Origin of the sequence: Sphingopyxis sp. J-6 (assembly GCF_046603995.1) — a bacterium.
In the GTDB taxonomy this organism is placed as follows: Bacteria; Pseudomonadota; Alphaproteobacteria; order Sphingomonadales; family Sphingomonadaceae; genus Sphingopyxis.
The window spans coordinates 3,504,620-3,561,759 of record NZ_CP145810.1; the positions used below are offsets into that span (position 1 = coordinate 3,504,620).

A 57,140-nucleotide genomic window follows, 5' to 3' on the forward strand; every position below is an offset into this window, starting at 1 on the left:
CCCGACGGTAAGCAGATCATCATCCTGTCGAAGGGCCGCCTCGTGAACCTCGGCAACGCGACGGGTCACCCGTCGTTCGTGATGTCGGCGAGCTTCACCAACCAGACGCTCGCGCAGATCGAGCTGTGGACGCGGAGCGATCAGTACAAGAACGACGTCTATGTCCTGCCCAAGCATCTCGACGAAAAGGTCGCCGCGCTGCACCTCGAAAAGCTGGGCGTGCATCTGTCGAAGCTGACCCAGAAGCAGGCCGATTATATCGGCGTGCCGGTCGAAGGCCCGTTCAAGCCCGATCATTATCGGTATTGATTGCCTCGCCTGACGGCGAAGGCGGCACCGGCCCGCTCCCCCACCCGGCCTCCCTGACGATAGTAGCCTATGGGAGGCCGGGTGGGGGAGCGGGCCGGTGCCGCGACGTTTCCGCATCGCGGAAACGTGAACGAAACTGTGGACGGCGCGCTCATCGGACGATGTTGCGCGCCGTTTCGCTGTGACATGCGATTGAAACATGACTCCATCGCCTTTAGGGCAGACGGCCATGATCGCGGCGCGGGCACCAGAAAAGCGAAGGCATAGGGCGGGATGAGCGGATCGCTTTCCCCGACCCTGTTGTTCGCGCTCGGGCTGTTCGCGGCGCTGTGGCTGCTCGCCGGACTGTGGGCGGTCGGGCGCGGCATCGCGATGCAGCGCCGCTCCGCCTTCGTCGCCGGACAGACCGAACGGCTGGCGAGCCTCGTCGAGGCATCGCCCTACCTGCCCGTCATCGTCCGCAGCGACTGGCGCATCGAGGCAAGCGAGCGGCTGGGCCGCTGGCTCGGCATCAGCCAGGGCCCGCGCAATTTCGACGAATTGCGCGGCCTCGATTCCGGGCTCGATCCCGAGGGGCATGACGCGCTGCGGCAGGCGATCCTCGGCGCACAGCGCGGCGCCAAGCCGTTCATGTTGAGCCTGAAGCCGCAGGGCGGCAGCCGGACGATCGTCATTCACGGCGCCGCCGCGCCGCAGGCGGTCGGCGGTCCGGGCAGCGTCCTCTTGTGGTTGAGCGATGCGACCGACGGCCAGCAGGCGCTGGCGCAGGCACGCAGCGAACGCGAAGAGGCGATGGGCGCCTTCGAAGCCTTGTCGGGGCTGATCGAAGCGGCACCCTTTCCGATGTGGTTCCGCGACACCAGCCTCGGCCTCGCGCTGGTCAACCGCGCCTATGTGCGCGCGGTCGAGGCGAAGAGCGCGGCGGCGGTGATCGAGGCCGGGATCGAATTGTGCGAGCCCGTTGCCGGGGTCAGCGCCGGCGAAGCCGCCGAGCAGGCCCGCCTCGCCGGAGCGGCGCAGATGCGGACGATCCCGGTGACGATCGAAGGCGAACGGCGCATCATGCGCGTCGTCGACGTGCCGCTGGCGCCCGAAGGCGGCCGCGTCATCGGCATCGCCGGCTATGCGATCGACGTCCAGGAACTGGAAAGCGAACGCGGCGCGCACCGCCGCTTCGCCGATACCCAGCGCGAACTGCTCGACCGGCTGTCGGCCGCGGTCGCGCAATTCGGCCCCGATCAGGGGCTTGTCTTTGCCAACCAGCCCTTCCGCCGCCTGTTCGCGCTCGACGCCGAAGATGTGAGCGAAGCCCGGCCGTTCGCGCGCCTGCTCGACGCATGGCGCGAAAGCGGGCGGACCCCCGAAGTGCGCGACTTTCCCGAATGGCGGCAGGCGCATGTCGACTGGTTCGCCAGCACCGGCGCCGTCGAAGAGGACTGGCTGCTGCGCGACGGGACGCACCTGCATGTCGTCGCCCAGCCGACCCCCGACGGCGGGCTGCTGCTGATCGCCGAGGATCGCACCGAACAGGTACAACTTGCCTCGACGCGCGACACGCTGCTGCGCGTGCGCACCGCAACCTTCGACAATCTGTTCGAGGCGATCGCGGTGTTCGCGCCCGACGGCCGCCTCCATCTGTGGAACCAGCGCTTCCGCCGCCTGTGGGGCGTCGATGAAGCGACCCTCGCCGCGCATCCGCGCGTCGATGTGCTGATGGGCGGGCTCGCCGACCGGCTGGCCAAGCCGAACCAGATCAGCATCGTGCAGGAGGTGATCCGCGCCGCGACCCTGGAACGCACCCAGCGCGCCGGCGAGATCCGCTTCGCCGACGCGCGCCATTTCGATTTTGCGTCGATTCCGCTGCCCGATGGCAATGCGCTGCTGATCATGCTCGACGTCAGCGACAGCCGGCGGATGGAAAGCGCGCTGCGCGAACGCAACGAGGCGCTGGAAGCGGCGGATAAGGTCAAGACCGCCTTCCTGTCGCGGATGAGCTATGAACTGCGCACGCCGCTGACCTCGATCGGCGGCTTCGGCGAGATGTTGCAGGCGGGTTATGCCGGCAAGCTCGGCGACCAGCAGCAGGTCTATATCGACGCGATCATGGATTCGGTCGCGGTGCTCGGGCGCCAGATCGACAATGTGCTCGACCTCGCGCAGGGCGAAGCCGGCACGCTGGCGATCGAGCGCGCACCGGTCGATGTGCGCGTGCTGCTCGATCAGGCGCTGGCCGACGTCAAACCGCTCGCCGACGGCGAGAAAATCGAGCTGGTCGGCAATATGTCGGCGAACCTCGGCAGCATCGACGGCGACGCGCCGCGGCTGTCGCGGCTGGTCGCGGGCCTGCTCGACAATGCGGTGCGCTTTACCGCCCCGGCGCGCAAGACGGGCGGGCGCGTCCTGCTTCATGCCGACGGCGACGCGCGCGGCGTCGATATCATCGTCTCCGACAACGGCCCCGGCATGCCCGAAGCCGCCGCGGCGGTCGCCAAGGGCGAGCAGGCGGGGACCGCAACCGGCGGCATCGGCCTTGCGCTCGCGCGCCAGCTCGTCGCGGCGCACGGCGGGACGATGGAGGTGCTGAGCGAAAAGGGTCAGGGCACGATGGTGCGGATCAGCCTGCCGCGCGGCGCATGACCGTCCATCGTTACGACTACACCCTCGCCGACGCCGAACGCATCGGCGCCGCGATCGGCGCGGCGCTGCGGCCCGGCGATGTCGTGGCGCTGGAGGGCAACCTTGGCGCCGGCAAGACGACGCTCGCGCGCGCGATGCTGAAGGCGCGCGGGCTCGCGGGCGAAGCGCCGAGCCCGACCTTTGCGATCGTCCAGCCCTATGCCCCGCCCGAAGTCGATCTCGCCATCGCGCATGTCGACCTCTATCGCATCGAGGACGAGAGCGAGCTGATCGAACTGGGGCTCGACGATTATCTGTACGACGGCGCGCTGCTCATCGAATGGCCCGACCGGCTGGGCACGGGCGGCTGGCCCGATACGCTGACACTGACGATTTCGGGCAACGGCGACGCGCGCGTCTTGACAGCATCGGTGCCGCCCGCTTGGGAAGCGCGATGGCCGCTTCGATGATTCCGCCCGCCCATGCCCCGGCTTTCCTCGCCGCGCATGGCTGGGGCGACGCCCGGATTTTGCCGCTCGCCGGCGATGCTTCCTTCCGCCGCTATTTCCGCGTCGTGGGCGAAGGCCGGCAGGCGGTGCTGATGGATGCGCCGCCGCCGCACGAGGACCCGCGCCCCTTTATCGCGATCGCCGAATATCTGTGCGAACTGGGATTGAACGCGCCGACGATCATCGCCCGCGATCTTGCGCAAGGCCTGCTGCTGATCGAAGATTTTGGCGATGTCCGGCTGCGCGAAACGGTCGATGCCGAGCTTCACAAGGAGGCCGGCTATTATGCCGGGGTCACCGACCTGCTCGTCCATCTCCACGCGCAGCCGCCGATGGACGGGCTGCCGGTGCACGGGCTCGATCAATGGCTGGACGAGGTGATGCTGTTCACCGACTGGTACTGCCCTGCCCTCGATATCGACGTCGACCGCGATGCGTTTCGCGCCGCGTGGGAAGAAGCCTTGACCCCGGTCGAACGCGACGGCCTGCCGCGCGTCACGGTGCTGCGCGATTTCCATGCCGAAAATATCATGCTGGTCGCGGGGCAGGACGGCATCGCCCATTACGGGCTGCTCGATTTCCAGGACGCGCTGGTCGGCCATCCCGCCTATGACCTTGCCTCGGTACTCGAGGATGCGCGGCGCGACGTGACCCCGGCGATCGAGGCCGAGATGCTCGCGCGGTATCAGGCGGCGACCGGGCAGAATATCGAGAGCGCCTATTGGGCGCTCGCGGCGCAGCGCAACACGCGCATCCTCGGCGTCTTCGTGCGGTTGTGGAAACGCGACAACAAGCCGCATTACCGGAGTTTCCAGCCGCGCATGTGGGGACTGCTCGAACGCGATCTGGCGCATCCGGCGCTTGTCGCCGTCCGGCAATGGTTCGACGCCAATGTCCCCGCTTCGAAGCGGGCGGAGGCGTGGAAGTGACGGCGAAAATCGAAAGCGCGATGGTGATGGCGGCGGGGATCGGCAAACGGATGCGGCCGCTGACCGCCACCCGGCCGAAGCCGCTGGTGCGCGTCGCGGGCAAGGCGCTGATCGACCATAGCCTCGACCGGATCGCGGCGGCCGGCATTCCGCATGTCGTGGTCAACGTCCATTATCTCGCAGACGCGCTGGAGGCGCATCTCGCGGCGCAGAAGCGGCCGTTCAGCATCGCGATTTCGGACGAGCGCGCGCAATTGCTCGAAACCGGCGGCGGGATGGTCAAGGCGTTGCCGCAGCTCCGCGGCGATCCGATCCTGATCGTCAACAGCGACAATATCTGGACCGACGGGCCCGAGGACAGCATCCGCCACCTCGCGCGTCACTGGGACGGCGACCGGATGGATGCGCTGTTGCTGGTGATCCGGCAGGCAAGCGCCAGCGGGCACGGCGGCCGCGGCGATTTCCACATGGACCCGGCGGGCCGGCTGTCGCGGCGCAAGCCGGGGCATGTCGCGCCCTTCGTCTATACGGGCATCCAGCTCGTCTCGCCGCGCCTCCTCGAAGGCGCGCCCGAGGGGCCGTTTTCGACCAACATCCTGTGGGACCGCGCGATCGCGGCGGGGCGGCTGTTCGGCCTGTCGCATATGGGCCAGTGGTTCGACGTCGGCACCCCGGCGAGCATCGCGCCGACCGAAGCCGCGCTGGGCGAGGTTTGACTTTGCCGTCATTGCGAGGAGCCGAAGGCGACGCGGCAATCCAGAGCTTGCGTAAACCGCTCTGGATTGCTTCGCTACGCTCGCAATGACGCAGCTTATGTCGAAGCCCGACGTCTTCTCGATCCCGGTCCATCGGGCCTTCGCCGACGCGCTTGTCGCCGGGCTGATCGCGCGCTTTGCCGATGGTACGCTGGGGCTCGCCGAAGGATTGATCCTGCTGCCGAGCAACCGCGCCAAGAGCGCGGTGCAGGCGGCGTTCGTCCGCGCTGGCGGCGCCGGGCTGCTGATGCCGCGGCTGGCAGTGATCGGCGACGCCGACCTCGACGAATCGATCGGGATCGCGCTCGATGCGATCGACGTCGCCGAGCCGATTGCGCCGGCGATCGATACGCTGCGCCGCCGCCTGCTCCTCGCCGATTTGATCGAGCGGCATACGCCCACGGGCGAAGCGCCGATCCGCGGCGCTGCGGCGTTCCAGCTCGCCGACGGGCTCGCACGCGCGATCGACCAGCTCCATTATGAGGAGGTGCCGGTATCGGCGCTCGTCGACCTCGACCTCGGCGCCTTTGCCGGCCACTGGCAGGCGTCGCTCGCCCGGCTGCGCATCCTTGTCGACCATTGGCCCGCGGTGTTGGCGGCGACGGGCCATATCGACCGGGCGGCGCGGCGCAACCGGCTGCTCGAGCGGGTGACGGCGGCGTGGCGCAGCGCCCCGCCCGCGCCCTTTGTGGTCGCGGCGGGGATCACCACCGCCGCGCCCGCGATCGCACGGCTGCTGCGCACCGTCGCCGGTCTGGAGCGCGGGATGGTAGTGCTGCCCGGCGTCGATTGCGGCATGGCCACCGAGGAATGGGACGCGCTGGGCCCGACGCGGCCGGACCCCGATAATCCGGCGCGCCCGATCGAGACGCACCCGCAATATCATCTGAAGCTGCTGCTCGACCGCATGGGGGTGGCGCGCGAGGAGGTCCGGGCGTGGGACGCGGGGTCGGAGTTCGACGGGCCCGAAGCGCGCGCGGCCTTCGTCTCGCTTCTCTTCGCCCCCGCCGATTTCACCGGCCAGTGGCAGACGACGGGCGACCTGTCGGCGGCGACCGCCGGGATCGCGGGCGCCGTCTTCGCCGACGACGGGCAGGAGGCGCAGGGGATCGCGCTGCTGATGCGCGAGGCGGTCGAGACGCCGGGGCGCACCGCGGCGCTGGTGACCCCCGACCGCGGGCTGGCCGAACGCGTCGCGGCGGCGCTCGCGCGCTGGGAGATAAGCGTCGACGACAGCGCCGGGCAGCCGTTGTCGCGCACACCGCCGGGGGCGCTGTTGCTGCTGCTCGCCGAACTCGCCGCGAGCTTCGATCCGGTGGCGCTGATCGCGCTGCTCGGCCACCCGCTGGTCCGCAAGGGCGAAGGGCGGACGACGTGGCTCGATCAGGTACGGCGGCTCGATCTGATCCTGCGCGAGCCCGGGCTGGCGCCGGGTTGGGACGGGGTGTCGGCGCGGATCGCAGCGCGCGCCGCCGACCCGAAAGCGCGCGGGCACCCGCTGGCGGCAGAACTGGCGCCGTGGTGGGACGAATTGTCCGCGCTCGGCGCGGCGCTGGCGCCGTTTGCGGCAGGGCAGACGCCGCCCGCGAGCTTGCTCGCGGCGCTGCAGGGCGCGCTCGAATGGCTGAGCGGCGACGCGGTCTGGACGGGGCCGGCAGGACGGGCCCTCGCCGAGATGTTCGACCAGTGGACGCTGGCGCGGGGCGATGGCCCGGCGCTGGTCGATCCCGCCGAGTTTCCCGCGATGCTGGGGCAGCTTCTGACGCAGGCGAGCGTGCGGCCGCCTTACGGGGGGCATCCGCGCCTGTTCATCTGGGGGCTGCTCGAGGCACGGTTGCAGCGCGCCGACCTGATGATCCTCGGCGGGCTCGACGAGGGGCGCTGGCCCGCCGCGACGCAGCCCGACCCGTGGCTCGCCCCCGGCATCCGCCGCCTGCTCGGCCTGCCCGCGCCCGAACGGCAGCAGGGGATGGCGGCGCACGACTTCGCCGGGGCGCTCGGCGCGCGCGAGATCGTCGTGACGCGCGCGGCGCGGAGCGGCGGCGATCCGGTCGTTGCGTCGCGCTTCTGGCTGCGGCTGTCGGCGCTCGCCGGCGACCTGCCCGAGCCGGCGCCGGGCGGGGTGCCGCTGACGCGGCTTGCGGCGATGCTCGACGTGCCGCCCGGCGATGCGCGCCCGGCCACCAGACCGGCGCCGCGTCCCCCCGCGGACGCGCGGCCGCGGCGGATCAGCGTCACCGGGGTCGACAGGCTGGCCCGCGATCCCTTCGCTTTCTATGCCGACCGCATGCTCGGCCTGTCGGCGCTCGACCCGCTGAGCGCCGCGCCCGACCCGCGCTGGCGCGGGACGCGGGTGCACAGATTGTTCGAGGATTGGGTGCGCGGCGGTGCGACGCGCGACGGCTTCGAGGCCGAACTCACCGCGCTCGGCGCCGACCCGGCGCTCGACGAGATTGCGCGCGCCTTCTGGCTGCCGCGTATCGAGCCCGCGCTCCGCTGGGCCGCCGCACAGGTCTGGAACGCCGGAGGACGCGCGCCGCTGGCGGTCGAGGCGTCGGGCGAGATCGTCGTCGACGGCCTCACCCTGCACGGCAAGGCCGACCGCATCGACCGGACGGAAGGCGGCAGCCTGGCGATCGTCGATTATAAATCAGGCGGAGCGCCGAGTGCCAAGGCGGCATTCGACAAGCTCGACAGCCAGCTTGGCCTGCTCGGCCTGATCGCGCAGCGCGGCGGGATGAAGGACATTGCCGCGGCGCCGGTCGAGGCGCTCGAATATTGGAGCCTGCGCCCCGACCGCCGCGCCGGCGGGGCCGGAAAAATCTCGAATACCTATGGTTCGCGTAGCGACCTCAAGAGCGCCGAACAGGCGATCGACCATGCGAGCGACGCGCTCGCCGAACTTGCGGCGCTCTATCTGTTCGGCGACGCGCCCTTCGTGCCGGGCGAGCTTGGCGGCTATGGCGATTACGACCAGTTGATGCGCCGCGACGAATGGTTCGGCCGGGGCGAGGCGGACTGATGGCGAAACCCTCCGGCCTCGCCGAACTCGACCCGCGGCAGGGCGCCGCCGCCGACCCCGAAAGCCATGTCTGGCTGGGCGCGTCGGCGGGCACGGGCAAAACGCAGGTGCTGTCGGCGCGGGTGCTGCGGCTGATGCTCGACGGAGTCTCACCCGAGGCGATCCTCTGCATCACCTTCACCAAGGCGGGCGCGGCCGAGATGGCGCACCGCATCCACGAGCGGCTCGCGGCGTGGGTGCGGATGGACGATGGCGACCTGCGGCTCGACCTTCGCGCGCTGGGGCTAGACTGGGACCGGCCGGGATTGATGAAGCGGGCACGATCGCTGTTCGCCACCGTGATCGACAGCCCCGGTGGCGCCATCCGCGTCCAGACGATCCACGCCTTCTGCCAGACGTTGCTCGCGAGCTTCCCGCTCGAAGCCAAGCTGCTGCCGGGCTTCCGCGCAATCGAAGAGGATGAGGCGACAGCGCTGCAGCGGCAGGTGCTCGGCGAACTTCTGAGAGGCGACGAAGAGGAACTGCGCGACGTGGCGGCCATGCTGTCGCGGCGGCTGGGGCAGGATGCGGCGCTGTCCTTCCTGTCGAGCTGTGCCGCGGCGTTCGGCGGGCCACGCGCGATGCTGCCGCCCGCTGCGTATGATTTGCGGGCGGCGTTCGACCTGCCGGGCGGCGATCCCGATGCGTGGGTCGCGGGCGAGATCGCCGCGGGCACGATCGGCGATCAGGATATCAAGGCGGTCGCGACAAGCGGCGCGGCGTGGGGGACAAAGACGGGCGAGGCCTGTTCGGACTTCATGGTCGGCTGGCTGATCGCCGACACCGCCGGCCGCGCCGCGATGCTGCCCGACCTGCTCGGCCGCTTCCTCACCGGCAAGGGCGAGTTGCGCGCCGACTTCGCGGGCGACAAGGGCAAGATGACCGATTGCGTCGACAGCGCGGTGCGCATCGTCAATGCCGCGCAGGCGTTGCTCGCGACCGCGACGGCGATGCGCGTCGCCGACGAACTGGCGGCGGCGTGGAAGCTCGGCAGCCGCTTCGCCGAAGCCTATGCGCTCGCCAAGCGCGAGGCGGGGCTCGCGGATTTCGACGATCTGATCACGCTGGCGGGAAGTTTGCTGCGGATCAGCAGCTTCGGCGAATGGGTGCGCTTCAAGCTCGACCAGCGCACCGACCATATCCTCGTCGACGAGGCGCAGGATACCAATATGCGCCAGTGGGGCATCGTGCTGTCGATGGCCGAGGAATTTTTCGCCGGTATCGGCGCGAAGGATGAGCGCATCCGCACGCTGTTCACCGTCGGCGACCGCAAGCAGGCGATCTTCGGTTTTCAGGGCACCGAACCCAAGGCGTTCGCGACCGCGCGCGACATGTTCCACGCGATGGGCGAAATCGGCGGCCAGCCGTTCCGGCAGGTCGATCTCGTCTCCAACTATCGCTCGACCCCGGCGGTGCTCGCGGTCGCCGACGCGTGGCTCGCGGCGGGCGGCGCGGCGGCGATGGGACTCGACGGCGACGAGCCGCCGCACCATCCGTTCCGGTCGAGCCACGCCGGGCAGGTCGAGCTGTGGGCGCCGCTTCCCGTCGGCAAGGCGCTCGATGCCGAGGCCGAAGAAGCAGAGGGCGACGAGGGCGGCGCCGACAGCGGCACCCCCGCCTCCGACCCCGCCTCGATGCGGCTCGCGCGCGCTATCGCCGGGGAGGTGCAGGACTGGATCGCCAATGGCAAGGACGGCCGCCCCGTTTCGCCCGGCGACATCATGATCCTCGTCCGCCGCCGCCGCGACCTCGCGGCGCGGATCGTCGCGCGGTTGCAGGCGCTGCATGTGCCGGTGGCGGGCGTCGACCGCTTCACGCTGACCCAGCCGCTGGCGGTGCAGGATTTGCTCGCGGCGATGCGCTTTGCCGTGCAGCCGCTCGACAACCTCAATCTCGCGGCGCTGCTCGTCTCGCCGCTGATCGGCTGGACGCAGGACGAACTTTATAGCCGCACCCATCGGCGCGGGCGCGCAGCGCTGTGGGAACATCTGCGCGCCACCGAAGGCGATATTCCGGCAGCGACGATGGCGGCGCTGCGCCACCTGCTCGGCATGGCCGATTTCACCACGCCGTTCCGGTTCCTCGAGACGATCCTGTCGGGGCCGATCGACGGGCGGCGGAAGCTGTATGCGCGGCTGGGGCGCGAAGCACGCGACCCGGTCGACGAACTGCTGGGTCAGGCGCTCGCCTTCGAGCAGCGCGAGACGATATCGCTGCTCGGTTTCCTGACCGCAGTCGAGAACAGCGGCGCCGACATCAAGCGCCAGACCGAGGCGCGCAGCGACGTCGTGCGCGTGATGACGGTGCACGGATCGAAAGGCTTGCAGGCGCCGATCGTCATCCTTGCCGATGCGACCGACGATCCGGGGATCGGGCACCGCCCCTTTACCGTCGATGTCGCCGCGTGGGAGAAACTGCCGGTCTTTGCGGTACCCGGCGACGAACGCCACGGCGCGCTGGCCGACGCCTATCAGCGCGCGGCGGCCGCGGCGTCGGAGGAGCATTGGCGGTTGTTCTACGTCGCGATGACGCGCGCCGAGGAGATATTGGTCGTCGCGGGGACGACGAAAAAGCCAGACCGGAGCATCCCGGAGGCGAGCTGGCACGGCGCGGTCGAAGCGGTGCTGGCGGACATGGGCAGCGCGTGGGAGGAAGCCGGGCCGGTCTGGGGCCAGCGCCGCGTCCACCGCGCCAATGCGGGGAAATGGGCGAAAAAGGAAAAGACTGCGAAGGCCGCGCCGCCGCCGCTCGTCCTGCCCGAATGGGCGCATCGCCCCGCCCCCGAAGAGGCCCGCCCGCCGCGCCCGCTCGCCCCGTCGGCGCTCGGCGAGGACGATGTCGCGGTGGCGCCGCAGGGTGTCGCGCGCGCCGCAGCGGCCGAGCGCGGGGTGTGGCTCCACGCGCTGTTCGAGCGGCTGCCGCCGGTGGCGCCCGACCGGCGCCGTGAGGCCGCGCTGCGCTGGCTGGCCGCGCAGGCACCGGGCCTCGACGCCGCGCAGCGGGCGGCGATGGCCGACGAGGTGCTCGCGGTAATCGAGGACCCGGCGCAGGCCGCGCTCTTCGGACCCGGCAGCCTCGCCGAAGTGCCTTTATCGGCCGTCGTCGACGGCATGGTGGTGGCGGGGATTGTCGACCGGTTGCTGGTGACGGCGGATGCGGTGACGGTGATCGATTACAAGACGGGGCGGCAGGTGCCGGACAACGCGGCCGCCGTCGCGCCGGCCTATCTGCGCCAGATGGCGGCGTATCGCGATGCGTTGCGCGCGATCTTTCCCGGCCGGCGGGTCGGTGCGGCCTTGCTTTACACTGCGGCGCCGCGCCTGATCGCGCTCGACGACAAGCTGCTCGATGCACACAAGCCGGGCTTGGCGGCAACCAAGGCGAATTTGCCGGGTTCGACCCTTGAGCCCGGGGCGCCGACGCCTTAGCTTGGGTGCAACAGATTTTCAGGAGTTGAGACTATGGGTACCAAGGCAATCAGCGACGACAGCTTTCAGGCCGATGTCCTCGACAGCGACACCCCCGTGCTCGTCGATTTCTGGGCCGAGTGGTGCGGCCCGTGCAAGATGATCGGCCCTGCGCTCGAAGAAATTTCGGACGAACTGGGCGGCAAGGTCGTGATCGCCAAGCTCAACATCGACGATCACCCGAACGCCCCCGCCAAATATGGTGTGCGCGGCATCCCGACGATGATCCTGTTCAAGAATGGCGAGATCGCCGACACCAAGGTCGGCGCGGCGCCGAAGAGCGCGCTCAAGGGCTGGCTCGAAGGCGCGCTGTAATCCTTCTTCGTCATCCCGGACTCGATCCGGGATGACGATTCTACTCGAGATCAGCTCCGGTAATCGGCGTTGATGCTGATGTAGCCGTGGGTCAGGTCGCAGGTCCAGACGGTCGCGCGGCCTTCGCCGAGACCGAGGTCGGCGCCGACGCGGATGTCATGCCCCTTGAGATGCGCCGCGACGGGCGCTTCGTCGTAACCGTCGACCGGCAGTCCGTCCTTCGCCACCCAATGGTCGCCGAAGCGGATCGCGAGCCGGTCGCGGTCGGCGGGTTCGCCCGCCTTGCCCACCGCCATCACGACGCGGCCCCAGTTGGCGTCCTCGCCCGCGATCGCGGTCTTGACCAGCGGCGAGTTGGCGATGGCGAGCGCGATCCGTTTCGCGCTGTCGTCGCTCTCGGCACCGCTCACCTGCACCTCGATGAATTTCGACGCACCCTCGCCGTCGCGCACCACCTGATGCGCGAGGTCGAGCGCGACTTGGCGGATTGCCGCGTAGAGCGCATCGGCGCCGGCATCGTCCCATGACGCAAGCAGCGGGTTGCCCGCCCGTCCCGTCGCGAAGAGCAGCACCGTGTCGCTGGTCGAGGTGTCGCTGTCGACGGTGATGCTGTTGAAACTGCCGCCGGTCGCTTCGCCGAGCATGTCCTGCAGCAGCGCCGGGGCGACCGCGGCGTCGGTGAAAATATAGCCGAGCATCGTCGCCATGTCGGGCGCGATCATCCCCGATCCCTTGACGATCCCCGCGACATGGACGGTGCGGTCGCCGACGACCGCGCTCGCCGCCGATCCCTTGGCGAAGGTGTCGGTGGTGCAGATGGTTTCGGCGGCAGCTTCCCACGAGCAGGGCGCGGCGGTCAGCGCCGCGTCGACCCCGGCGCGCGCCTTGTCCTTGGGCAAGGGCACGCCGATGACGCCAGTCGAGCTGACGAACACCTCGTTCGCATCGCAGCCGAGATGCCCGGCGACCTGTTCCATGATCTGCTCGACCGCCTCGCGCCCGCGATAGCCGGTGAAGGCATTGCTGTTGCCGGCGTTGACGATCAGCGCGCGGCCGGCGCCGCCCTTCACCTGTTCGCGTCCGAGTTCGACCTCGGACGAGCAGCAGACGTTGCGCGTGAACACGCCCGCGACCGTCGTGCCGGGCGTGAGCTCGACATAGGTCAGGTCGCAGCGGTCCCAATTCTTGTACTGCGCCCGCGCGACGCGGCGCGTCACCCCGGCGATGTCGGGGAGGAGCGGAAACGAGTCGGGGGCGAGCGGCGAGCGGGTGGTCATCGGGGGCGCTTAGCTGGGCGACGCACAAAGAAAAACCCCTCCCGTTTACGGGAGGGGCAGCGAGACTTGCGAGCTTGCTCGCTAGTCGCAGTGGGGAGGGTTCGTGGCGCCACAGGCCCTCCCCCGCCCCCTCCCGCAAGCGGGAGGGGAGTTATCAGGCCGGAATGCCGCTGATCGCCTTCACTTCCATGAAGTCCTTGAGGCCGAACAGGCCGCCTTCGCGGCCGTTGCCCGACGCCTTGTAGCCGCCGAAGGGTGCGCCCGGGCCGGGGCCCCAGGCGTTCACCGCGACCATGCCGGCGCGCAGTTTCGGGGCGACATCGGCCGCCTTCGCCGGGTCGCCCGAGATCACCGCCGACAGGCCATATTCGGTGTCGTTGGCAATATCGACCGCCTGGTCGAGGTCGTCATAAGCCATCACCGTCGCGACCGGGCCGAAGATTTCCTCATTGGCGATGCGCATGTCGCGGGTGACGCCCGAAAAGACGGTCGGCTTGATATAATAGCCGCGATTGACGTTCGACGGCAGGCCGGTGCCGCCGGTTTCGAGTGTCGCGCCTTCGTCGATCGCCGACTGGATCAGGCCCTGGATCTTGTCGAACTGCGCCTTGTTGACGACGGGGCCGATATGCGCGCCCTCCGCCTGCGGATCGCCGACGCTCGTCCCGTCGAACATCGCCTTGATCACGCCGACCGCCGCCTCTGCTTCGTCCTTCTGGACGAGGATGCGGGTCGGGGCGATGCAGCTCTGGCCGGTGTTGACGAGCACGCCCGAAACCGTCGGCGGCAGCACCGCGGCCAGATCGGCACCCGGCAGGACGATGTTCGGCGACTTGCCGCCGAGTTCCTGATGGACGCGCTTCACGGTGTCGGCGGCGGCCTTGGCGACGAGGATGCCGGCGCGGGTCGAGCCGGTGAAGCTCACCATCTCGATCCCCGGGTGCGACGAGATCGCATTGCCGACGGTCGGACCGTCGCCCTGGACGAGGTTAAAGACGCCGGGCGGCACGCCCGCGGCATCGAGGATCTCGGCGAAGATCACGGCATTGCCCGGGCATTCTTCCGAGGGCTTCAGCACCATGCAGTTGCCGCCGGCGAGCGCCGGGGCGACCTTCAATGCGATCTGGTTGAGCGGCCAGTTCCACGGCGTGATCATGCCGACGACGCCGATCGGCTCGTAAACGACCTTGTTCGCGCCATGCTGTTCGGTGAACTGGAAATCCTTGAGCGCGGCAATGGTGCCGAGGAAACCGCCGATGCCGGCGCCGACCTGCGCCGTGCCCGCGAAGCTGACCGGGGCGCCCATTTCGCTCGCCATCGATTTGGCGAGATCGGCGCCGCGCTTCTTATATTCCTCAACGATGCGGTTCAGCAGGTCGAGCCGTTCCTCGCGCGTCGTCTGCGAGAAGGTCTTGAAGGCCTCTTTCGCGGCGGCGACGGCATCGTCGACATCGGCCGCGGTGCCGAGCACGACGGTCGAAGCCGCTTCCTCGGTCGCGGGATTGATGACGTCGTGGAGCTTGCCGCCCTTGCTGTCGACCCAGCGGCCGCCGATGTAATTTTGTTTCAGGTGTGTTTCGGTATCGCTCATCATCTGTCTCCCATCGGCGTGAAATTACGTCTTGGATTGCTACCTAGTCGCTTCGGCGAATGAATCAAGCCGAGCGAAATTGAAAATTATATGATCATCGAATTTCAGCGGCGAGCCGCGACATCAGGATCGCGGCGCGCGTCGCCTGCCGCGCGATGCTCGGGATGTCGACGGCTTCGCCGGGCGCATGGTCGCCGGTCGAATAGGGCCCGAGCCCCGCAAGCCCGTCGACGTCGGCGGCGACGAAGCTGATGTCGCCGGCGCCGCGCTTCAGCGGGTCGAGCGGCGCCATTTCGGCGAGGCCGAGGTCGCGGTTTACGGTGTTGAGTTTCGCCAGCAGCGCGCGATTGCCGTCGGTCGGCGCCATCGAGGGATAGCCGCCGGGGTCGAAAGCGATCTTCGCGTCGGCACCCGGGGCGTGGTCGGCGACGATCGCCGCCATCTTCGCTTTCACCCGCTCGATCTGTTCGGGCGACAGCGCGCGCAGGTCGCCGCGCGCGATCGCAATCGGCGCGATGATGTTGGTCTTGCCGTTCACGGTGGCACGAATGCCGCCCGCATCGAGCGTCGCTTCCTGTCCGCCCGCGATCAGCCCGACGTTGAAGGTCAGGTTGGGCTCGGGCAACTCGGTGCGGAAGCGGTGGATGATGCGCGTGAGTTCATAGATCGCGCCGTCGCCCGCCGCGGCGCTGAAAATGCCCGAGCTGTGCGCACTCTTACCGGTCGCGGTGACGGTCCAACTGTCCGACGAGCGGCGCGCGATCGAGCCCATGTCGGCGTCATTATCACGAACCAGCCCCTCGAAATCGAGCGCGACGTCGCTGCGCCGGCCCGCCGCGACCAGATCGGCGCGCGCCTTTTCGATCGGCAAGCCCGCATCCTCTTCATCGCCGGTCATGTGAAATTCGATATTGGCGCCCTGCAGCGTCCCCGCCGCGTGCATCGCGCGCAGCGCCGCAACGACGACGACCATCCCGCCCTTGTCGTCGCCGGCACCCGGCCCCTCGCCCATATCGCCCTTGCGGACGAATTTCTGGAACGGCGAGTCGGGTTCGAAAACCGTGTCGAGATGCGCGATGAGCAGCAGGCGCTTGCCGTCCGGCTTGCCGGTGTGCGTGGCGATCAGGTGGCCGGCGCGGCCCGTGTCGGTCATCGGTTTCCATGTCACCCTGAAACCGAGCGGTTCGAGTTCGGCGCGCATCATCTGCCCGACCTTTTCGACGCCCGCCAGATTCTGCGAGCCGCTGTTCTGGTTCACCAGTTTTTCGAGCAGCGCGAGGCTGCGGTCCTGTTCGGCGGCGACCGTCTTTGCCATCTTCGCCTCGGCGGGGCTCAGCTTCGCCTGAACGGGCGCAACGAGGGCGAGCGAGGCGGCAAGGGCGGCGAGCGGCATGAACTTCATCGGGGAGACTCCTGTAGGCGCTCCCTTTGTGGCCCGGCGCTGCGGCCGGAGCAAGCCGTCAACCGGGATAGGGCCTGTCTTTGAGTAGTCGCGCGATATGCGCGGCGTTGGCGGCGACCATCTTCGCGGTCTGGGTGACCTTGCGCGGGCGGTGATCGAGATCCTTGAAGTCGACCGATCCCATCGCCTCGCCGACCCAGTAGCAGGCGGCGACGGCCGGGATCGTCCAGCCGACATCGTTCAGCGCCTGAAATATCTGTGACGACACATTATGCGCACCGTCCTCGTTGCCGACAATCGCGGCGACCGCGACCTTCGAATAGCTCGGCATCCGTCCCTGATCGTCGGTTTCATCGAGGAAGGCATCCATCCGTTCCATGACGAGCTTTGCGATGCTCGACGCCTGCCCCATCCAGATCGGCGTCCCGAAGATCAAGATGTCCGACGCGAGAATCGCCTTGCGGATCGCGGGCCATTCGTCTCCCGCTACCTCATCCGACGTCACGCCCCATTTGACGTTGTGCGCGGCGATGCGGATCGGGTCGCCGACCTCCACGCCCTGCCCGGCGAAATATTCGGCGAGCACGCCGAGCATCGCGTCGGTCGAACTGGCGCGGCCCTTGGCAACGAGCGAGCAATTGATGGCGGTGGCGGTCAGGGGAGCGGTCATCGATGCGTCCTTGCGGCTGTCCCCTCGAGTCAAGAATGAGCGATCGCACCGCAAGTTCCCGCAGCGCATGGCGCATCTGTAAAGAATGTTTGACAGGGAAAATGCGGACCCTGTAAAGAGCTCTTTACAGGCAAAGGAACGACGGGTGGAAAATCGGGTGCGCGAGTTTCGGGAAGGCGCCGGGTGGAGCCAAGGCGAACTGGCGCGCCGCCTCGGCGTCTCGCGGCAGACGATCAATGCGGTCGAGACCGACAAATACGACCCCAGCCTGCCGCTGGCGCTGCGCATGGCCGGGCTGTTCGGGCTCGAGGTGCGCGAGCTGTTTATCGACCATTGGGTAGCGGAGAAATGACATGACGACACGGGTCCCTACCGCATCGTGGCGCAAGCTGGCGCTGCAATCGCTGTTCGGCGCGCTCGCCGGAGCGGGCGCCATGATCGCCGCGATGACCCTGCTCGAAGGGGAGCTGCCGGTATGGCAGAAATCGCAGATCATACTGGTCGGCGTCGGGATGATCTATGTCCTGATGGGCCTGTTCGTCGGGCTGGGCGTGCTCGCGCCGCGGCTGCTCGGCCAGCGGATGCTCAACGTCGCCGACGCCGAAGAGATCGTTGAGGAGCGGGGAAATCTGGGCGCAAGTGCGGTCAGTTGCACCGCGATCGGCGCGGCGCTGGTATTGCTCGCCTATGCGACGGTCGATGGCGCGAATGCCCCGGTGACGGCTTCGACGGCCTATTGGATCCTGCTGGCGCTGCTGGTCGCCGGCACCATTATCATGCTGCCGATGTGGCGCAATTTCGACGAGTTGTGGCGGCAACTGGCAGTCGACGCGTCGGCGCTCGCAGGCAATATCCTGATGACGATGTGCTTCGCCTGGGGCGGCGCGGCCGCGGCGGGGCTCGTTACCGGCCCCGATCCGCTCGACCTGGTATCGGCGGCGTTCGGTATCTTCCTGCTCGCGACCTTCATCACGGTCGGACGGCGCGGCATGATGATGCCGACATAGAAATGAAAAGGGGCGCCCGGTTCCCCCCGAACCGGACGCCCCCCTACAAAGCCCCCAAAGGTCAGGCGCTGTAGTACATGTCGAATTCGACCGGGCTCGGGGTCTGCTCGAAGCGATAGACTTCGTCCCACTTCAGCTCGACATAGGCTTCGATCTGATCCTTGCTGAACACGTCGCCCTTGAGCAGGAAGTCGTGGTCGGCGAGCAGGCTGTCGAGCGCTTCGCGCAGCGAACCGCAGACGGTCGGCACTTCCTTCAGCTCTTCGGGCGGCAGATCGTAGAGATTCTTGTCCATCGCGTCGCCGGGGTGGATCTTGTTCTGGATGCCGTCGAGGCCCGCCATCAGCAGCGCCGAATAGCAGAGATAGGGGTTGGCCATCGCGTCGGGGAAGCGGAACTCGACGCGCTTCGCCTTGGCACCGGTGCCATAGGGGATGCGGCACGAGGCCGAACGGTTGCGCGACGAATAAGCGAGCAGCACCGGCGCTTCGAAGCCCGGGACGAGGCGCTTGTAGCTGTTCGTCGTCGGGTTGGTGAAGGCGTTCAGGGCCTTGGCATGCTTGATGACGCCGCCGATGAAATAGAGGCACATGTCCGAAAGGCCGGCATAGCCGTTGCCGGCGAAGAGCGGCTTGCCCTTTTCCCAGATCGAGATGTGCGTGTGCATGCCGCTGCCGTTGTCGTCCTTGATCGGCTTCGGCATGAAGGTTGCGGTCTTGCCATAGGCATGCGCGACCTGATGCACGACGTACTTGTAAATCTGCATGCGGTCGGCTGTTTCGGTGAGCGTGCCGAAGGTCAGGCCAAGTTCGTGCTGCGCGGCGGCAACTTCATGGTGATGCTTGTCGCACGGCAGGCCGAGTTCGAGCATCGTCGAAACCATTTCGGCGCGGATGTCGACGGCGCTGTCGACCGGCGCGACGGGGAAATAGCCGCCCTTGGCGCGCGGACGGTGCGCGAGGTTACCGCCCTCATAGCTGCGGCCGGTGTTCGTCGGCAGCTCGATATCGTCGATTTCGAAGCCCGACTTGTTGTAGCCGGTTTCGAAGCGGACGTCGTCGAACATGAAGAATTCGGCTTCGGGGCCGACATAGACGGTATCGCCGATACCGGTCGAGGCGACATAGGCCTCGGCGCGCTTCGCCGTGGTGCGCGGGTCGCGCGAATAGCCTTCACCCGTCGACGGCTCGACGATGTCGCAGAAGATGACGAGCATCGGGGTCGCCGAGAAGGGATCGTCATAGACCGCGTCGAGGTCGGGCATCAGGATCATGTCCGACTCGTTGATCGCCTTCCAGCCTTCGATCGACGAACCGTCGAACATCAGGCCGTCTTCGAGTTCGTCCTCGCCGAGGACCGACGCGACCATGGTCAGGTGCTGCCACTTGCCCTTGGGGTCGGTGAAACGCAGGTCGACCCACTCGATGTCGTTTTCCTTGATCCGCGCGATGATATCCTTGGGCTTCGTAGCCATGGTCTATGCTTCCTTCTTGCGAAATGGTCCGGCGTACCGGGGATGGTTGAGGTCTGGAAAAGTGCGAAAGATTAAAGCGCGTCCTCGTTGCGCTCGCCGGTGCGGATGCGCAGGGCGGTCTCGACCGGGATGACGAAAATCTTGCCGTCGCCGATGCGACCGGTCTGCGCCGCGGCGGCGATCGCCTCGACGACGCGTTCCGCCATCGAGTCCTCGACGATGACCTCGAGCTTCACCTTGGGCAGGAAGTCGACGACATATTCGGCACCGCGGTACAATTCGGTGTGACCCTTTTGCCGGCCGAACCCTTTGGCCTCGGTGACGGTGATCCCGCTGACACCCACTTCGTGCAGCGCTTCCTTCACCTCGTCGAGCTTGAACGGCTTGATGATCGCCTCAATCTTCTTCACGCTTCATCCCCCTTTGGGCCTTCCTCCGCCGCTCGCAGTCAAAGCCGGACCAGGCGGGCCTGATCCGGTCTTCACCCGTGAGTCGCTGCGGTGTCCCGCCATCTTGCACCAATCAAGAGCCGTGCCAATTGCCGAATCGCGGGGTTTCGCCATGAATTTTGAAGGCGAATTGCGCCGCTGCCCAAGGGGTAGGCAGCGACGCCAATCCGGTGCACATTTTTTGTGCAATCAGCGTCCGACGGGCGCCGAAGCGTCGGGCAGATTGGCCTTGGTCCAGTTCGACCGTTCGATGACATAGGCGCGGATCGCTTCGGCATCGGCGGGAGTGAGCACGCGCGCGAAGCTGACCATGCCGCGGTCCTTGAGCGCGCCGTCGAGGATCACGCCCTTCCACGCATCGGCGTTGGCGAGGGTGCCCGAGACGCGGAGGTCGGGGGTGAAGCCGTTGCCGATCGCGCTGTCGCCGTGACAGACCTGGCAATAGCGGCCGAAGTGCGCCTTGCCCGCCGCGATCTGCTCGGGGGTGCCGATCTTCGCGGGCGGGTTCCACGCGAGCGCGGTCGTCGCCGGCGGCGCCGGCAGCGTCGCGGTGCCGCCGACCTTGAGCACGACGAGGCGCGGGAGGTTGGGCAGCTTGCGCGTCACGCCGCCCGCGATCCCGGCGACAAGCGGGAAGGCGCCGCCCTTGCCGGTCTGGAACGCGATATATTGCACCCCGCCGATGCGGAAGGTCGAGGGCGCGCTGACGATCCCCGACTGCATGTCGAGGTCGAGCAATTGCTTGCCGGTGTCGGCAGTATAAGCGCGGAAACGGCCGGTGCTGGTGCCCTGGAAGACGAGATTGCCGGCGGTGGTCATCGTGCCGCCGTTCCATGCCGCCGGATAGTCGACGCCCCATGCCACCTTGCCGGTGCGCGGATCGAAGGCGACGAGGCGCCCGGTCGTTGCGGCGACCGCGGCGCGGAAGGCCTTCTGGTCGTCGGGCAGCATCGTCTTGTTGAGCGAGGTGCCGACGTTGAAGCCCAGCACCTTGCGCTTGTCGAGCTCGTCCATGTCGGCGAGATAGCCCTGCGGGATCTGCTGTGCGGGGATATAGACGAGGCCCGTTGCGGGATTGTAGCTCATCGGGTGCCAGTTGTGCGCGCCGAGCGCCCCGGGCACCGCGATGAACGGCTTGCCGGTCTTGTAGAAACGCGCCTCGGGATTCTCGATCGGGCGGCCGGTCGCCATGTCGTAGCCGGTCGCCCAGTTGATCCCCTCGACGAAGGGCTTGGCATCGATCAGCTTGCCGCTCGTACGGTCTATCGTGAAGAAGAAGCCGTTCTTCGGCGCGTGGTACAGCACCTTGGTCGGCGTGCCGTTCACCGCCTGCTCGGCGAGGATGATCGGCTGGGTCGCGGTATAGTCCCACGTCTCGCCCGGCGTTTCCTGATAATGCCATTTATATTTGCCGGTGGTCGCATCGAGCGCGACGACGGATGAGAGGAACCAGTTGTCGCCCTCGCCGTTCGAGCGCGTGCCATGGTTCCACGGATTGCCGTTGCCGACGCCGAGATAGATCTGGTCGAGATCCTTGTCGTAGACGATCGCGTCCCACACGGTGCCGCCGCCGCCCGAGGTCTGCCACTCGCCCGTGTCGGACCAGGTGGCATTGCCCTTCGACGCGAAGATGCCGTCGCTGACCGCGCCGTCCTTTTCCTTCTTGGGATTGGGCGCGGTGTAGAAGCGCCAGCGTTCCTTGCCGGTGTCGGCGTCATAGGCGGTGACATAGCCGCGCACGCCGAATTCGGCGCCGCCGTTGCCGATCAGCACCATGTCCTTCACGACGCGCGGTGCGCCGGTGATCGTATAGGGTTTCGAGGTGTCGAAGGTCTGCGTCGACCAGAGCTCCTTGCCGGTCTTCTTGTCGAGCGCGATCAGGCGGCCGTCGAGCGTCGCGAAGATGACCTTGTCACCCCAGACGGCAACGCCGCGGTTGACGACGTCGCAGCAGGCGCTGACCGCGCGCTCGCCGGGGACCTTGGGATCGAAGCTCCAGAGCTTCTTGCCGGTCACGGCGTCCCACGCATCGACCTTCGACCAGGCGTGGCTGACATAGAGCGTGCCGTCGACGACGACCGGGGTCGCTTCCTGCCCGCGCGCGTCCTCGAGATCGGCGAACCAGGCGATGCCGAGTTCGCCGACATTCTTGTCGTTGATGTCGGTGAGCGGGCTGAAACGCTGTTCGTCGTAACTGTAGCCGATGCCGGCCCAGTTATCGCCGTTGCCGCCGGTCTTGAGCAGGGCCTCGCTGGCCTTTTCCGCCTCGTCGAGCGAGCCGCTCCCCGAGACACTGTCGTTCTTCGATGCGTTGCACGAAGCCAATACCAGTGCCGCGCAGCCCAGCAGCGCAGCCGAAAAGACCTTCTTTGCCATCCCATGCTCTCCCTACGCCTATGCTTGACGTTAACGTCAAGACTGCGCGCGAAGGCGCATGGGTGCAAGCGGGAAATTGGGGGGTGAGAAAGGGGGCTCCATAGCATTCGTCACCCCGGACTTGATCCGGGGTCCACCAAGGCCAGCACTGTCGGGAAGCCATAGATCCCGGATCAAGTCCGGGATGACGAAATCAAGCGGACGCCGGTCAGGCCCAAGGCGGCGCGTTCAGGCCCGTGGGGCTGGCGGTGAAAATCTCGCAGCCGGTTTCGGTGATCCCGATGCTATGCTCGAACTGCGCCGAGAGGCTGCGGTCGCGGGTCACAGCGGTCCAGCCGTCGGCGAGCATCTTCACCGCATATTTGCCGGTGTTGATCATCGGCTCGATGGTGAAGAACATGCCGGGACGCAGTTCGGGGCCGGCACCGGGACGGCCGGCGTGGACCACCTCGGGCGCGTCGTGGAACATCTGGCCGAGCCCGTGGCCGCAAAAGTCGCGGACCACCGAATAGCGATGCTTTTCGGCGTGCGTCTGGATCGCGTGCGCGACGTCGCCCATGCGGTTGCCGGGCTTTGCCTGCTCGATCCCGAGCATCAGGCATTCATAGGTGATTTCGACGAGGCGCTTCGCCTTGATCGGCACATCGCCGACCAGATACATGCGGCTGGTGTCGCCGTGCCAGCCGTCGATGATGCTGGTGACGTCGATATTGACGATGTCGCCCTCGCGCAGCGGCTTGTCGTCGGGAATACCGTGGCAGACGACATGATTGATGCTGGTGCAGCAGCTATGCGTGAAACCGCGATAGCCGAGCGTCGCCGGAATGCCGCCGCCACCCAGCATCATGGTGCGGACAAGGTCGTCGATCGCAGCGGTGGTCACGCCGGGCTGGACGAAGGGGACGAGCGCGTCGAGGATTTCGGCCGACAGCCGCCCCGCCTTGCGCATCCCGGCAAAGCCTGCCGCGTCGTGCAGCTTGATTGTGCCGTCGCGAACGCGGGCCGGCGCAGACGTATCGTCGGCGGTTACGGAGACATAATCGTACATGCGGATGATATAGTCGCTGGGGGCTCAAAAAGCGAGGGGCGGCTGGTCAGGCTGCGGACAGTTGTTCGCGAAACCAGTCGGCCAGTTCGTGCTCGCTCAGATGACCGGCGGCTAGCGCAAGGACGGTCGCGATTGCATCCTGCGGATCGAACCTGAGATCATGTCCATTCAGGCGCAGAAAAAGCCGGGCGATAACCCAGGCGGTCCGCTTGTTGCCGTCGCTGAACGGATGATTGCGGGCGATGCCGAACGCATAGGCTGCGGCCAGGCGAGCATGATCCTCTTCGCCGTAAGCCCATTGATTAACGGGCCGTGCGAGCGCTGATTCAAGCCTGCCCGGATCGCGAACGCCTGCAATGCCGCCATGTTCGGCCAGCTGTCGATCATGGATGGCCAATGCAACGTTCGCATCGAGCCAGATCGGCTCGATGCGATCCAGCTGCGTCATTTGGCGAGCACGCGCAAGATGTCGCGATCTTCGCGCATGATATCTTCGGCCGCGGCCATTTTCGTCGCGAAATCGGGATCGGCCGCGGTCAGGCGGATGCCATCAGGAGATTCAGTTGCGAACAACGTGTCGCCGAGCGAGACGCGCAACCGCGCCAGCAACTCCTTGGGAAGGATAACGGCGGCGCTATTGCCGACCTTGGTGATCTTGAGCGGCGTGTTCATACGTTCGTTATAACATCGCCGCTCAAGAAATTCAACCTCGACCTATTCCGCCGCCTTTTCGGCCTTGCCCTTCGCCTTGCCCTTGCCGGCTTTCGGCGCGGCGGGGGTTATTTCGAAGGCGAGCGGATTGCCGACATGGGCGTCCTCGCCGGTCTTCATCTTCACCTTGACCTCGCCGCCATGGACGAGCTTGCCGAAGAGCAGTTCCTCGGCGAGCGGCTGCTTGATCTTTTCCTGGATCAAGCGGCCCATCGGACGCGCGCCATAGAGCTTGTCATAGCCCTTGCCGGTCAGCCATTCGCGCGCCGCATCGTCGAGCTGGATGTGGACGTTGCGGTCGGCAAGCTGCAGCTCGAGTTCGAGGATGAACTTGTCGACGACCCGCGCGACCACTTCGGGCGGCAGATAACCGAAGGGCACGATCGCATCGAGGCGGTTGCGGAATTCGGGGGTGAACATGCGCTTCACCGCTTCTTCCTGCACATCCTCGCGCGTCGAGACGCCGAAGCCGATCGACTCGCGCGCCATGTCGCTGGCGCCCGCATTGGTCGTCATGATCAGGATGACGTTGCGGAAGTCGACCGTCTTGCCGTGGTGATCGGTCAGGCGGCCGTTGTCCATCACCTGGAGCAGGATGTTGAACAGGTCGGGATGCGCCTTTTCGATCTCGTCGAGCAGCAGCACGCAATGCGGGTTCTGGTCGATCGCATCGGTGAGCAGGCCGCCCTGATCATAGCCGACATAGCCCGGGGGCGCGCCGATCAGGCGGCTGACCGAGTGGCGCTCCATATATTCGGACATGTCGAAGCGCTGGAGCGGGATGCCCATGATCGACGCGAGCTGCTTCGCGACCTCGGTCTTGCCGACGCCGGTCGGGCCCGAGAAGAGATAGTTGCCGATCGGCTTCTCGGGATCGCGCAGGCCCGCGCGGCTGAGCTTGATCGCCGACGACAGCACCTCGATCGCGGTGTTCTGGCCGAAGACGACGCGCTTGAGGTCGGTTTCGAGGCTAGCGAGCGTCGCCTTGTCGTCGGTCGAGACCGACTTGGGCGGGATGCGCGCCATCGTCGCGATGACCGCCTCGATCTCCTTGGCGGTGATCGTCTTCTTGCGCTTCGACGGGGCGACGAGCATCTGCATCGCGCCGACCTCGTCGATCACGTCGATCGCCTTGTCGGGCAATTTGCGGTCGTTGATATAGCGCGCCGACAGGTCGACCGCGGCGTTGATCGCATCCTGTGTGTAGCGCACCTGATGATGCGCCTCGAACGCGCTGCGCAGCCCCGCGAGGATTTTCTTGGTATCCTCGAGCGTCGGTTCGACCACGTCGATCTTCTGGAACCGGCGGAGCAATGCGCGGTCCTTTTCGAAGTGGTTGCGGAACTCCTTGTAGGTCGTCGAGCCGATGCAGCGGATGACGCCGCCCGACAACGCAGGCTTCAGCAGGTTCGACGCGTCCATCGCGCCGCCGCTGGTCGCGCCGGCACCGATCACCGTATGGATCTCGTCGATGAACAGGATCGCGTGCGGCAGCCCTTCGAGTTCGGTCACGACCTGTTTCAGCCGCTCCTCGAAATCGCCACGATAGCGCGTGCCGGCGAGCAAAGCGCCCATGTCGAGCGAATAGATCACCGCCGGCAGCAGCACTTCGGGCACGTCGCCCTCGATGATCTTGCGCGCGAGGCCTTCGGCGATCGCGGTCTTGCCGACGCCGGGATCGCCGACATAGAGCGGGTTGTTCTTGCTGCGGCGGCAGAGGATCTGGATCGTGCGATCGACCTCGGCGCTGCGGCCGATCAGCGGATCGACCTTGCCGCCCTTCGCTTTCTCATTGAGGTTGACGGTGAACTGGTCGAGCGCGGTTTCCTTCTTGTTCTTGCCTTCGCTCTTGTCCTTCGCCTCTTCCTTTTCCTCGGGCTCGGCCTGCGGCGAGGGCTTGCCGCCCTTGCCGACGCCGTGGCTGAGATAGGACACCGCGTCGAGGCGCGTCAGGTCCTGCTGCTGCAGGAAATAGACGGCATAGGATTCGCGTTCGGAGAAGAGCGCGACGAGGACGTTGGCGCCGGTCACCTCGTCCTTGCCCGACGACTGGACGTGCAAGATCGCGCGCTGGACGACGCGCTGGAAGCCGCTGGTCGGCGACGGGTCGCTGTGCCCCTCCACCTTCAGGCTGTCGAGTTCGGTATCGAGATAGTGGACGACCGCCGATTGCAGGTCGTCGAGCGCGACGCCGCAGGCGCGCATCACTTCGGCGGCATGGTCGTCGTCGATCAGCGCGTAGAGCAGATGCTCGAGCGTCGCATATTCGTGGTGACGCTCCGATGCGGCTTTCAGCGCATTGTGCAGGGTCTTTTCGAGGCTTTCCGAAAAGGACGGCATGGGCTTATCTCCTTGGGGACAAGCCGGGGAGAGGCCCGCCCGCTACACACAAGGTGGCGATGCCGCCGCCCCGCCGCAAGGGAAAAGCGGAGGCATGTGTGAAATTACGATGACAGGCATTGCATTATGGTTAACGGCGCGTTGAGGATTTGGGGAGCGCGGGCGGGCGGCTCCATTGGGGTGGAGAGCGGACGTTTCCTGGTCGTCATCCCGGGTGACGGATATGATTTACGCCAGCGTCGCCTTCCCGCCGATACCCGCCGCTCCATCAACCTCAGCGGAAGAAGCAGTTCGTCCCCGCAAACAGCGCGTCGATCTTCGCCGCATCGCCGGGTTCGGCGAACATGCCGCCGATGACATTGTCGCCGGTGCCGATGCTGAACTCCTCGCCGAGCGTGCTGTCCTCGAGGTCGACGATCGTCACCGACTCCTTCGCCTTGGCGCGCGTCGTGCCGATGCCGATCCCGCTCATCGTCGAATAGGAAGCAGCGCCGTTTTCGTTGCCGAGGAACCAGCCGACGAACTTGCCTCCCTGGAAATTGAGGGTCATCGCGTCGTAGCGGGTGAACTCCATCGTCCCCGCGCCGCATTCCTCGTTCGTGCTGCGGTCGTCTTCCTTGCCCGCGACATTGGCGAGCGCGGTTTCGGCCTGCGCGCGCGGGACCCCGAAAGCGAGCAGGCTCGCCTTGCCGGTCGTCTTGTCGATGAAGCGCAGGCCTTCGCCGTCGAGGCTGACCGCCAACGTCGCCGCCGCTGGGCCGTCGGCCTTGGCTTCGGGCACCGCGGGTGCGGTCGGCACCGCCTTGTCGTCGCCGTCGGGCGCGGCCTTGTCGGCGGCCGGCTTGCATGCGGCAAGCGCCGCGAGGATGGAAAGGGCCGCCAGTTTCCGCATGATCATCTCCTGCCTGCGCGCACGAACGGCAAGACCATTACCGCACCGAGGGTCGCGAGCGCCATATCCTTTTGCGCGTCCCAGATGTCGCCCTGCTGCCCGTTGTAGCGATCGGCGGTCTCGCCCGCCGCGACGATGGTGAGCAACCATTCGAAGATTTCATAGAGGCACGAGATTGCGAGCACCCAGCCGAGCACGGCAAGCATCGCGCCGCGCGCGCCAAGGCCGCCCCAGCGCCGCGCGATTTCGGCAACCGGCGCCACCGACAGCGCACCGAAGGCGAAATGGACGAGCCGGTCGTAATGATTGCGCGTCCAGCCGAAGGCGTCGGACAGGCCCGTCCCGGTCAGCGCGCGCAGCCAGTCGTCGTAGGGCACATTGCTGTAGGCATAGCGTCCGCCGAGCGTGTGGAACGCCATGAAGGCTATGATACAGGCGACCGACGCGGTCGACAGCGGCCAGCGGCGCAGCAGCCATGGCGATGCGACGAGCAGCAGCATCGTCGGAATATGCTGGAGCATCGCAATCTCGGGATAGGGCTGGTCGATCTGCGCGACGAGCAGCAGCGCGAGGAGCAGGCCGAGCAGGCGGCGCTGCGCGGGCGGGATCGCTGCGATCACCAGCGCAGCGACATGCAGCTGAGCCCCGCATCGATATGCGCGATCTGGTCGGTCGGGAGCGGGCGGGCCTCGATGCCGCGCGCGGCGAGCAGCGCGTGCGTCGCCGACCAGCGGTCGCCGACGAGAACAGTATCGCGGACACGCAGGATATTGGCGGCGGGTTCTTCGCCGGGTGATGTCAGGACGATCTCCAGTCCGTCGAACTCGGGACAATCGGCAAGCGCCGGAACGGCGAGGATCGTCCGTTCGTCGATCAGGCCGCAGCCGGTCTTGAAGTGGAGGACCCCGGGCGGCGTTTCGGCGATCACGGCGCGGTAGCCGAATTCGGCCAACAAGCCGGCGAGTTCTTCCGCCCCGGCGCGATCGGTGCGCGCCGAAAGGCCGATGATCACGCGATCGGAAAGGCGCAATATGTCGCCGCCGTCGGCAAAGCCGGGGCCGGTCATTGCGAGCAGGCGCTTGTGGCGGGTCGCGAGCGGCGCGCGGATATGGTCGACTTCGCCCGCCCGGCTCGACGCCCCCGGACGCAGCAGGATCGCGCCCTCGGGAAAGGTCAGCGCGACATCTTCGGTGAACAGCGCGTCGGGGAAATCATCGAGCGGGTCGAGGACGTCGACCGCGAGGCCGAGGTCGCGCAATGTCGCGACATAGGCCTCATGTTCGGCGAGGAGGCCGTAGAAGTCGGGATCGGGGCCGCCATCGGCGCGGATGCCCTTGACGGCGGAGCGCGCAGGGGCGCGGCAGAGGGCGCGGGTGAAGGCATAGGGGCTGGTCATGCCCCATCCCTACCCGTTCGCACCCCGAAGTCGAGATGCGAACGGGGAGAGGTTCGGGCTCAGCCCTTCTTCAGGTGGCGACGGCCGAGCAGTTCGGCGATCTGCACCGCGTTCAGCGCAGCCCCCTTGCGGAGGTTGTCGCTGACGCACCAGAGGTTGAGGCCGTTTTCGACCGTCGGGTCTTCGCGAACGCGCGACACGAAGGTCGCGAAATCGCCGACGCATTCGACGGGGGTGATGTAGCCGCCATCCTCGCGCTTGTCGTGGAGCACGACGCCCGGCGCCTCACGCAGGATACGCTGCGCATCCTCGGCCGACAGCTCATCCTCCATCTCGATGTTGATCGCTTCCGAATGGCCGACGAAGACGGGGACGCGGACGCAGGTCGCGGTGACCTTGATCTTCGGATCGAGGATCTTCTTCGTTTCGACGACCATCTTCCATTCTTCCTTCGTCGAGCCGTCGTCGAGGAATTTGTCGATGTGCGGGATGACGTTGAAGGCGATCTGCTTGGTGAATTTCTGCACGTCCTTTTCGTCGCCGACGAAAATCTGGCGCGTCTGGTTCCACAGCTCGTCCATGCCCGCCTTGCCCGCGCCCGACACCGACTGATAGGTCGAGACGACGACGCGCTTGATCGTCGCCGCGTCATGCAGCGGCTTCAGCGCGACGACCATCTGCGCGGTCGAGCAGTTCGGGTTCGCGATGATGTTGCGCTTGGTATAGCCGTCGATCGCGTCGGGGTTCACCTCGGGCACGATCAGCGGCACGTCGGGGTCCATGCGATAGAGCGACGAATTGTCGATCACGACGCAGCCCGCCGCAGCGGCCTTCGGCGCGTGGATCGCGGTCGCGTCGCTGCCGATCGCGAAGATCGCCATGTCCCAGCCCGACCAGTCGAAATTCTCGATATTCTGGCATTTCACGGTCTTGCCGGTGTCACCGATCTCGATCTCGTCGCCCTGGCTGCGCGACGAGGCGACCGCCGCCAGTTCGTCGTAGGGAAATTCGCGCTCGGCGAGAATGGCGAGCACTTCGCGCCCGACATTGCCCGTGGCCCCGGCGACAACGATACGATAACCCATTTACTCACTCCTCAAGGCAAGAAACTCAGGTAGAAATTTGCGGTAGTTCAGACTTTCCAGCGAAAATGGCCGGTTAATGGATGGTCGAAGAGCGCGTCTTCCTCGCGCGCCCCGCGGCCGATATTATGGATGATCAGCGGGCGGCCCGCTGCGCTAGTTCGGTCCGAGACGATCCCGGTGTGCGGAAAGCGGCCGCCGGTCATCGCGGTGAAGATGTCGCCCGGCCGCCAGTCGGCCGGATCGCTCGACACCGGGAGCCGGGCGCGCTGGCGCGTCCAATAGGTCGCGAGGTTCGGCACGCGGCGGTGATCGATATTGCGGTCGGGACGCCGCAGCCCCCAGTTTTTCGGATAGGCCGAAAAGGCGCTGCGCATATCGGCGTTGACCAGCGCCTGCAGGTCAACATCGAACGCGTCGCGATAGGCACGGATCAGGACGTCGGTGCACACGCCCTTGACCCGCGCGACATCGCCGCCCGGAAAGGCGAGCACCGTATAGGCGGGATCATAGGTCAGCGTGACGCCGACCTGCTTGCGCGCCGCCGCGACGAGCCGCTGGGCGGGGGTTGCCGCCATCGCGCTGCCCGGCCAGCCCCCCGCCACGCCAAGCGCCAGCGCCGCGCCGATGAAGGCGCGCCGCGACGGCTGAACGGGGATGGACGGCTGGTTCAATTTCGCGTTGCCCAAATGAAAACGACCGGCTCTGCCTGTTGGCGGAACCGGTCGTTTTGGAAAGCTGTTTCGGCTTTTTGGTGGAGAAGTTCTCCTTAGCCTTCGCCGGCTTCCGACCGGTATTCGCGGCGCTCCGCAATACGTGCCGATTTACCAGTGCGCCCGCGCAGATAGTAAAGTTTCGCACGACGGACAGCGCCCTTGCGGACGACGGTAATCGAATCAATGTTGGGCGAGTAGAGCGGGAAGACGCGCTCGACACCCTCGCCGAACGACATTTTGCGCACGGTGAAGTTGGAGCCCATGCCCTTGTTCGAGCGTGCGATGCACACGCCTTCGAAATTCTGGACGCGGGTGCGTTCGCCTTCGACCACCTTCACGCCGACCTTCAGCGTGTCGCCGGGGCGGAATTCGGGGATCGTCTTGCCGGCCTTGGCAATTTCTTCGGCTTCGATCGTCTGGATGAGGTTCATGTCCTCTAGTCCTTTTCTTTTCGCCGCGCGCCAGAGGCAGGTCGGGCCCGAGCATCGATATGACGCTCCCAAAGGTCCGGCCTGCGTAACCGTGTGTGATCTTCCGCCTGTTGTTTCCGCCAGGCCGCGATCTTCGCATGATCCCCCGATCGCAGCACTTCGGGGATCGTGCGCCCTTCCCAATTAACGGGCCGGGTATAATGCGGATATTCGAGCAAACCGTTTTCGAACGATTCGTCGTCCCCGCTTGAAGCCGCGCCCATTACGCCGGGAAGCAGCCGAATGCAAGCGTCGAGGAGCAGCAGCGCGCCCATCTCGCCGCCCGACAAGATGATGTCGCCCATCGACACCTCTTCGATGGCGCGCGCCTCGAATATCCGTTCGTCGAATCCCTCGAAGCGGCCGCAGAGGATGATCGCGCCGGGACCCGCCGAAAGCGCACGAATGCGCGCCTGCGTGATCGGGGTACCGCGCGGGGTCATCGCGAGGAGCGGCAGGCCCGGATGCGCCGCCATGGCGTGGTCGATTGCCGCCGCGAGCACATCGGCCTTCAGCACCATGCCGGCGCCGCCGCCCGCCGGCGTATCGTCGACGGTGCGATGCCTGTCGGTCGCGAAATCGCGGATCTGCACCGGCGCGCAGTTCCACGTCCCGCTTTCGAGCGCGCGCCCCGCCATGCTGTGCCCCAGCGGGCCGGGGAACATGTCGGGATAGAGCGTCAGGGGAACGGCGGTGAAGGTCATGACAGCGTCCAGTTCTCCACCTTTAATCCCGGCACATCGGCAAAATCAGCTTCATTGTTAGTGATAATCGTCGCACCAATGCTGAGTGCATGGGCGGCAAGCAAACGATCGAAGCGCGCTCGTTTGAAGGGTAACCTGGCATATTCTCGCGCTGCAGCTTCGTCGAATGGTAGGATTGGAATGGCTCGGACGAACGCCTCCAGAATCTCCGGCGGCGGAGGCTTTCCCAGTTCCGAGCCCAAGGCCACCTCCGCGAAACTGACCGCGGAGATGGCAGCTTCGCCGGGCTCACAGTTGGACAAACGCCCGCCCAACGCGGGAAACTGCGCTGTCATGGCATAGACCGCGCAATCTGTATCAATCAGATAGCGGCTCACTTTCCGGTCTTAGCCTTTGCGGCTTTTCGCGCGGCAATCACACTCGGACGTTCGTCAAAATCACGCCGTTCTGGAACCTTGAGCCAAGGGGCCTTGCCCCAGAAACCGCTGATGTCGATCTTCGCCTTGGGCTTGTCGACAGGTTCGAAACGAAATTCGCCGCGTTCCTCGCGGACAATCATCTCGGTTCCTTCCTCGATACCGAGCGCCTTGGGCAGGCGCAGCGCGAGCGAATTGCCCGACTTGAAGACTTTTGCGCGATATTCTTTCGTCATGGGCGAACTCCGTATATACAGCATGTATATACATCGTCGGCACGGGTCAAGAAAGCGGCGTCCATAGCGGCTCGGCGAGCAGGTGGCGATCCTTCTCCAGCTCGGCGTGCAGCCATTCGCGGAAGCGTTCGATCTTGCGCACCCCGACGCGGTTTTCGCGGTGGACGAGATAATGGGCGGTCCCGGGCTCGTAGAGCGTCTCGAACGGCTGAACGAGCCGTCCGGCATCGAGTTCGGCGCGCCACAGCAGCGGCGTCATCATCGCGATGCCGAAGCCCGCCTGCACCGCGCTCGCCTCCTGAAGCTGGCTGTCGAGTTCGACGCCGCTGCGCTGCGGAGCGGGCACCGCGTCGACGCCGGCGGCGGCGAGCCAGCCGGCCCACCACGGGTCGTTGGGCGCGAGCCGATCGACGCGCAGCAGGTCCTCGGGCCGTTCGATGCGGTTGGCGTCGCGAAAGGCCGGCGCGCAGATCGGGGTGACATGGCTGCGATAGAGGAAGTCGGCGCGCAGTCCCGGCCAAGGGCCGCGGCCGACGCGGATTGCGACATCGACGTTGGTCGCGTCGAAATCGACGAGGTCGTTGTTCATCGACATGCGCACCGCGAGGTCGGGATAGGCGAGCTGGAAGCCGCCGATGCGCGCCCCGAGCCAGGTGCCGCCGAAGGTCGTCATCGCGCTGATCGTCAGCACATCGGCCTCGTCGCTGCCGAGCGCGGCGAAAGCGTCGCCCATCGCAGCAAAGGCATTGCTGACCGCCGGGAGCAGCCGCAGCCCGGTCTCCGACAGGCGCACCCGCCCCTTCTCACGCACGAACAGCGCCCGGCCGAGCCGGTCTTCCAATTGGCGGACCTGATAGCTGACCGCCGCCTGGGTCATCCCCAGTTCTTCGGCGGCACGCGAGAAATTCTGTAGGCGCCCTGCCGCCTCGAAGGTCCGTATCGCGGCAAGGGGCGGCAGTTTGGGCATCGCGATCCTATAAGTTGTCCTTATGATACGGTCTACGCCTTTTGTTGGCGCGCGGCGCGGCAAAGGCGCATCTGGCAATCATTCGATCGCCAGGAGACAAGATCATGAAGGACGAACTTTGGATGCGGAGCTGGAACGAAGGCCACCCGCAGTTCAGCGCCGACCTGCATCGCGGCCTTATGCGGTTGCGGACGGCGTTCCGGCGGCTGGGCGAATGGATCGCGCTGCCTCGCGCGCGGCGGCGCTCGCGTGTATGACGCAGGAAGCGGCGGGCGCTATTCCGCCCGCCGTTAACCAAAAATCAGCGGCTAAGAGCTTAGCATCCCCTCGACCAAATCCGGGGGGAATTGATGAGGCGATGGGCGCGAGCGGCGGCTGCGGGCGTGGTGCTTTGGGGCACCGCGGTTCCGGCGCGCGCGCAATCCTCGTTTGCCGACGCAACGACGATGAACTGGGACGGCGCGCTGACCGGCATGTTCCTCGGCCTGATGCTGTTCTCGCTTGCCTATAATGCCGCTTTCTTCGCGCTGCTGCGCGAACGCTTCCTGATCTGGCAGAGCGCACGCACGCTCAGCTATTTCGCCCTCGCCATCGGGCTGTCGCCGCTGGCGATGGGGCCGGCGCTGGCCCCCGATAGCTTTGCGCGCCAGATATGGATTTGCGTGCTGTTCGACCTTGGGGTGGTCTTTTCTGGCCCCTTCCTGCGCGCCTATCTCGAGCCCGGAACGGTGCATAAGCGCCTCTATCCGCTGCTCGGCTGGCCGCCCTTCCTGATCCTCCTCACGACACCGGCAGCGCTGATGGCCGGCCCGCCGCTCTATTTCGCAATACGCAGCGCGGTGCTGCTCGCGATGCTCGCGCTCTGCATCGCCACGGTCGTCATCGCGATCGCGCGCGGCAGCCGCACCGCGCGCTATCAGGCCGCGGCGTGGAGCGGCATCGCCGCGGTCTATGGCGTCAGCCTGTTCCACGACATCGTCCTGCACACGCCGTTCGAGCTGTTCCTGTTCGCACTGTTTCCGGCGCTCGGGCTCGAGGTGATGCTGACCGCGTTCGGCATCCTCGACCGGCTGGTGCGGCTGCGGCAGGAGCGGCAGGAAGCGCGCGCGCAGGCCGAGGCGATGCGCGTCATCGCGCACACCGACCCGCTGACCGGCCTGCCCAACCGCCGCGCGATCGAGGCGAGCTTCAACGATGACCCCCCGGTGGCGATCGCCATCGTCGATCTCGACCATTTCAAGGCGATCAACGACCATCACGGCCACGACGTCGGCGACCGGGTGATCTTCGCCGCCGGGGTTGCCCTGGGGTCGGGAAGCGCGCTCGCCGCCAGGATCGGCGGCGAGGAATTTGCGCTGCTGTTCCGCTGCGAGCCCGGCCTCGTCGCCAGCGAGGCCGAACGGCTGCGCCAGCGCGTCGGCGCCTATATCGCGCAGATGGTGCCGTCGCTGAAGCGGCCGGTGACCGCGAGCATGGGGCTGGTCCATATCAGCCGCGACACAAGCTTTGGCGCGGCGATGAAATCGGCCGACATCAATCTTTATGCCGCGAAGGAAAGCGGCCGCGACCGGGTGGTGTTTATCGAAGCCGCCGCGGCCTAGATTATAATTTAGGGCTGTTCGGGCGGCACCACCCGCAAGCGCAGCGCCTGCAGCGTTGCGGGCGTGGTCGGGGCGAGCAGGAGCATGCCGTCGAGCTTGCCCTTGTCGCAGTTCAGGCGAAAGGCGGTCGACATCGCCCCCATCGGCGCGAGCGGTTCGGCCGCGGGACATTCGCCGACTTCGGTTTTCAGCCGCGCAAACTCTGCGGTCCAGTTTTCGGCCGAACGATCGAGCAGGAAATTCATCGCCAGCTTGCCGTCGAGCGGCACGAGATTGCCCGCGGCATAAGCGCCGCGCGCCGCAGCGAACATGTCGGCCACCGCCGGCGATACGGGCACCGCGCGGTCGGGAAGCAATCCCGCCTGCTCCATCAGCACCGCCGTGTCCCATGCGGGCGCCGACGGCCCGGCATAGGTGCGGTTCGACAGCGCGAAGACGCCGACGCCATGGTCGGGCATCAGCATCACATGGCTGCCATAGCCCGGATAACCGCCGCCGTGAGCCATGGTGAGGCCGAGGTCGCAATCCTGTGCGACGCGCCAGCCCATGCCATAGGCGGCCGCCTGCTTGCAGGCGGTCGCGCCGCTCGCCCCGATGCGGTTGGTGACCGAGACGAAGTTGAGCCCCTGCGCCATTTCGCGCACCGTCGCGCGCCTGACCGGGCCGGTGTCGGCGTCGTCGCGCGCCGGCCAGGCCGAGAGCAGGAAGGCGACCCATTTGGCATAGTCGCTGGCGCTGACCTGCAGCCCGCCCATGGCGTTGAAGGCGCCGTCGACCATCTCGGGCTCGGCGGACCATTTGTCATTTTCCCAGCGATAGCCGAGCGCATAGCGCGCCTTCGGCGCCCCCGGCGCATCGAAACCGCTGCTGGTCATGCCAAGCGGGGTCAGGATCGTCTGCCGGACATAGTCGGTGTAGGCCACGCCCGACGCGCTGGCGACGATGCGGCCGAGCAAGGCATAGCCGAAGTTCGAATATTCATGCTGGCTCTGCGGTACGCGGCTGAACGGCACGCCCGCGGCGATCAGTTTCGTAAACTCTTCCTGCGGCAGCACCTGTTGCCGGTCGCCCCACGGGTCGTCGGTGACGAAACCGCCGACATGTTGAAGCAGGTCGCGGATCCGGATGCGCGGGCTGTCCGCCGTCGGATAGGTCCAGCCCTTCATTTCGGGCACATATTGCTCGGCAAGGTCGTCGAGGCGGAGCTTGCCGTCGTCGCGCAGCTTGAGGATCGACAGCGCGGTGAACGCCTTGGTCATCGACGCGATGCGGAACAGGCTGTCGGGAGTGACGGGACGCTTGTCGGCGACATTCTGAACGCCGACGCCCTTTACATAGGCGAGCTTGCCATCCTTGACGACGCCATAGACCATGCCGGGAATATGCTGTTCGGCCTGATATCCGGCGAAGAGCGCATCGATTTCGGGAGCGAGCTGGTCGAGGCTTTTGGGAGCGGGCTCCTGTGCCGTCGCAGGCGCGGCGGCGCCGAGCATGAGAGCGAAAACGAAACCCGATTTCCAGCGCATGACAATCTCCCCGGCCATTTACGACGGGGCTATCAGAATGGCGGGTGAGGACAATCGGCTATTCGACGAATGCCGCGTTCACGGTCACCCCGTCTTCGCTCCACGCCGGCACCGCCTGGGCGTTCATCGGCACCATGAAGCGGACGGGCTTTTTGCCGGGCTCGGCCGGCTTCTCGATTTCGAGGATGTCGCCGGCGCCGAAATTCTCGACCGCGGCCACATGGCCGATCGCGTTCCCGTCGGTCGACACGCACGGCAGGCCGATCAGGTCGTGATGATAATATTCGCCCGGCCCAAGCGGCGGCAACGCCGAGCGAGGCACGGTGAGCACGGTACCGCGCAGCGCCTCGGCGGCGCTGCGGTCGGTCACTTCGGCGAAGGTCGCGACCGCGCCCTGATTGGCGGGACGCACCGATTTGAGCGTGAGCCTACGCTCGCCTGCATTCAAAACGGAAAAGGCGCGGAGAGCTTCCGCGCCTTCGCCGAACAGTTTGAGACGCACCTCGCCCCGCACCCCGTGCGCGCCGGCGATGGCGGCAAGGGTGACGGGGCGATGGGCGTCGGCCAAGGCTTAGCCTTCGGCCTTTTCTTCGCCGGCTTCGGCGGCGGGCGCTTCTTCGGCAGCAGCTTCTTCGGCGGCCGGAGCAGCCGGGGCTTCTTCGGCCGGGCCGCCTTCGGCAGCCTGTTCGGCCATCGCGGTCGCGTCTTCGGCGGTCGCGTCGGCCGGGGTTTCGTCGGCGACGGCTTCGGCGACGGCTTCGGCGGTCGCTTCGCTCTTCACCGAACCGGTTGCATCCGATTCAGCGGCTTCGGGAGCGGCAACCTCTTCAGCGGCGGGGGCTTCGGCAGCAGCTTCTTCGGCCGGAGCGGCTTCTTCAGCGGCTTCGGGTTCGGGCGCCGGAGCGGCGGCCGCGGCGGCGGCGGCTTCTTCGGCGTCAGCCAGCTTCTGGGCCTTTTCTTCGGCGCGTTCCTTGGCCTTTTCGCCCGGGACCGCCTTGTTGGGGTTGTTGCGGGCAGCGCGTTCCTTGATGCCGGCGGCGTCGAGGAAACGGGCAACGCGGTCGCTCGGCTGGGCGCCGACGCTCAGCCAGTGCGCGGCGCGTTCGCCGTCGAGCTTGACGCGCTCCGGATTATCCTTGGCGAGCAGCGGGTTGTAGCTGCCGATGCGTTCGATGAAGCGGCCGTCGCGCGGGCTGCGCGAGTCGGCGACGACGATCTTGTAATAGGGGCGCTTTTTCGAACCGCCGCGCGAAAGGCGAATGGAGGTAGCCATGATATTTTCCTTCTAGTCTAAACTTGGTTGTCTGGAGTTATTTCTTTTTATTCATCAGGTTGGCGAGTTCGGGCGGGATCGCCCCGCCGCCGAGACCCGGGAGGCCGCCGAGGCCACCGCCCCCGCCGCCCATTCCGCCGCCGCCCATGCCGGGAATGCCGCCGCCCTTGCCGAACAGCGCACCGAGCCCCTTGAGGCCGCCCATCTTGCGGATCTTCTTCATCGCGGTGGACATTTCCTGGTGCATTTTCAGCACCCGGTTCACCTGCTGCACATTGGTGCCCGAACCGTTGGCGATGCGGATCTTGCGCTTCGCGGTGATGATCTCGGGCTTCGCGCGCTCTTTCGGGGTCATCGACCCCATGATCGCATCGAAATGCACCAGCATCTTGTCGTCGGTGCCGCTCTGCGCCATCGCCGCCTGCGCCTTCTTCATCCCGGGGATCATCCCGGCAAGCGCGCCGAGGCCGCCCATGCGGCGCATCTGGTTGAGCTGCGTGCGCAGGTCGTTGAGGTCGAACTGGCCCTTGGCCAGCTTCGCCGCCATCGCCTCGGCCTCTTCGGCCTGGATCGTCTCGGCGGCGCGCTCGACGAGGCTGACGACGTCGCCCATGCCGAGGATGCGGCCCGCGATCCGCGACGGCTGGAAGAGTTCGAGCCCGTCGAGCTTTTCGCCGGTACCCGCGAACTTGATCGGCTTGCCGGTGACGGCGCGCATCGAGAGCGCGGCACCGCCGCGCGCATCGCCGTCCATACGGGTGAGCACGACGCCGGTGAGCGGCACCTGGTCGGTGAAGCGCTGCGCGACCTGCACCGCATCCTGCCCGGTCAGGCTGTCGACGACGAGCAAGGTTTCGGCAGGGTTCGCCGTGCGCGACACCGCCTGCATCTCGTCCATCAACTGCTGGTCGACGTGGAGCCGGCCCGCGGTGTCGAGCATCAGGACGTCATAGCCCTGCAGCTTCGCGGCCTGCAGCGCGCGCTGCGCGATCTCGACCGGCTGCTGGCCGGCGATGATCGGCAAGGTCGCGACGTCGATCTGGCTGCCGAGGACGGCGAGCTGTTCCTGCGCGGCGGGGCGGTTGACGTCGAGCGACGCCATCAGCACCTTTTTGCGCTCCTTGTCCCTGAGCCGCTTCGCAATCTTTGCGGTCGTCGTCGTCTTACCCGAGCCCTGCAGGCCGACCATCATGATGACCGCGGGCGGGGTGACGGCAAGCTCGAGCTCGGCGGTTTCCGAACCGAGCATCTCGGTCAGCGCGTCGCTGACGATCTTGACGACCTGCTGCCCCGGGGTGACCGAGCGCAGGACATTCTGGCCGATCGCGAGTTCGGTGACCTGATCGACGAAGCTGCGCACGACGGGCAGCGCGACGTCGGCCTCGAGCAGGGCGATTCGCACTTCGCGCATCGCGGCGCGCACGTCGGCCTCGGTCAGCGCGCCGCGGCCGCGGAGCTTTCCGAAAACATCGCCAAGCCGATTGCTCAGACTGTCGAACATGCGCCTCAAATCCTTCGTTTCGAGGCCCGCAACGCAAAAGACGCCGGTGAGCGAAACCTCGCCAACCAGCGGCTATCCGTGGACAGACTTTCCGTCGCGGACATCGATATGTCCGTGCGCAAGATGCGCGCGAACGCGGCGGCCAATACACATTTATGCGCACGCTGGCAAGCGAGCGCCGCCGCACTCCGTTTAACGCAAATTTCACCGCTTCGGGTCCAGAACGGCGCGCGGGTGGTGGGGAAATATCTATGACAGCGATGCCAAGACCAAGGGACCGCAGCGAAGGCGCCAAACGCGACATCGTCGCGGGCGGCATCGTCGTCGCCGCCATCCTGCTGTTCGTCGGCACCGGCAGCAACGTGATGCAATCGGTGATCCGGTCGCTGATCGGCATCGGCGGCGGCCCCGACAATGTGCTGACCGCGACGCTGGTGCTCAACATCGCGCTGATCCTGTTCGGCTGGCGCCGTTACGAGGATCTCAATCGCGAGATCGTCGAACGCACCGAGGCCGAACAGCGCGCGCGTTATCTGGCCGACACCGACCCGCTGACGGGTTTCCTGAACCGCCGGGCGCTGATGGCGACCGGGCAGCAGTTGATCGTCGATGCCGCGCTGGAAAAGCGGCAGGTGGCGCTGTTCCTGCTCGACCTCGATCATTTCAAGACGGTCAACGACATCCACGGCCACGCAGCGGGCGACCGCGTGCTGCAGGTCGCGGCGGAGCGCATCACGGCGGTGCTGCCGCCGAGCGCGACCAAGGCGCGGCTCGGCGGCGACGAATTCGTCGCGATGCTGCCGTTCGAACCCGCGGCGCGCGACCATATCGAAGCGCTCGCGGCGCAGCTTGTCGCCGCGCTCGAGGAACCGATCTTTCACGGCGCGCAGCAGATTCGCACCGGCGCTTCGCTCGGCGTCGCGCTGGCGAGCGAGGCAGGGATCACGATGGAAACGATCGTGCGCCAGGCCGACATCGCCATGTATCATTGCAAGGACGAGGGCCGGAACCGTTTCTGCTGGTTCGAGCCGGGCATGGAAATGGCGGTGCAGGTCCGCAACCAGATCGAAACCGGGATTCGCACCGGCATGCCGCGCGGCGAATTCGTCCCCCATTTCGAGCCGCAGGTCGACATCGCGAGCGGCCGCTTGCTCGGTTTCGAGATGCTGATGCGCTGGGAATCGCCCGAATATGGCATGATCCCGCCCGAGCGCTTCATTCCGGTCGCCGAGGAAAGCGGGCTGATCGGCGAATTGTCGCTGCAGGTCATCGGCCGCGCGATGGAAATCGCCAAGGGCTGGGACCCGTCGATCATGCTCGCGGTCAATATCTCGCCGCAGCAGCTCAAGGATCCGTGGTTCAGCCAGAAGCTCACCAAGCTGCTGGTCGAGACCGGCTTTCCGGCCAGCCAACTCGAGGTCGAGATCACCGAAAGCTCGCTGTTCGAGAATCTGCCGCTCGTCCGCTCGATCGTCACCAGCCTGAAGAATCAGGGCGTGTCGCTGAGCCTCGACGATTTCGGCACCGGCTACAGCTCGCTGTCGCACCTTCGTGCGCTGCCCTTCGACCGGATCAAGATCGACCGCAGCTTCATCGCCGCGATGCGCGGTAGCCCCGACGCGCAGGCGATCGTCGTCGCGATCGTCCGGCTGGGCGAAAGCCTGTCGATGCCGATCACCGCCGAGGGTGTCGAGGATGAAGCCACCGCGATCGAACTGACGCGGCTCGGCTGCGCCAAGGGTCAGGGCTGGTATTACGGGCGCGCGGCTTCCGCCGCCGACACCGCCGCCCTGCTCGCCGAACGCGGGCTGCTGCGCGCGCCGGTGGTGCCCGAGGCCGCGCCGCCGGCCGGCGATGAGTCTCCGCTGCGCAAGAGCGCGTAATCATATCTTCGTCATCCCGGCGAAGGCCGGGATCTCGACCTATCGACATGACGCACCGGCGAGACCCCGGCCTTCGCCGGGGTGACGGAACATGAGGCACGTCGCTAGACTTCCCGCCCCCGCGCTCCTAAATGCGGCCCATGGCGGATCGCTTCACCAAGATGCATGGCCTCGGCAACGACTTCGTCGTCATCGACGCGCGCGAGCAAAGCGTCGAGATGACGCCGGCGCGCGCGCATGCGATCGCCGACCGGCGCCATGGCATCGGCTGCGACCAGCTCATCCTGCTCGAACCGTCGAGCAAGGCCGACGTCCGCATGCGCATCTTCAACGCCGACGGCGGCGAGGTCGAGGCGTGCGGCAATGCGACGCGCTGTGTCGCGACACTGATCGGCCAGCCCGCGGTGATCGAAACACTCGGCGGCATGCTGCGCGTCACGCCCGCCGACGGCGGTGCCGAGGTCGTGCTGGGTGAACCCCAATTCGACTGGGAGCATATCCCGCTCGCCATGCCGATGGACACGCGCGACATGCCTGTCGCGTGGGACGAGCTGGAGCATGGCGCCGCGGTCAATGTCGGCAATCCGCACATCATCTTCTTCGTCCCCGAAGCCGACGCCGTCGCGCTCGACGAACTGGGCCCGCGGATCGAGACCGATCCGCTGTTCCCCGAACGCGTCAACGTCAATGTCGCGAGCCTCGACGGCCCCGATTGCCTGCAACTGCGCGTCTGGGAACGCGGCGTGGGGCTGACCCAGGCGTGCGGGACCGGCGCCTGTGCGACCGCCGTCGCGGCGATCCGCGCCGGCATCGTCCAGTCGCCCGTGACCGTATCGCTGCCCGGCGGCGACCTTGTCATCCGCTGGGCGCCGGGCGAACCGATCGTGATGAGCGGCGCCGCGACACGGGTGTTCGAAGGCGAGACCGATTGGGCGCAGTTCGGATGAGTGTTGCGGTTACGGACGGCCCCGAGGTCGTCAATTTCGGTTGCCGGCTCAACATCGCCGAGGGTGAAGCGGTGCGCGCCGCAGCGCGGGCCACGGGCGGCCGCGACAGGATCATCTTCAATAGCTGCGCAGTGACCGACGAGGCGGTGCGGCAGGCCCGGCAGGCGGTGCGCCGGGCGCTGCGCGAACGGCCCGGGACTGAGGTCGTGGTGACCGGCTGCGCGGCGGAGCTCGAAGCCGGAAGTTTCGCGGCGATGGGCGCGCGCGTCGTGCGCAACGACGCGAAGGCGCGCGCCGAAAGCTATGGCGGCGCGGCCGTCACGCCCGGCACGCTCGCTTACGCCCCTGCCCTCTCGGGCGCCGATCACGCGCGGGCCTTCCTTGGCGTCCAGACCGGCTGTTCGCATAGCTGCACCTTTTGCGCGACGGTGCTGGCGCGCGGGACGGCACGGTCGGCGAGTGTCGATGCGGTGATCGCCGCCGCGCGCACCGCACTCGACCGCGGCCAGCGCGAGATCATCCTGACCGGTGTCGACCTGGCGAGCTACGGCGACGACAGCGAAACGACATTGGCGGCGCTGGTCGAGGCGTTACTGGCGCTGCCGGTCGAACGCCTTCGCCTTTCGTCGCTCGACCCCGACCGCATCGACGACGCGCTCTTCACCCTGCTGACGCAGGAAAAACGCGTCATGCCGCATGTTCACCTGTCGCTGCAGGCGGGCGACGACATGGTGCTGACACGGATGAAGCGCCGCCACCGCCGCGCCGATGCCGTCCGGCTGGTCGAGCGGCTGAAGGCCGCGCGCGCCGACATCGCCATCGGTGCCGACCTGATCGCCGGTTTCCCGACCGAGGATGCGGCGATGTTCGCGAACTCGCTGGCGCTGATCGACGATTGCGATATCGTCTTTGGCCATATCTTTCCCTACAGCCCCCGCGCCGGCACCCCCGCCGCGCGGATGCCGCAGGTCGGCCGCGCGATGGCGCGCGAGCGCGCTGCGGCGCTGCGCGAGGCCAATGGCCGACGCCGCCGCCGCTGGCTCGACGCGCAGATCGGCCGCACCGCATCGATGCTCGTCGAGCGCGACGGGGTGACCGGCCATGCGGCAAATTTCGTTGCCATCCGCCTCGCCGCCCCCGCGGCGCCGGGCACCATCATCGACGCGCGGATGACCGCGCGCGACGGAGACCGCATGATCGCCACCACCATCGAACGGGATATCGCAGCATGAGCGGGCCAAGCTGGAGCGAACGGCTGCTCGGCGGCCTCAAGCGCACATCGGAGCGGCTCGGCGAGAATCTGTCAGGACTGACCGGCAAGTCGCGGCTCGACGACGACGATCTCGACCGGATCGAGGAAGCGCTGATCACCGCCGACCTCGGTCCCGCCATGGCGGCGCGCATCCGCGACCGCCTGTCCGAACGCCGCGACGTCGCCGCGAACGGCACCGAGGAGCTGCGCAAGGTCGTCGCCGAGGAAATTGCCGCGGTGCTGCGCCCCGTCGCCGAGCCGCTGGAGATCGACGCCTTCCCGCGCCCGCAGGTGATATTGGTCATCGGGGTCAACGGATCGGGCAAGACGACGACCATCGCCAAGCTGGCGCACCTGTTCCAGGAACAGGATTATGGCGTCATGCTGGTCGCGGGCGACACCTTCCGCGCCGCCGCGATCGGGCAATTGAAGGTCTGGGCCGAGCGGCTGGGCGTGCCGATCATGGCGGGCTCCGAGGGCGGCGACAGCGCCGGCATCGTCTTCGACGCAGTCAAGCAAGCGACCGCGACGGGCATCGACGTGCTGATCGTCGACACCGCCGGGCGCCTGCAGAACAAACGCGAGTTGATGGACGAGCTCGCCAAGATCAAGCGCGTGCTCGGCCGCCTCAACCCCGCCGCGCCGCACGACGTCGTGCTGATGCTCGACGCGACGACCGGCCAGAATGCCCTGTCGCAGATCGACGTGTTCCGCGAGGTCGCCGGGGTCACCGGGCTCGTCATGACCAAGCTCGACGGCACCGCGCGCGGCGGCGTGCTGGTCGCCGCCGCCGAACGCCACGGCCTCCCCATCCACGCGATCGGCATCGGCGAGACGATGGGCGACCTCCGCCCCTTCGACGCCGACGAGATCGCCGGCATCATTGCAGGAAATATAAGATGAGCGACGTGCTTCCCGGCGGCCCCGAGACCGCGCCGGCGCCGCCGCCCGCCAAACATGGCTGGCTGAATTTCGCGATCGATTTCGGGCCTTTGCTCGTTTTCTTCCTGACCTATAAATTCACCTCCGGCGGGACGGGCGCCTTCGCCGCGACGACCGGCGCGATCAAGGGCACCGTCGCCTTCATGGTCGCGATCGTCATCGCAATGGCGGTGTCGAAGTGGAAGCTCGGCAAGATTTCGCCGATGCTGTGGATGTCGGGCGTGCTCGTCATCGGCTTTGGCGCGCTGACCATCTGGTTCCACGACGAACGCTTCATCGTGATGAAGCCGACGATCATCTACGCCGCCTTTGCGGCGCTGTTGCTCGGCGGATACTGGTTCGGGAAACCGATGCTCAAATATCTGCTGCAATCGGCACTCGACGGGGTCACCGAGCAGGGCTGGCTGCTGCTGTCGCGCAACTGGGGCCTGTTCTTCGCCGCGCTCGGTATCGCTAACCATGTGATGTACGAGCTGATCGAGGCGAAGCGGATGAGCTTCGACCTGTGGCTGACGATCAAGGTCTGGGGGGTCACCGCCCTCTCCTTCCTCTTCACGCTGAGCCAGCTTCCCGTGATGCTGAAGCACGGGCTGGCGGTTCCCGACGAAGCGGCGCTCGACAAGCAAGCTTGAGCCCATCCCCCGTCGCTGGCATAGCAATGCCGAGGGCACCGGGTCGCGCCGCGCCCCATAACAAGCGAGGGGGAATGCCATGGACAAGTTTTTCGGGAATCTTCACGCCGTGCTCGGGGCGGGCCTCGTGCTCGCGATCATCCTGATGCTGGGGCTCAACGGCCAGAATTTCGAGGATGGCGTCGCCGCGGGCAACGCGATCATGCGCTGGCTCCACACCTTCTTCGGCATTTTGTGGATCGGCCTGCTTTATTATTTCAACTTCGTCCAGATTCCGACGATGCCGAAAATCCCGGCCGAGCTGAAACCCGCCGTGGGCAAGCATATTGCGCCCGCCGCGCTGTTCTGGTTCCGCTGGGCGGCGCTGATCACCGTGCTGCTCGGCCTCGCGATCGCCGGGCACGCCAAATATCTCGCGCCCGCACTGGGGCTGCAGGATCCGTACAAGCTGATCGGCGTCGGCATGTGGCTGGGGCTGATCATGGCGTTCAACGTCTGGTTCGTGATCTGGCCGAACCAGAAAAAGGCGCTGGGGATCGTCGAGGCCGACGATGCCACGAAAGCCAAGGCCGCGAAGACCGCGATGATCTTTTCGCGGACCAACACCTTGCTGTCGATCCCGATGCTCTATGCGATGGTGAACTTCAGCTAAGCCGGTTCGCGGCGCTTACCGAAAGGGCGTTCCGGGAAACCGGAGCGCCCTTTTTTTTGCGGACGATCAGCCCTCCACCGCCGCCTTGTGCATGCGGCCGTTCATCACATAATGGGCGACGCCCATCTGCATGCCCGCCGCCTGCGCATCGCCGATCTCGCGCACGCGGCGTGCGGGCGAGCCGGCCCACAGCTCGCGATCGGGGATTTCCTTATTCTCCGTCAGCAAAGCGCCTGCGGCGAGCATCGCATCGCTGCCGATGCGGCAGCCGTTCATCACAGTCGCCTTGAGCCCGACGAAGGCGCGATCGGCGAGCGTGCAGCCATGCACCATCGCGAGATGGCCGATCAGCACATCCTCGCCAATGATCGTGGGAAAGCCTTCGGGCCGGTGCGGCATCGGGCCGTCGCAATGGACGACGCTGCCGTCCTGGATGTTCGAACGGGCGCCGACGACGATATGGCTGACATCGGCGCGCAGCACGCAATTATACCAGATGCTGACATCGGGGCCGATCGTCACGTCGCCGATGATCCGGCATCCCGGCGCGATGAAGGCGCTCGGGTCGATCTGCGGCGTCTTGCCGTTGACGCTGATGATGCTGATGTCGCTGCGGTTCATTCGCGGCCTCCTACGAGATGTTTCCAGAGCAGGATCGGCAGCGTCGAGGCGTAATCGTCGGTCCAGCGGGTGAAATGCGGACGCGCGGCGAGCGGCACCCACGCACCGGCGTCGAAGCGGTCCTTGCGAAGCTTTATGCCGCCCGTCAATTCCCGCATACGCGCGGGCGTGGCGGTCAGCGCCACCCAGTTCGATCCGGTGAGGTCGCCGAAATCGTCGCCCATCGGCCCCGGGTCCATCCGGATTGCTGCCGTCCAGCCGCGCGCCTTTGCCTCGGCCGCGAGCACCGGTTCGAGATCGAAGAAACGGTTCGAGATGTGGACCAGCAATATGCCGTCGGGCTTCAGCGCCCGCGCGTAGATGCCGATCGCCTCCTCGGTCAGCAGATGCAGCGGGATCGCGTCGGATGAAAAGGCGTCGATGACGAGGACATCGAACTTGCCCGCCGGCTGTTTCGCGATTTGCAGGCGCGCGTCCCCGATGACCACCGGCGTGTCGCCCGCACAATCCGACAGGAAGGTGAATTTGGCGGGATCGCGCGCGATATCGACCATCACCGGATCGATTTCGAAAATCGTCCATTGCTGTCCCGGTTTGCGGTAGCAGGCGAGCGTCCCCGCCCCCAGCCCGACGATGCCGACCGCCGCATCGGGTCCGGCGAGCGCCTCTGCCTTGTCGAGCGTCAGCCCGACCCCCGACTGGTGCCCGTAATAGGTCGTCGGTTCGAGCCGTCCCCCGCTATCGGTGCGCTGCAGCCCGTGCAGCGTCGTGCCATGAGCGAGGCGGCGCTGGTGACGATAGCCGTCGTCGGTGACGGTATAGACGCCGAAATAGCTGCGCACGCGCATCCCGGTGAAGCTTTCCTCCATCGTGTCCCAGCCGCCGACGCCGACCATCAGCAACGCGAGCGCGGAGACATAGGCCCAGCGCCAGCCGATCACGAGCAGGCCGACGACGAAGATGGCGAGACCCCATATCGCCGTCGCCCCGGCGAGCGACCCCGTCCAGCCGCCGACCATTTGCCAGCAGGCAAAAGCGGCAAACCCGACGAGCAGCGCCGCGACGGCCCGCGCTTTCGCCGCCGGCAGCTTCAGCCACTGGTCCCACGGCAGCAGCGCGGGCAGCGGCAGCAGCGCCGCGGCGGCAAGGACGAGCAACGGATGTTCATAGACCCAGTCGAAGAGGAGCGGTGCGAACAGCGCCGCGAACAGCCCGCCGAGCACGCCGCCCGCCGACATGATGAGATAAAAGAGCGTCAGATGCTGCGCCGCAGGGCGGAGGTGATAGAGATAGCCGTGCAGCGCCACCGCGACGACGAACAGCATCCCGAGGCTCGCGAGCGCGACCATCATCGACCCGCCGCCCGAACTCAGCAGCGCGAGTCCGCCGACCGAAAGCAGGACCGCAGGCGCGGTGAAGGTGATGATCTGCGTCAGCCGCGTCGCAGTCGAAAAGGCGATCACGAAACTGAGCAGATAGAGGCCGAGCGGCAATACCCACAGCAACGGCATCGCGACGATGTCCGTGGTGAGGTGCGTCGTCGTCGACAGCATCAGCCCCGACGGCACCGCCGCAATCAGCAGCCAGTGAAGCTGGCGCCGCAGCGCGGGGCGCGGCTCTTCGTCCGGCGCCGCCCCGTCGTCATGCACCGTGCCGCGCTGCCAGCGCGCGGCCGCGCTCGCTGCGACGAGCAGCACGAGCAGCGCATAGCCCGCGGTCCACCCCCAGCTTTGCGCCGCGAGCGGCAGGCTCGGCTCGACGAGCGCCGGATAGCTGAGCAATCCGGCAAAACTGCCGAGGTTCGATGCGGCGTAGAGATAATATGGGTCGCCCGCGCGGGCATCGGCGGCGAACCAGCGTTGCATCAGCGGCGCCTGCGCCGAGACCACGAAGAAGACCGGGCCGATCGACGCGAGCAGCAGCAGCGGCACCCACAGCACTTCCTGTCCGGGCGCGGGCGGCGCAATCGCCGCGATGCCGATGGGAAGCCACAGCGCGGCGACGAGAAACAGCCCGAGATGGATCGCCGCCTGGCGCCGGAGCGTGAACCGTCCGAGCCAGTGCGCATAGGCATAGCCGCCGAGCAACAGCGCCTGATAGACGAGCATCGCGCTGTTCCACACCGCCGGCGCGCCGCCCAATTTGGGCAGCACCATCCGCGCCACCATCGGCTGGACGAGGAAGAGCAGGAAACTGCCGACGAGGATCGTCAGCACGAACAGCCAGCGGCGCGGCGATGCGGGTGCGGAAAGGGTCACGCGGTCAGCAACCGGGCGGCATGGAGCGCATGATAGCTGAGCACTCCCGACGCGCCGGCGCGTCGGAAGGCAAGCAGCGTTTCGAGGACGAGCGCGTCGCGGTCGCCCGCGCCCGCCGCCGCCGCGGCCTCGATCATCGCATATTCGCCCGACACCTGATAGGCGTAGACGGGCACCGCGAAATTGTCCTTCACCGCGCGCACGATGTCGAGATAGGGCAATCCGGGCTTGACCATCACGCTGTCCGCCCCCTCGGCAAGGTCCTGCGCGACTTCGCGGAGCGCTTCCTCGCTGTTCGCAGGGTCCATCTGATAGGTCTTCTTGTCGCCCTTCAGCAGCCCGCGCGACCCGACCGCGTCGCGGAACGGGCCGTAGAAGGCCGAGGCATATTTGGCGGCATAGCTCATGATCTGGACGTGGCCGAAACCTTCGCCTTCCAGCGCCTGCCGGATCGCACCGATACGACCGTCCATCATGTCGGAGGGCGCGATGATATCGGCCCCCGCGCGCGCCTGATTGAGCGCCTGCCCCACCAGCACCTCGACCGTGTCGTCATTCAGCACATAGCCCGTATCGTCGATCAGCCCGTCCTGCCCGTGGCTGGTATAAGGATCGAGCGCCACATCGGTGAGCACGCCGATGTCGTCGCCGAGCGCCTGCTTGATCGCTGCGACCGCGCGGCACATCAGATTGTCGGGATTGAGCGCCTCGGCGCCGTCCGCGCTACGCCGGTCCGCCTGCGTATAGGGAAAGAGCGCGAGGCAAGGGATGCCCGCCGCCACCGCGTCGCGGGCCCGTTCGACGAGCAGGTCGACCGACCAGCGCGACACGCCGGGCAGGCTGGCGATCGGCTCCTCGATACCCGACCCGTCGCAGACGAACAGCGGCCAGATGAGGTTGGCGGGGGAAAGCTGCGTCTCGCGCACCATCGCGCGGCTCCAGCCGGTGCGGCGGGTACGGCGGAGGCGGAGGTGGGGGAAAGCGGCTTGGGTCATGCGGCGTGCATAGCGGCGCCGCGCTGTCGGGCAAATGGATATTGCCACTTTTATGTGGGGCTAGATCCCGTCACCGGCGCGTTTCGAGGCGACGTCGGCGAGCGAACCAAGCTTCGGTCCTTCGGCCTGCTTCGCCGCAATCGGGGTCAGCGCCGCGCCCGGAGCGACCGCGGTCAGAGCGCGGATACGCGCGCGGAAGTCGGCGAGCGCCTTGCCCTCGAGCAGCGCGCGCGTGACGAAGGTCACCGATGCCGGGTTCACCGCATGGCCGTTGCGATAGAGTTCGTAGTGGAGGTGCGGGCCGGTCGAGAGGCCGGTCGAGCCGATATAGCCGATCACCTGCCCCCGCGAGACACGCTGCCCCGGCCGCACCGCGATGCGGCTCATATGGCCATAGCCGGTGCCGAGCCCATTCCCGTGATTGAGCTTCACATAATTGCCGAAACCGCCGGTGCGCCCGGCGACCGTGACGATGCCGTCGGTCACCGCATAGATGGGCGCGCCGTAACCGCCGCCGAAGTCCATGCCGCTGTGCATGCGCCGGTAACCGAGGATCGGGTGGCGCCGCATCCCGAAGGTCGAGGTAACGCGGCCGTTGGTCGGCCGCGCCATGCCGCCGCGCTGTTCGCCGACGCCCGATGCCTCGTACCACTGGCTGCGCCCGTCGACGGTCCATTCGAGCATCGACAGCTTCGGCTTGCCGCCGCGGATCAGGCCCGCATAGAGCAGCTTGCCCGTCTCGCTCTCACCGGTCTCGGCGCGGCGATGGTCGACGATGATGTCATATTCGTCGCCCGAGCGAATATCGCTGCCGACCGAAATCTGTTTGCCGATGACGCGCAGATAGGCCTGAATCGCCTCGGGCGGCGCCCCGGCAGCGCGCGCCGAGCGGTAGAGGCTGTCACCGACCCGGCCGCGGATACGCAGCGGCGTCGCATCGACCGCGATCGGGATACGGCGCATGACGAGCCGGCCGTCGATACGTTCCATCTCGATGCGGAGGTCGAAGCGCGCGCGCATCGCCAGCGCTTCGACCGGCCGCGGCATGGTGCGCGCGGCGCGGCGGCCGAGGATCAGGTCGATCCGCGTGCCCGGCGCGATATCGGCGAGCGGCACCGCGCCCGCGACCTGGCTCGCGAGCGCCTGTGCCTCGCTGCCGCCAACGCCCGAGCGTTCGAGCAGACGCGCAAAGCTGTCGCCGCTGCCGAGCGTGGCGGTGAGTTCGATCTGCGGCCGTTCGGGGGTCTGGGTCAGCGGGCGCACCGCATCGGTCGCCGCCATATGCCGCCCGGTATCGCCGCCGAGCGCGAGCGGCACGATCATCTGCGCGCGCGCCTCGTTGAAATCGGCGGCATCGAGCGCGGGCGTGCCCGCGGTCGGGAGCGGCTGGATGCCGGGGAAGGTCGCGATCGCGGTCCCGCAGAGCAGGGTTAATGTCGCAAGGCCGCGCCACCATTCGCGCGAACCGATATTGTCGCCAAGATCGGGAACCAGATCGAGCTGCGCCAGCCGGTCGCGCCACGTCGTATGCGGTTCGGCCTCGGCAGGCGCCCGGCGCAGCGAAACCGCCTGCGACATGGTGAGCGCAGCCGCGTTGCCGGACATCCCCGCAATGGGTTCGTGACGCTGGAACAAGTCTTGCAACCCCCGCTCGCCGGCATTGCCCCCCGAAAAGGCGCCGTCGATGATATTTCCGTGCCAATGTCTGTAAACAAAGGGCGTTAAAGTCAATTTAATGGACGGTTTGCCGATTTGGCTTGCGGCGGGCCGTGGCGTGACCGCGTTATGGTGTGAGTGAGCGAAGAAAATGGCGGCCCGGCCCCCGCTTCCATCGATCGCCTGTTGCGCGCGGACGCGCCGCATGCCAGCGTGAGAATCAAGACAATGACGTCATCCTCTTCCCACCCGGTCAAGGCTGTCCTTGGCCCCACCAACACCGGCAAAACCCATTTGGCGGTCGAGCGTCTGACCGCCCGGTCGAGCGGCATGATCGGCTTTCCGCTGCGCCTGCTCGCGCGCGAGGTTTACGACCGCGTCGTCGCCATCAAGGGCGCATCGCAAGTCGCCCTTATCACCGGCGAAGAGCGGATCATGCCGCCCGAGGCACGCTATCTGCTCGGCACGATGGAGGCGCTCCCAGTCGAGCGCGACGTCGCCTTTGTCGGCATCGACGAAGCGCAGCTCGGCGCCGATCCCGAACGCGGCCATGTCTTCACCGATCGGCTGCTCCGCGCCCGCGGCCGCGAGGAAACAATGATCCTCGGTTCGGCGAGCATCAAGGGGCTGGTCAAGGGGCTCGTACCCGAGGCCGAAATCATCACCCGCCCGCGCTTCTCGACGCTGAGCTATGCGGGGTCGTCGAAGCTGTCACGGCTGCCCAAACGCTCCGCCATCGTCGCCTTTTCGGCCGAAGAGGTTTACGCGATCGCCGAAATGCTGCGCCGTTTCTCGGGCGGCGCGGCGGTGGTGATGGGGGCATTGAGCCCGCGGACGCGCAACGCCCAGGTCGCGATGTTCGAGGCGGGCGAGGTCGATTATCTCGTCGCGACCGATGCGATCGGCATGGGGCTGAACCTCGACGTCCAGCATGTCGCCTTCGCGAGCCTCCAGAAATTCGACGGGCGCCGGCTGCGGCGGCTGACGATCGCCGAAATGGCGCAGATCGCCGGCCGCGCCGGGCGCCACCAGCAGGACGGCAGCTTCGGCACCATCGGCCTGCCGCAGGGCGGCTTCACGCCCGAGGAAATCGCCGCGATCGAGGGGCATCATTTCCCGCCGCTCGCCAGCCTGTTCTGGCGCGAGCCCAACCCCGGCTTCGGCTCGCTCGACCAGTTGCTTGCCGACCTCGCTCGCCCGCCCGCCGACCCGTTGCTGCGCGCCGCGCCCGAAGCGGTCGATGTCGCGGTGCTCAAGCATCTGGCGGGCGACATGCAAGTACGCGCGCGCGGCGGCGATTTCGATGCCGTCCAGCGCCTGTGGGACGTCTGCGGCCTCCCCGATTTCGAACAGCTCGGCGCCGAACATCACAGCCGCACGGTGTTCAAGCTGTGGCAGTGGCGGATGCAGGGCGACGGGATGATCGACCCCGACTGGTTCGCGCGCCGCCTCGCACGGCTCGACGATGTCGAGGGCGACATCGACCAGCTCGCGAGCCGGATTGCCGCGGTGCGGACGCTGTGCTTCATCGCGCAGCGCGGCGACTGGCTCGCCGGTGCCGCCGGCTGGACCGAACAGACGCAATTGCTCGAATCGCGATTGTCCGACGCGCTGCACGCCGCGCTGGCCCAGCGCTTCGTCGACCGCCGCCTTGCCTTGCTGCTGCGCGACGCGGGGCAGCGGAACGCCGCCTTGCCGGTTGCGGTCGGCCCCGACGGCACCGTCGCGGTCGACGGCGAAGCGATCGGGACGCTGAAAGGCTTTCAGTTCAAGGTCGACCCGGTGGCGCGGGCAAGCGACCACAAGATGCTGCTGGCCGCAGCCGAGAAACATCTGCGCGCCGAGTTCGCGCGGCGCGCGACGGCGCTGGCCGAGGGCGAGGACGGCGCGCTGGCGCTCGTCGCCGAACCGGGCACGCCGCCGCGCCTTGCCTGGCACGGCCATGTCGTCGCGTCGCTCGCCAAGGGACCGACGCTGGTCCAGCCGTCGATCCAGATCGAGCCCGCGCTCCGCCGGCTCGAACCCGCGCAGGTGCAGGCGATCGTCGAGCGGCTCCAGAAATATGTCGCGCAGCAGCTCGCGCGCCATGCGGGACCGCTCGCCGCGATGGGCGCCGCCGCGGGCGACCTGTTCACCCCGCCGCGCGTGCGCGCGTTGCTCGCGGCGATGACCGACGGCAGCGGGCTGATCGCCCGCGCGGCGGTCGACGAACAACTCGCGGCGATCAGCGCCGACGAGCGGCCGCAGCTTCGCAAGCTCGGGCTGACCATCGGCTCGCTCGACATCTTCCATCCGCAATTGCTGAAGCCCGAAGCGGTGCGTTGGCGCGCCGCGCTGATCGCCGCGCAGCAGGGCACGCCCGTCCCCGCCCTGCCCCCGCACGGCGCGGTCTGGCAAAAGGATGGCGCGGCCGTCGGGCTGGGTATCGCGGGTTTTCGCCGTTGCGGCACCGGGTGGCTGCGCATCGACATGGCCGAACGGCTCGCGCGTCAGGCGCATGCCGCGCGGCTGCAGGCGGCCGCGCCGCCGACCGCGCCGATCGCCGGGGGCGGCGAAGAGCATGGCGGGGATCACCATGGCGAGGATGCCGGGGAAGGCGCCTCGGCGGTCGTGGCGCCCGGCTTTGCGATCGACGCCGCGCTGGCGACCTCGCTCGGCCTCGACGGCGAAGCGCGGCGCGCGCTCCTGCAAAGCGTCGGCTTCCGCCCGATCGGCGACCCGGCGCTCGAACGCTGGCGCTGGTCGGGGCTGAAAAGTGCCGACAAGCGCGGGCGCGGCAAGCATCGTCCGTCCCGGCACAAGGGCGGTGCGCCCGCACGCACCGGCAATGAGGCCCAGCGTCCACCGGTCAAGCATGGCAAGGGGTCGCGGCCGCAACCCGGCAAACCGCCGAAAAACGGTCACCGGCCGCCGCAAGGCAGCGCGCCCCAGCGCCGTGGCCCCTCGCCGAACAGCCCGTTCGCCGGTCTTGCCGCGCTCCTCGCGGGCGCTCGCGAGGATTAGGGCCTGTGCTCCCACACCACACCGTCGAGGCGCCCAAATGGCGAACAGATCGGTCCCAAAGACGCGCCGGGAAGGCTGGTTGCCTTTCCAAGCGGCTTTCGGGTCGAGATGGAAGCCATTTGGGCGTCCCGCAGGGATTTGATCAAAATGGCCCATTGCTTCGTCGAGAAGTCTCGAAATATCGACATATGTCTTCGCCTTCGCTCCTCGCACTGAGCCATTTTGCTTCAAACCTCGACGGTGTGGTGTGGGAGCACAGGCCCTAATGGCGAGTCCGGGCGCCGCGGGCAGCATCCGGCTCGACAAGCTGCTCTGGTACCTGCGCTTCGCGCGTTCGCGCAGCCTTGCGCAGGCGATCGTCGCAGCGGGGCATATCCGCCTCGACGGACGGCGGGTGACGCGCTCGTCGTGCGCGGTCCACGTCGGCCAGACGCTTGTCCTGCCTGTCGGCGAGCGGATCGAGGTGATCCGGCTGCTGTCGCTGCCCACCCGCCGCGGTCCGGCGAGCGAGGCGCAGGCCTGCTATCGCAAGCTCGACGCCGACGCCTCGCCCACCACTCCGGCTATCAGCGACGATGGAAATACTGTCCTCGCAAACCGCACCGGCAGCCCTATCGAGTGAGAGTGATTCGCAACTGTCGCTTAGCGTTGACGCGCCGCACTCGCGCGGCATAGAGGCAGCCGATATGAGAGCCTGACGGCCCGATTGCCGTCATCTGAGGGAGCCGAACCCATGACCTATGTCGTCACCGATGCCTGCGTCCGTTGCAAATATATGGACTGCGTCGAGGTCTGTCCGGTCGACTGTTTCTATGAGGGCGAGAATATGCTCGTCATCAATCCCAACGAGTGCATCGACTGCGGCGTGTGCGAACCCGAATGCCCCGCCGAGGCGATCCTGCCGGACACCGAGAGCGGCCTCGAAAAATGGCTGGAAGTGAACACCAAGTTCAGCGCCGAATGGCCGAACATAACGGTCAAAAAGGACAGCCCGGCGGACGCCGACGAGTTCAAGGGCGTCGATGACAAGTTCGACAAATATTTCTCGCCCGAACCGGGCGAAGGCGACTGACCAACACCAGGGCGGGAGTTTCCCGCCCTTTTTTTGCCCCCTTGAAACCGTCCGGCTTGGCGCCGATGTAGGATGGCGGAGGGGCAGCCCGCCGGTCCTCGGCAGGGCAACCCGGATAACGAAGGACGAATTCCCAATGATCGACCCGCTCGCCGCCCTTGTTCCCGTCGTCGTCGAACAGACGAGCCGCGGCGAACGCAGCTTCGACATTTTCTCTCGCCTGCTGCGCGAACGGATCATTTTCGTCACCGGCGAGGTCGAAGACAATATGGCGTCGCTGATCACCGCGCAGCTCCTGTTCCTCGAATCGGAAAATCCGAAGAAGGACATCTTCATGTACATCAACTCGCCGGGCGGGGTTGTGACGGCGGGCATGGCGATCCACGACACGATGCAATATATCCGCCCGCGCGTCGGCACTTTCTGCATCGGTCAGGCCGCGTCGATGGGCAGCTTCCTGCTCGCGGCGGGCGAGCCCGGCATGCGCGTCGCGCTGCCCAACGCCCGCGTCATGATCCACCAGCCCTCGGGCGGCGCGCGCGGCATGGCGTCGGATATCGAGATCCAGGCCCGCGAAATCCTGCGCATCCGCAAGCGGATGAACGACCTTTACGTCAAATATACCGGCAAGCCGCTGAAAGAGATCGAGAAGGCGATGGACCGCGACACCTTCCTCGAAGCCGAGGAAGCCAAGGAATTCGGCCTCGTCGATCACGTCTTCGGCTCGCGTCCGGCGGTCGACGGCGAGACCGGCGCCGCGACCCAGAGCGAGGGCCCGACGCCCTGATTCGATAACCGGGCGGCACCGGCCCGCTCCCCCACCGCCCGACGACGACGCGTGGCGTCGGAGGGCCTCCCAACAGCGTATCCTGAAATGGGAGGCCCTCCGACGCCACGCGTCGTCGTCGGGCGGTGGGGGAGCGGGCCGGTGCCGAACCCAGCAAAGAAACGCTAACCGCGTTTCTTGACACCCCTTTTGCCGCACCATGCTATTGGGTGACATTGAAGCCATGTCACCCAATTGCCATATTGTAATCGGGTGGCGGCGGACTAGGATAAAGACGGCAGCGCCCTTTTGGCGTCTGCCAGAGGACGATATATGACCAAATTGAGCGGCTCGGACAGCAAGAGCACTCTTTACTGCTCCTTCTGCGGCAAGTCGCAGCACGAAGTCCGCAAGCTGATTGCCGGACCGACCGTGTTCATCTGCGACGAATGCGTCGAGCTGTGCAACGACATCATCCGCGAAGAGATCAAGGGCGGCGTCGCCGCACGCAAGGACGGCGCAGTGCCGACGCCGCTGGAAATCTGCCAGCATCTCGATGCCTATGTGATCGGCCAGAACAAGGCCAAGCGTGTGCTGTCGGTCGCGGTCCACAACCATTACAAGCGCCTTGCCAATTCGGGCCGCGGCGAAGATGTCGAACTGGCGAAATCGAACATCCTGCTCGTCGGCCCGACCGGCAGCGGCAAGACATTGCTCGCGCAGACGCTCGCGCGCTTCCTCGACGTGCCCTTCACCATGGCCGACGCGACGACGCTCACCGAAGCCGGCTATGTCGGCGAGGATGTCGAGAACATCATCCTGAAGCTGCTGCAGGCCAGCGACTATAATGTCGAAAAGGCGCAGCGCGGCATCGTCTATATCGACGAGATCGACAAGATCAGCCGCAAGGCCGAAAATCCCTCGATCACCCGCGACGTGTCAGGCGAAGGCGTGCAGCAGGCGCTGCTCAAGCTGATGGAAGGCACGACCGCGAGCGTCCCGCCGCAGGGCGGCCGCAAGCACCCGCAGCAGGAATTCCTGCAGGTCGACACGACGAACATCCTGTTCATCGCCGGCGGTGCCTTCGCCGGCCTCGAAAAGATCATCGGCGACCGCCTGCAGGGCAAGTCGATCGGTTTCGGCGCGCATGTCGCCGGCCCCGACGAGCGCCGCGCGGGCGAGACGCTGAAGCAGATCGAGCCCGAGGATCTGCTGAAGTTCGGCCTGATCCCCGAATTCGTCGGCCGCCTGCCGGTCATCGCGACGCTCGAGGATCTCGACGTCGACGCGCTCGTCAAGATCCTCGGCGAACCCAAGAATGCGCTGGTCAAGCAGTATAAGAAGCTGTTCGATCTGGAAGAGGTCGCGCTGACCT

Annotated in this window: 51 protein-coding genes and 1 pseudogene (2 of these 52 running past the window's edge); 23 read left to right on the forward strand and 29 right to left on the reverse strand. The window is 66.9% G+C overall.

The window, feature by feature from the left end:
- The 8 genes from ahcY to trxA all read left to right on the forward strand — a co-directional run.
- Positions 1-309, forward strand: partial view of an adenosylhomocysteinase gene (gene ahcY / locus V6U71_RS16720; RefSeq protein ID WP_411339507.1) — the final stretch only. Its footprint begins 1,107 nt before the window's first position; 309 of the gene's 1,416 nt are visible here — the last part of the coding sequence; the start codon falls outside the window, past its left edge; its stop codon occupies positions 307-309.
- A 273-nt stretch (positions 310-582) separates the two neighbouring features.
- Positions 583-2,946, forward strand: coding sequence for a PAS domain-containing sensor histidine kinase (locus V6U71_RS16725; RefSeq protein WP_411339508.1), 2,364 nt, complete (start codon positions 583-585; stop codon positions 2,944-2,946).
- Positions 2,943-3,395, forward strand: coding sequence for a tRNA (adenosine(37)-N6)-threonylcarbamoyltransferase complex ATPase subunit type 1 TsaE (gene tsaE, locus V6U71_RS16730; protein ID WP_411339509.1), 453 nt, complete (start codon positions 2,943-2,945; stop codon positions 3,393-3,395). The genes V6U71_RS16725 and tsaE overlap by 4 nt, the downstream gene beginning before the upstream one ends.
- A complete protein-coding gene (locus tag V6U71_RS16735; RefSeq protein ID WP_411342368.1) occupies positions 3,392-4,363 on the forward strand; it encodes an aminoglycoside phosphotransferase family protein in 972 nt (323 codons plus the stop codon). Before tsaE ends, V6U71_RS16735 begins: the two co-directional genes overlap by 4 nt.
- Positions 4,360-5,079, forward strand: a complete 720-nt coding sequence (locus tag V6U71_RS16740; protein WP_411339510.1) for a nucleotidyltransferase family protein — start codon at positions 4,360-4,362, stop codon at positions 5,077-5,079. The genes V6U71_RS16735 and V6U71_RS16740 overlap by 4 nt, the downstream gene beginning before the upstream one ends.
- Before the next feature lie 85 nt (positions 5,080-5,164).
- Positions 5,165-8,140: a double-strand break repair protein AddB gene (gene addB / locus V6U71_RS16745; protein WP_411339511.1), complete on the forward strand. Its 2,976-nt coding sequence runs from the start codon at positions 5,165-5,167 to the stop codon at positions 8,138-8,140.
- The gene (addA, locus tag V6U71_RS16750) at positions 8,140-11,607 is read left to right on the forward strand and encodes a double-strand break repair helicase AddA (protein WP_411339512.1); all 3,468 of its coding nucleotides are present in this window, start codon (positions 8,140-8,142) and stop codon (positions 11,605-11,607) included. Before addB ends, addA begins: the two co-directional genes overlap by 1 nt.
- Positions 11,608-11,640: 33 nt before the next feature.
- Positions 11,641-11,961, forward strand: a complete 321-nt coding sequence (gene trxA, locus V6U71_RS16755) for a thioredoxin TrxA (protein WP_054589003.1) — start codon at positions 11,641-11,643, stop codon at positions 11,959-11,961.
- Positions 11,962-12,011: 50 nt separating this feature from the next.
- Here trxA and argJ read toward each other — a convergent pair whose 3' ends face one another.
- From argJ to V6U71_RS16775, 4 genes are all read right to left on the reverse strand, one after another.
- Entirely contained in the window at positions 12,012-13,238 is a 1,227-nt protein-coding gene (argJ, locus tag V6U71_RS16760) for a bifunctional glutamate N-acetyltransferase/amino-acid acetyltransferase ArgJ (RefSeq protein WP_411339513.1), read from the reverse strand.
- Between the two features lie 154 nt (positions 13,239-13,392).
- On the reverse strand, positions 13,393-14,832 hold the full coding sequence (locus V6U71_RS16765; protein WP_411339514.1) for an aldehyde dehydrogenase family protein: 1,440 nt from the start codon (positions 14,830-14,832) through the stop codon (positions 13,393-13,395).
- A gap of 91 nt (positions 14,833-14,923) precedes the next feature.
- Positions 14,924-16,222: a M20/M25/M40 family metallo-hydrolase gene (locus tag V6U71_RS16770; RefSeq protein ID WP_411342369.1), complete on the reverse strand. Its 1,299-nt coding sequence runs from the start codon at positions 16,220-16,222 to the stop codon at positions 14,924-14,926.
- 67 nt (positions 16,223-16,289) lie between these two features.
- Positions 16,290-16,901 carry a flavodoxin family protein gene (locus V6U71_RS16775; protein WP_411339515.1) on the reverse strand — a complete coding sequence of 204 codons (612 nt, stop codon included), beginning with the start codon at positions 16,899-16,901 and terminating at the stop codon, positions 16,290-16,292.
- Between the two features lie 145 nt (positions 16,902-17,046).
- Between V6U71_RS16775 and V6U71_RS16780 the strand changes: the two genes are divergently transcribed.
- The gene (locus V6U71_RS16780; RefSeq protein ID WP_411339516.1) at positions 17,047-17,253 is read left to right on the forward strand and encodes a helix-turn-helix transcriptional regulator; all 207 of its coding nucleotides are present in this window, start codon (positions 17,047-17,049) and stop codon (positions 17,251-17,253) included.
- Between the two features lies 1 nt (position 17,254).
- On the forward strand, positions 17,255-17,908 hold the full coding sequence (locus V6U71_RS16785) for a hypothetical protein (RefSeq protein ID WP_411339517.1): 654 nt from the start codon (positions 17,255-17,257) through the stop codon (positions 17,906-17,908).
- Positions 17,909-17,969: 61 nt separating this feature from the next.
- On the opposite strand, the gene glnA is transcribed toward V6U71_RS16785, so the two are convergent.
- The 17 genes from glnA to V6U71_RS16870 form a co-directional block, all read right to left on the reverse strand.
- Positions 17,970-19,382 (reverse strand): type I glutamate--ammonia ligase, encoded by a 1,413-nt coding sequence (gene glnA, locus V6U71_RS16790; RefSeq protein WP_411339518.1) that lies wholly within the window; start codon positions 19,380-19,382, stop codon positions 17,970-17,972.
- Between the two features lie 71 nt (positions 19,383-19,453).
- Positions 19,454-19,792 (reverse strand): P-II family nitrogen regulator, encoded by a 339-nt coding sequence (locus V6U71_RS16795; protein WP_037518110.1) that lies wholly within the window; start codon positions 19,790-19,792, stop codon positions 19,454-19,456.
- A gap of 228 nt (positions 19,793-20,020) precedes the next feature.
- Positions 20,021-22,207 carry a PQQ-dependent dehydrogenase, methanol/ethanol family gene (locus V6U71_RS16800; RefSeq protein WP_411339519.1) on the reverse strand — a complete coding sequence of 729 codons (2,187 nt, stop codon included), beginning with the start codon at positions 22,205-22,207 and terminating at the stop codon, positions 20,021-20,023.
- A gap of 208 nt (positions 22,208-22,415) precedes the next feature.
- Positions 22,416-23,255, reverse strand: a complete 840-nt coding sequence (map, locus tag V6U71_RS16805; RefSeq protein WP_411339520.1) for a type I methionyl aminopeptidase — start codon at positions 23,253-23,255, stop codon at positions 22,416-22,418.
- A 46-nt stretch (positions 23,256-23,301) separates the two neighbouring features.
- The gene (locus tag V6U71_RS16810; protein ID WP_411339521.1) at positions 23,302-23,703 is read right to left on the reverse strand and encodes a type II toxin-antitoxin system death-on-curing family toxin; all 402 of its coding nucleotides are present in this window, start codon (positions 23,701-23,703) and stop codon (positions 23,302-23,304) included.
- Positions 23,700-23,927, reverse strand: a complete 228-nt coding sequence (locus tag V6U71_RS16815) for an AbrB/MazE/SpoVT family DNA-binding domain-containing protein (RefSeq protein ID WP_411339522.1) — start codon at positions 23,925-23,927, stop codon at positions 23,700-23,702. Before V6U71_RS16815 ends, V6U71_RS16810 begins: the two co-directional genes overlap by 4 nt.
- A gap of 42 nt (positions 23,928-23,969) precedes the next feature.
- The gene (gene clpA / locus V6U71_RS16820; protein ID WP_411339523.1) at positions 23,970-26,306 is read right to left on the reverse strand and encodes an ATP-dependent Clp protease ATP-binding subunit ClpA; all 2,337 of its coding nucleotides are present in this window, start codon (positions 26,304-26,306) and stop codon (positions 23,970-23,972) included.
- A gap of 274 nt (positions 26,307-26,580) precedes the next feature.
- Positions 26,581-27,198 carry a hypothetical protein gene (locus V6U71_RS16825; RefSeq protein WP_411339524.1) on the reverse strand — a complete coding sequence of 206 codons (618 nt, stop codon included), beginning with the start codon at positions 27,196-27,198 and terminating at the stop codon, positions 26,581-26,583.
- A 2-nt stretch (positions 27,199-27,200) separates the two neighbouring features.
- Positions 27,201-27,818: a DUF2238 domain-containing protein gene (locus V6U71_RS16830; protein WP_411339525.1), complete on the reverse strand. Its 618-nt coding sequence runs from the start codon at positions 27,816-27,818 to the stop codon at positions 27,201-27,203.
- Entirely contained in the window at positions 27,815-28,594 is a 780-nt protein-coding gene (locus V6U71_RS16835) for an arginine deiminase family protein (RefSeq protein ID WP_411339526.1), read from the reverse strand. Before V6U71_RS16835 ends, V6U71_RS16830 begins: the two co-directional genes overlap by 4 nt.
- Before the next feature lie 59 nt (positions 28,595-28,653).
- Positions 28,654-29,679, reverse strand: coding sequence for an aspartate-semialdehyde dehydrogenase (locus V6U71_RS16840; protein ID WP_411339527.1), 1,026 nt, complete (start codon positions 29,677-29,679; stop codon positions 28,654-28,656).
- Between the two features lie 47 nt (positions 29,680-29,726).
- Positions 29,727-30,350: a DUF1287 domain-containing protein gene (locus tag V6U71_RS16845; RefSeq protein ID WP_411339528.1), complete on the reverse strand. Its 624-nt coding sequence runs from the start codon at positions 30,348-30,350 to the stop codon at positions 29,727-29,729.
- Between the two features lie 95 nt (positions 30,351-30,445).
- Positions 30,446-30,823: a 50S ribosomal protein L19 gene (gene rplS, locus V6U71_RS16850; protein ID WP_054589016.1), complete on the reverse strand. Its 378-nt coding sequence runs from the start codon at positions 30,821-30,823 to the stop codon at positions 30,446-30,448.
- A gap of 5 nt (positions 30,824-30,828) precedes the next feature.
- Positions 30,829-31,566: a tRNA (guanosine(37)-N1)-methyltransferase TrmD gene (gene trmD, locus V6U71_RS16855; RefSeq protein WP_411339529.1), complete on the reverse strand. Its 738-nt coding sequence runs from the start codon at positions 31,564-31,566 to the stop codon at positions 30,829-30,831.
- Complete coding sequence (locus tag V6U71_RS16860) at positions 31,563-31,943, reverse strand: type II toxin-antitoxin system VapC family toxin (protein WP_411339530.1); 381 nt, start codon at positions 31,941-31,943, stop codon at positions 31,563-31,565. Before V6U71_RS16860 ends, trmD begins: the two co-directional genes overlap by 4 nt.
- Entirely contained in the window at positions 31,940-32,218 is a 279-nt protein-coding gene (locus V6U71_RS16865; protein ID WP_411339531.1) for an AbrB/MazE/SpoVT family DNA-binding domain-containing protein, read from the reverse strand. The genes V6U71_RS16860 and V6U71_RS16865 overlap by 4 nt, the downstream gene beginning before the upstream one ends.
- Positions 32,219-32,264: 46 nt before the next feature.
- Positions 32,265-33,185 (reverse strand): LysR substrate-binding domain-containing protein, encoded by a 921-nt coding sequence (locus V6U71_RS16870; protein ID WP_411339532.1) that lies wholly within the window; start codon positions 33,183-33,185, stop codon positions 32,265-32,267.
- Positions 33,186-33,289: 104 nt separating this feature from the next.
- Between V6U71_RS16870 and V6U71_RS16875 the strand changes: the two genes are divergently transcribed.
- Positions 33,290-33,442 (forward strand): hypothetical protein, encoded by a 153-nt coding sequence (locus V6U71_RS16875; RefSeq protein WP_411339533.1) that lies wholly within the window; start codon positions 33,290-33,292, stop codon positions 33,440-33,442.
- A 93-nt stretch (positions 33,443-33,535) separates the two neighbouring features.
- Positions 33,536-34,786 (forward strand): diguanylate cyclase, encoded by a 1,251-nt coding sequence (locus tag V6U71_RS16880; RefSeq protein ID WP_411339534.1) that lies wholly within the window; start codon positions 33,536-33,538, stop codon positions 34,784-34,786.
- A gap of 8 nt (positions 34,787-34,794) precedes the next feature.
- On the opposite strand, the gene V6U71_RS16885 is transcribed toward V6U71_RS16880, so the two are convergent.
- The 4 genes and pseudogenes from V6U71_RS16885 to ffh all read right to left on the reverse strand — a co-directional run bounded on the left by V6U71_RS16885 (position 34,795) and on the right by ffh (position 39,086).
- A complete protein-coding gene (locus V6U71_RS16885; RefSeq protein WP_411339535.1) occupies positions 34,795-36,312 on the reverse strand; it encodes a serine hydrolase domain-containing protein in 1,518 nt (505 codons plus the stop codon).
- Positions 36,313-36,370: 58 nt separating this feature from the next.
- Positions 36,371-36,880 carry a ribosome maturation factor RimM gene (rimM, locus tag V6U71_RS16890; RefSeq protein ID WP_411339536.1) on the reverse strand — a complete coding sequence of 170 codons (510 nt, stop codon included), beginning with the start codon at positions 36,878-36,880 and terminating at the stop codon, positions 36,371-36,373.
- A gap of 228 nt (positions 36,881-37,108) precedes the next feature.
- Positions 37,109-37,585: pseudogene (gene rpsP / locus V6U71_RS16895) on the reverse strand (30S ribosomal protein S16); the annotation flags it as partial.
- Positions 37,586-37,622: 37 nt separating this feature from the next.
- The gene (gene ffh, locus V6U71_RS16900; RefSeq protein WP_411339537.1) at positions 37,623-39,086 is read right to left on the reverse strand and encodes a signal recognition particle protein; all 1,464 of its coding nucleotides are present in this window, start codon (positions 39,084-39,086) and stop codon (positions 37,623-37,625) included.
- Positions 39,087-39,337: 251 nt separating this feature from the next.
- Between ffh and V6U71_RS16905 the strand changes: the two genes are divergently transcribed.
- From V6U71_RS16905 to V6U71_RS16930, 6 genes are all read left to right on the forward strand, one after another.
- A complete protein-coding gene (locus tag V6U71_RS16905; RefSeq protein ID WP_411339538.1) occupies positions 39,338-40,969 on the forward strand; it encodes a putative bifunctional diguanylate cyclase/phosphodiesterase in 1,632 nt (543 codons plus the stop codon).
- Between the two features lie 140 nt (positions 40,970-41,109).
- The gene (gene dapF, locus V6U71_RS16910) at positions 41,110-41,916 is read left to right on the forward strand and encodes a diaminopimelate epimerase (protein WP_054731172.1); all 807 of its coding nucleotides are present in this window, start codon (positions 41,110-41,112) and stop codon (positions 41,914-41,916) included.
- Positions 41,913-43,148, forward strand: a complete 1,236-nt coding sequence (locus tag V6U71_RS16915; protein ID WP_411339539.1) for a MiaB/RimO family radical SAM methylthiotransferase — start codon at positions 41,913-41,915, stop codon at positions 43,146-43,148. The genes dapF and V6U71_RS16915 overlap by 4 nt, the downstream gene beginning before the upstream one ends.
- Entirely contained in the window at positions 43,145-44,071 is a 927-nt protein-coding gene (gene ftsY, locus V6U71_RS16920) for a signal recognition particle-docking protein FtsY (RefSeq protein WP_411339540.1), read from the forward strand. Before V6U71_RS16915 ends, ftsY begins: the two co-directional genes overlap by 4 nt.
- Complete coding sequence (locus V6U71_RS16925; protein WP_054731173.1) at positions 44,068-44,742, forward strand: inner membrane-spanning protein YciB; 675 nt, start codon at positions 44,068-44,070, stop codon at positions 44,740-44,742. Before ftsY ends, V6U71_RS16925 begins: the two co-directional genes overlap by 4 nt.
- 79 nt (positions 44,743-44,821) lie before the next feature.
- Positions 44,822-45,394: a urate hydroxylase PuuD gene (locus V6U71_RS16930; protein ID WP_411339541.1), complete on the forward strand. Its 573-nt coding sequence runs from the start codon at positions 44,822-44,824 to the stop codon at positions 45,392-45,394.
- 66 nt (positions 45,395-45,460) lie between these two features.
- Here the strand turns inward: V6U71_RS16930 and V6U71_RS16935 are convergent, their stop codons facing one another.
- From V6U71_RS16935 to V6U71_RS16950, 4 genes are read right to left on the reverse strand one after another with little or no spacing between them, the layout of a single operon-like run.
- Entirely contained in the window at positions 45,461-46,015 is a 555-nt protein-coding gene (locus V6U71_RS16935) for a gamma carbonic anhydrase family protein (protein ID WP_411339542.1), read from the reverse strand.
- Positions 46,012-48,273, reverse strand: a complete 2,262-nt coding sequence (locus V6U71_RS16940) for a spermidine synthase (RefSeq protein ID WP_411339543.1) — start codon at positions 48,271-48,273, stop codon at positions 46,012-46,014. The genes V6U71_RS16935 and V6U71_RS16940 overlap by 4 nt, the downstream gene beginning before the upstream one ends.
- On the reverse strand, positions 48,270-49,268 hold the full coding sequence (hemB, locus tag V6U71_RS16945) for a porphobilinogen synthase (protein ID WP_411339544.1): 999 nt from the start codon (positions 49,266-49,268) through the stop codon (positions 48,270-48,272). The genes V6U71_RS16940 and hemB overlap by 4 nt, the downstream gene beginning before the upstream one ends.
- A gap of 60 nt (positions 49,269-49,328) precedes the next feature.
- Positions 49,329-50,873, reverse strand: coding sequence for a peptidoglycan DD-metalloendopeptidase family protein (locus tag V6U71_RS16950; RefSeq protein ID WP_411339545.1), 1,545 nt, complete (start codon positions 50,871-50,873; stop codon positions 49,329-49,331).
- Positions 50,874-51,152: 279 nt separating this feature from the next.
- Between V6U71_RS16950 and V6U71_RS16955 the strand changes: the two genes are divergently transcribed.
- The 5 genes from V6U71_RS16955 to clpX form a co-directional block, all read left to right on the forward strand.
- The gene (locus tag V6U71_RS16955) at positions 51,153-53,927 is read left to right on the forward strand and encodes a helicase-related protein (protein WP_411342370.1); all 2,775 of its coding nucleotides are present in this window, start codon (positions 51,153-51,155) and stop codon (positions 53,925-53,927) included.
- A 265-nt stretch (positions 53,928-54,192) separates the two neighbouring features.
- Positions 54,193-54,549 carry an RNA-binding S4 domain-containing protein gene (locus V6U71_RS16960; RefSeq protein ID WP_411339546.1) on the forward strand — a complete coding sequence of 119 codons (357 nt, stop codon included), beginning with the start codon at positions 54,193-54,195 and terminating at the stop codon, positions 54,547-54,549.
- Positions 54,550-54,660: 111 nt separating this feature from the next.
- A complete protein-coding gene (fdxA, locus tag V6U71_RS16965; protein WP_054589035.1) occupies positions 54,661-54,999 on the forward strand; it encodes a ferredoxin FdxA in 339 nt (112 codons plus the stop codon).
- A 136-nt stretch (positions 55,000-55,135) separates the two neighbouring features.
- Positions 55,136-55,786 carry an ATP-dependent Clp protease proteolytic subunit gene (locus tag V6U71_RS16970; RefSeq protein WP_054731189.1) on the forward strand — a complete coding sequence of 217 codons (651 nt, stop codon included), beginning with the start codon at positions 55,136-55,138 and terminating at the stop codon, positions 55,784-55,786.
- 312 nt (positions 55,787-56,098) lie between these two features.
- Positions 56,099-57,140, forward strand: partial view of an ATP-dependent Clp protease ATP-binding subunit ClpX gene (clpX, locus tag V6U71_RS16975; protein WP_054589037.1) — the 5' portion only. The gene runs 227 nt beyond the window's last position; only the first 1,042 of its 1,269 coding nucleotides appear in the window; it begins with the start codon at positions 56,099-56,101; its stop codon lies off the right edge, out of view.

What these genes read in the sequence shown, in the direction of transcription:
- V6U71_RS16725 (WP_411339508.1), top strand. Translation starts at nt 583, where the DNA reads ATGAGCGGATCGCTTTCCCCGACCCTGTTGTTCGCGCTCGGGCTGTTC.
- tsaE (WP_411339509.1), top strand. Translation starts at nt 2,943, where the DNA reads ATGACCGTCCATCGTTACGACTACACCCTCGCCGACGCCGAACGCATC.
- V6U71_RS16735 (WP_411342368.1), top strand. Translation starts at nt 3,392, where the DNA reads ATGATTCCGCCCGCCCATGCCCCGGCTTTCCTCGCCGCGCATGGCTGG.
- addB (WP_411339511.1), top strand. Translation starts at nt 5,165, where the DNA reads ATGACGCAGCTTATGTCGAAGCCCGACGTCTTCTCGATCCCGGTCCAT.
- addA (WP_411339512.1), top strand. Translation starts at nt 8,140, where the DNA reads ATGGCGAAACCCTCCGGCCTCGCCGAACTCGACCCGCGGCAGGGCGCC.
- trxA (WP_054589003.1), top strand. Translation starts at nt 11,641, where the DNA reads ATGGGTACCAAGGCAATCAGCGACGACAGCTTTCAGGCCGATGTCCTC.
- argJ (WP_411339513.1), bottom strand. Translation starts at nt 13,238, where the DNA reads ATGACCACCCGCTCGCCGCTCGCCCCCGACTCGTTTCCGCTCCTCCCC.
- V6U71_RS16765 (WP_411339514.1), bottom strand. Translation starts at nt 14,832, where the DNA reads ATGATGAGCGATACCGAAACACACCTGAAACAAAATTACATCGGCGGC.
- V6U71_RS16770 (WP_411342369.1), bottom strand. Translation starts at nt 16,222, where the DNA reads ATGCCGCTCGCCGCCCTTGCCGCCTCGCTCGCCCTCGTTGCGCCCGTT.
- V6U71_RS16775 (WP_411339515.1), bottom strand. Translation starts at nt 16,901, where the DNA reads ATGACCGCTCCCCTGACCGCCACCGCCATCAATTGCTCGCTCGTTGCC.
- V6U71_RS16785 (WP_411339517.1), top strand. Translation starts at nt 17,255, where the DNA reads ATGACGACACGGGTCCCTACCGCATCGTGGCGCAAGCTGGCGCTGCAA.
- glnA (WP_411339518.1), bottom strand. Translation starts at nt 19,382, where the DNA reads ATGGCTACGAAGCCCAAGGATATCATCGCGCGGATCAAGGAAAACGAC.
- V6U71_RS16800 (WP_411339519.1), bottom strand. Translation starts at nt 22,207, where the DNA reads ATGGCAAAGAAGGTCTTTTCGGCTGCGCTGCTGGGCTGCGCGGCACTG.
- map (WP_411339520.1), bottom strand. Translation starts at nt 23,255, where the DNA reads ATGTACGATTATGTCTCCGTAACCGCCGACGATACGTCTGCGCCGGCC.
- V6U71_RS16810 (WP_411339521.1), bottom strand. Translation starts at nt 23,703, where the DNA reads ATGACGCAGCTGGATCGCATCGAGCCGATCTGGCTCGATGCGAACGTT.
- V6U71_RS16815 (WP_411339522.1), bottom strand. Translation starts at nt 23,927, where the DNA reads ATGAACACGCCGCTCAAGATCACCAAGGTCGGCAATAGCGCCGCCGTT.
- clpA (WP_411339523.1), bottom strand. Translation starts at nt 26,306, where the DNA reads ATGCCGTCCTTTTCGGAAAGCCTCGAAAAGACCCTGCACAATGCGCTG.
- V6U71_RS16825 (WP_411339524.1), bottom strand. Translation starts at nt 27,198, where the DNA reads ATGCGGAAACTGGCGGCCCTTTCCATCCTCGCGGCGCTTGCCGCATGC.
- V6U71_RS16835 (WP_411339526.1), bottom strand. Translation starts at nt 28,594, where the DNA reads ATGACCAGCCCCTATGCCTTCACCCGCGCCCTCTGCCGCGCCCCTGCG.
- V6U71_RS16840 (WP_411339527.1), bottom strand. Translation starts at nt 29,679, where the DNA reads ATGGGTTATCGTATCGTTGTCGCCGGGGCCACGGGCAATGTCGGGCGC.
- rplS (WP_054589016.1), bottom strand. Translation starts at nt 30,823, where the DNA reads ATGAACCTCATCCAGACGATCGAAGCCGAAGAAATTGCCAAGGCCGGC.
- trmD (WP_411339529.1), bottom strand. Translation starts at nt 31,566, where the DNA reads ATGACCTTCACCGCCGTTCCCCTGACGCTCTATCCCGACATGTTCCCC.
- V6U71_RS16865 (WP_411339531.1), bottom strand. Translation starts at nt 32,218, where the DNA reads ATGACGAAAGAATATCGCGCAAAAGTCTTCAAGTCGGGCAATTCGCTC.
- V6U71_RS16870 (WP_411339532.1), bottom strand. Translation starts at nt 33,185, where the DNA reads ATGCCCAAACTGCCGCCCCTTGCCGCGATACGGACCTTCGAGGCGGCA.
- V6U71_RS16875 (WP_411339533.1), top strand. Translation starts at nt 33,290, where the DNA reads ATGAAGGACGAACTTTGGATGCGGAGCTGGAACGAAGGCCACCCGCAG.
- V6U71_RS16880 (WP_411339534.1), top strand. Translation starts at nt 33,536, where the DNA reads ATGAGGCGATGGGCGCGAGCGGCGGCTGCGGGCGTGGTGCTTTGGGGC.
- V6U71_RS16885 (WP_411339535.1), bottom strand. Translation starts at nt 36,312, where the DNA reads ATGCGCTGGAAATCGGGTTTCGTTTTCGCTCTCATGCTCGGCGCCGCC.
- ffh (WP_411339537.1), bottom strand. Translation starts at nt 39,086, where the DNA reads ATGTTCGACAGTCTGAGCAATCGGCTTGGCGATGTTTTCGGAAAGCTC.
- V6U71_RS16905 (WP_411339538.1), top strand. Translation starts at nt 39,338, where the DNA reads ATGACAGCGATGCCAAGACCAAGGGACCGCAGCGAAGGCGCCAAACGC.
- dapF (WP_054731172.1), top strand. Translation starts at nt 41,110, where the DNA reads ATGGCGGATCGCTTCACCAAGATGCATGGCCTCGGCAACGACTTCGTC.
- V6U71_RS16915 (WP_411339539.1), top strand. Translation starts at nt 41,913, where the DNA reads ATGAGTGTTGCGGTTACGGACGGCCCCGAGGTCGTCAATTTCGGTTGC.
- ftsY (WP_411339540.1), top strand. Translation starts at nt 43,145, where the DNA reads ATGAGCGGGCCAAGCTGGAGCGAACGGCTGCTCGGCGGCCTCAAGCGC.
- V6U71_RS16925 (WP_054731173.1), top strand. Translation starts at nt 44,068, where the DNA reads ATGAGCGACGTGCTTCCCGGCGGCCCCGAGACCGCGCCGGCGCCGCCG.
- V6U71_RS16930 (WP_411339541.1), top strand. Translation starts at nt 44,822, where the DNA reads ATGGACAAGTTTTTCGGGAATCTTCACGCCGTGCTCGGGGCGGGCCTC.
- V6U71_RS16935 (WP_411339542.1), bottom strand. Translation starts at nt 46,015, where the DNA reads ATGAACCGCAGCGACATCAGCATCATCAGCGTCAACGGCAAGACGCCG.
- hemB (WP_411339544.1), bottom strand. Translation starts at nt 49,268, where the DNA reads ATGACCCAAGCCGCTTTCCCCCACCTCCGCCTCCGCCGTACCCGCCGC.
- V6U71_RS16950 (WP_411339545.1), bottom strand. Translation starts at nt 50,873, where the DNA reads ATGTCCGGCAACGCGGCTGCGCTCACCATGTCGCAGGCGGTTTCGCTG.
- V6U71_RS16955 (WP_411342370.1), top strand. Translation starts at nt 51,153, where the DNA reads ATGACGTCATCCTCTTCCCACCCGGTCAAGGCTGTCCTTGGCCCCACC.
- V6U71_RS16960 (WP_411339546.1), top strand. Translation starts at nt 54,193, where the DNA reads ATGGCGAGTCCGGGCGCCGCGGGCAGCATCCGGCTCGACAAGCTGCTC.
- fdxA (WP_054589035.1), top strand. Translation starts at nt 54,661, where the DNA reads ATGACCTATGTCGTCACCGATGCCTGCGTCCGTTGCAAATATATGGAC.
- V6U71_RS16970 (WP_054731189.1), top strand. Translation starts at nt 55,136, where the DNA reads ATGATCGACCCGCTCGCCGCCCTTGTTCCCGTCGTCGTCGAACAGACG.